General features: G+C 71.3%; 52 protein-coding genes (2 of these 52 cut by a window edge). 32 read left to right on the top strand and 20 right to left on the bottom strand.

Going from position 1 to position 56,607, the window contains the following annotated elements:
• From AB0K10_RS14110 to AB0K10_RS14100, 3 genes are all read left to right on the top strand, one after another.
• On the top strand, positions 1–62 hold the end of the coding sequence (locus tag AB0K10_RS14110; protein WP_363683287.1) for a hypothetical protein. Its footprint begins 109 nt before the window's first position; the window shows 62 of its 171 coding nt (coding positions 110–171); the start codon falls outside the window, past its left edge; the stop codon is at positions 60–62.
• 912 nt (positions 63–974) lie between these two features.
• Positions 975–1,433, top strand: coding sequence for a DUF2335 domain-containing protein (locus AB0K10_RS14105; RefSeq protein ID WP_363683285.1), 459 nt, complete (start codon positions 975–977; stop codon positions 1,431–1,433).
• A gap of 572 nt (positions 1,434–2,005) precedes the next feature.
• On the top strand, positions 2,006–2,773 hold the full coding sequence (locus tag AB0K10_RS14100) for a TIGR02391 family protein (RefSeq protein ID WP_363683283.1): 768 nt from the start codon (positions 2,006–2,008) through the stop codon (positions 2,771–2,773).
• A gap of 430 nt (positions 2,774–3,203) precedes the next feature.
• Here AB0K10_RS14100 and AB0K10_RS14095 read toward each other — a convergent pair whose 3' ends face one another.
• From AB0K10_RS14095 to AB0K10_RS14085, 3 genes are all read right to left on the bottom strand, one after another.
• Entirely contained in the window at positions 3,204–3,338 is a 135-nt protein-coding gene (locus tag AB0K10_RS14095; RefSeq protein ID WP_363683281.1) for a DUF397 domain-containing protein, read from the bottom strand.
• Between the two features lie 112 nt (positions 3,339–3,450).
• Positions 3,451–3,642, bottom strand: a complete 192-nt coding sequence (locus AB0K10_RS14090) for a DUF397 domain-containing protein (protein ID WP_363683279.1) — start codon at positions 3,640–3,642, stop codon at positions 3,451–3,453.
• Positions 3,629–4,435, bottom strand: a complete 807-nt coding sequence (locus AB0K10_RS14085; RefSeq protein WP_363683277.1) for a helix-turn-helix transcriptional regulator — start codon at positions 4,433–4,435, stop codon at positions 3,629–3,631. Before AB0K10_RS14085 ends, AB0K10_RS14090 begins: the two co-directional genes overlap by 14 nt.
• A 391-nt stretch (positions 4,436–4,826) precedes the next feature.
• Between AB0K10_RS14085 and AB0K10_RS14080 the strand changes: the two genes are divergently transcribed.
• Positions 4,827–5,102, top strand: coding sequence for a hypothetical protein (locus AB0K10_RS14080; RefSeq protein WP_363683631.1), 276 nt, complete (start codon positions 4,827–4,829; stop codon positions 5,100–5,102).
• On the top strand, positions 5,099–5,362 hold the full coding sequence (locus tag AB0K10_RS14075) for a hypothetical protein (protein WP_363683275.1): 264 nt from the start codon (positions 5,099–5,101) through the stop codon (positions 5,360–5,362). Before AB0K10_RS14080 ends, AB0K10_RS14075 begins: the two co-directional genes overlap by 4 nt.
• A 56-nt stretch (positions 5,363–5,418) precedes the next feature.
• On the opposite strand, the gene AB0K10_RS14070 is transcribed toward AB0K10_RS14075, so the two are convergent.
• On the bottom strand, positions 5,419–5,538 hold the full coding sequence (locus AB0K10_RS14070; protein ID WP_363683273.1) for a hypothetical protein: 120 nt from the start codon (positions 5,536–5,538) through the stop codon (positions 5,419–5,421).
• Positions 5,539–5,837: 299 nt separating this feature from the next.
• Here AB0K10_RS14070 and AB0K10_RS14065 point away from each other — a divergent pair, with 299 nt between their 5' ends.
• Complete coding sequence (locus AB0K10_RS14065) at positions 5,838–8,288, top strand: helix-turn-helix domain-containing protein (RefSeq protein ID WP_363683271.1); 2,451 nt, start codon at positions 5,838–5,840, stop codon at positions 8,286–8,288.
• Positions 8,289–8,349: 61 nt separating this feature from the next.
• Here AB0K10_RS14065 and AB0K10_RS14060 read toward each other — a convergent pair whose 3' ends face one another.
• Positions 8,350–9,861 carry a cellulose binding domain-containing protein gene (locus AB0K10_RS14060; protein ID WP_363683269.1) on the bottom strand — a complete coding sequence of 504 codons (1,512 nt, stop codon included), beginning with the start codon at positions 9,859–9,861 and terminating at the stop codon, positions 8,350–8,352.
• A gap of 233 nt (positions 9,862–10,094) precedes the next feature.
• Here AB0K10_RS14060 and AB0K10_RS14055 point away from each other — a divergent pair, with 233 nt between their 5' ends.
• The gene (locus AB0K10_RS14055) at positions 10,095–10,805 is read left to right on the top strand and encodes an SDR family oxidoreductase (RefSeq protein WP_363683267.1); all 711 of its coding nucleotides are present in this window, start codon (positions 10,095–10,097) and stop codon (positions 10,803–10,805) included.
• Positions 10,806–10,879: 74 nt separating this feature from the next.
• On the opposite strand, the gene AB0K10_RS14050 is transcribed toward AB0K10_RS14055, so the two are convergent.
• Positions 10,880–13,678, bottom strand: a complete 2,799-nt coding sequence (locus AB0K10_RS14050; RefSeq protein ID WP_363683265.1) for a TIM-barrel domain-containing protein — start codon at positions 13,676–13,678, stop codon at positions 10,880–10,882.
• Positions 13,679–14,159: 481 nt separating this feature from the next.
• Between AB0K10_RS14050 and AB0K10_RS14045 the strand changes: the two genes are divergently transcribed.
• Positions 14,160–14,606 carry a DUF3592 domain-containing protein gene (locus AB0K10_RS14045; protein ID WP_363683263.1) on the top strand — a complete coding sequence of 149 codons (447 nt, stop codon included), beginning with the start codon at positions 14,160–14,162 and terminating at the stop codon, positions 14,604–14,606.
• A 128-nt stretch (positions 14,607–14,734) separates the two neighbouring features.
• Here the strand turns inward: AB0K10_RS14045 and AB0K10_RS14040 are convergent, their stop codons facing one another.
• The gene (locus AB0K10_RS14040; RefSeq protein WP_363683261.1) at positions 14,735–16,156 is read right to left on the bottom strand and encodes an MFS transporter; all 1,422 of its coding nucleotides are present in this window, start codon (positions 16,154–16,156) and stop codon (positions 14,735–14,737) included.
• Between the two features lie 85 nt (positions 16,157–16,241).
• Here AB0K10_RS14040 and AB0K10_RS14035 point away from each other — a divergent pair, with 85 nt between their 5' ends.
• On the top strand, positions 16,242–17,207 hold the full coding sequence (locus tag AB0K10_RS14035; protein WP_363683259.1) for an Lrp/AsnC family transcriptional regulator: 966 nt from the start codon (positions 16,242–16,244) through the stop codon (positions 17,205–17,207).
• A 313-nt stretch (positions 17,208–17,520) separates the two neighbouring features.
• Positions 17,521–18,057, top strand: coding sequence for a hypothetical protein (locus AB0K10_RS14030; protein ID WP_363683257.1), 537 nt, complete (start codon positions 17,521–17,523; stop codon positions 18,055–18,057).
• Between the two features lie 46 nt (positions 18,058–18,103).
• On the opposite strand, the gene AB0K10_RS14025 is transcribed toward AB0K10_RS14030, so the two are convergent.
• The 3 genes from AB0K10_RS14025 to AB0K10_RS14015 form a co-directional block, all read right to left on the bottom strand.
• Complete coding sequence (locus AB0K10_RS14025; RefSeq protein WP_363683255.1) at positions 18,104–18,826, bottom strand: hypothetical protein; 723 nt, start codon at positions 18,824–18,826, stop codon at positions 18,104–18,106.
• Between the two features lie 81 nt (positions 18,827–18,907).
• The gene (locus AB0K10_RS14020; RefSeq protein ID WP_363683253.1) at positions 18,908–19,831 is read right to left on the bottom strand and encodes an expansin EXLX1 family cellulose-binding protein; all 924 of its coding nucleotides are present in this window, start codon (positions 19,829–19,831) and stop codon (positions 18,908–18,910) included.
• A 174-nt stretch (positions 19,832–20,005) separates the two neighbouring features.
• Positions 20,006–20,890, bottom strand: a complete 885-nt coding sequence (locus AB0K10_RS14015; protein ID WP_363683251.1) for an NmrA/HSCARG family protein — start codon at positions 20,888–20,890, stop codon at positions 20,006–20,008.
• 85 nt (positions 20,891–20,975) lie between these two features.
• On the opposite strand from AB0K10_RS14015, the gene soxR reads away from it, so the two are divergent.
• From soxR to AB0K10_RS13990, 5 genes are all read left to right on the top strand, one after another.
• Positions 20,976–21,434: a redox-sensitive transcriptional activator SoxR gene (gene soxR / locus AB0K10_RS14010; protein ID WP_363683249.1), complete on the top strand. Its 459-nt coding sequence runs from the start codon at positions 20,976–20,978 to the stop codon at positions 21,432–21,434.
• A gap of 162 nt (positions 21,435–21,596) precedes the next feature.
• Positions 21,597–22,823, top strand: coding sequence for an epoxide hydrolase family protein (locus tag AB0K10_RS14005; RefSeq protein WP_363683247.1), 1,227 nt, complete (start codon positions 21,597–21,599; stop codon positions 22,821–22,823).
• Positions 22,824–23,765 carry a redoxin family protein gene (locus tag AB0K10_RS14000; protein ID WP_363683245.1) on the top strand — a complete coding sequence of 314 codons (942 nt, stop codon included), beginning with the start codon at positions 22,824–22,826 and terminating at the stop codon, positions 23,763–23,765.
• Positions 23,766–23,801: 36 nt separating this feature from the next.
• Positions 23,802–24,368, top strand: coding sequence for a GNAT family N-acetyltransferase (locus tag AB0K10_RS13995; protein ID WP_363683243.1), 567 nt, complete (start codon positions 23,802–23,804; stop codon positions 24,366–24,368).
• Between the two features lie 99 nt (positions 24,369–24,467).
• Positions 24,468–25,334: an AraC family transcriptional regulator gene (locus AB0K10_RS13990; protein ID WP_363683241.1), complete on the top strand. Its 867-nt coding sequence runs from the start codon at positions 24,468–24,470 to the stop codon at positions 25,332–25,334.
• Between the two features lie 10 nt (positions 25,335–25,344).
• On the opposite strand, the gene AB0K10_RS13985 is transcribed toward AB0K10_RS13990, so the two are convergent.
• Positions 25,345–25,842: an NUDIX domain-containing protein gene (locus tag AB0K10_RS13985; protein ID WP_363683239.1), complete on the bottom strand. Its 498-nt coding sequence runs from the start codon at positions 25,840–25,842 to the stop codon at positions 25,345–25,347.
• A gap of 192 nt (positions 25,843–26,034) precedes the next feature.
• Here AB0K10_RS13985 and AB0K10_RS13980 point away from each other — a divergent pair, with 192 nt between their 5' ends.
• From AB0K10_RS13980 to npdG, 4 genes are all read left to right on the top strand, one after another.
• Positions 26,035–26,238 carry a hypothetical protein gene (locus tag AB0K10_RS13980; RefSeq protein ID WP_363683237.1) on the top strand — a complete coding sequence of 68 codons (204 nt, stop codon included), beginning with the start codon at positions 26,035–26,037 and terminating at the stop codon, positions 26,236–26,238.
• Between the two features lie 81 nt (positions 26,239–26,319).
• Positions 26,320–27,228, top strand: a complete 909-nt coding sequence (locus AB0K10_RS13975; RefSeq protein WP_363683235.1) for a histone — start codon at positions 26,320–26,322, stop codon at positions 27,226–27,228.
• A gap of 182 nt (positions 27,229–27,410) precedes the next feature.
• The gene (locus AB0K10_RS13970) at positions 27,411–28,841 is read left to right on the top strand and encodes an RNB domain-containing ribonuclease (protein ID WP_363683233.1); all 1,431 of its coding nucleotides are present in this window, start codon (positions 27,411–27,413) and stop codon (positions 28,839–28,841) included.
• Between the two features lie 147 nt (positions 28,842–28,988).
• Positions 28,989–29,687, top strand: a complete 699-nt coding sequence (npdG, locus tag AB0K10_RS13965) for an NADPH-dependent F420 reductase (RefSeq protein ID WP_363683231.1) — start codon at positions 28,989–28,991, stop codon at positions 29,685–29,687.
• Positions 29,688–29,800: 113 nt separating this feature from the next.
• Here the strand turns inward: npdG and panB are convergent, their stop codons facing one another.
• Both panB and AB0K10_RS13955 read right to left on the bottom strand, forming a co-directional pair.
• Positions 29,801–30,646, bottom strand: a complete 846-nt coding sequence (gene panB / locus AB0K10_RS13960) for a 3-methyl-2-oxobutanoate hydroxymethyltransferase (protein ID WP_363683229.1) — start codon at positions 30,644–30,646, stop codon at positions 29,801–29,803.
• Between the two features lie 150 nt (positions 30,647–30,796).
• The gene (locus AB0K10_RS13955) at positions 30,797–32,554 is read right to left on the bottom strand and encodes an NAD+ synthase (RefSeq protein WP_363683227.1); all 1,758 of its coding nucleotides are present in this window, start codon (positions 32,552–32,554) and stop codon (positions 30,797–30,799) included.
• Positions 32,555–32,793: 239 nt separating this feature from the next.
• Between AB0K10_RS13955 and glnA (AB0K10_RS13950) the strand changes: the two genes are divergently transcribed.
• The 4 genes from glnA (AB0K10_RS13950) (at position 32,794) to AB0K10_RS13935 (ending at position 35,901) form a co-directional block, all read left to right on the top strand.
• Complete coding sequence (glnA, locus tag AB0K10_RS13950; RefSeq protein WP_007463316.1) at positions 32,794–34,143, top strand: type I glutamate--ammonia ligase; 1,350 nt, start codon at positions 32,794–32,796, stop codon at positions 34,141–34,143.
• 87 nt (positions 34,144–34,230) lie between these two features.
• Positions 34,231–34,656: a DUF350 domain-containing protein gene (locus tag AB0K10_RS13945; RefSeq protein WP_363683225.1), complete on the top strand. Its 426-nt coding sequence runs from the start codon at positions 34,231–34,233 to the stop codon at positions 34,654–34,656.
• 47 nt (positions 34,657–34,703) lie between these two features.
• On the top strand, positions 34,704–35,396 hold the full coding sequence (locus tag AB0K10_RS13940) for a WYL domain-containing protein (RefSeq protein WP_363683223.1): 693 nt from the start codon (positions 34,704–34,706) through the stop codon (positions 35,394–35,396).
• Between the two features lie 127 nt (positions 35,397–35,523).
• Positions 35,524–35,901, top strand: coding sequence for a VOC family protein (locus AB0K10_RS13935; protein ID WP_363683221.1), 378 nt, complete (start codon positions 35,524–35,526; stop codon positions 35,899–35,901).
• A gap of 174 nt (positions 35,902–36,075) precedes the next feature.
• Here the strand turns inward: AB0K10_RS13935 and AB0K10_RS13930 are convergent, their stop codons facing one another.
• Positions 36,076–36,534 carry a hypothetical protein gene (locus AB0K10_RS13930; RefSeq protein WP_363683219.1) on the bottom strand — a complete coding sequence of 153 codons (459 nt, stop codon included), beginning with the start codon at positions 36,532–36,534 and terminating at the stop codon, positions 36,076–36,078.
• Positions 36,535–36,719: 185 nt separating this feature from the next.
• Between AB0K10_RS13930 and AB0K10_RS13925 the strand changes: the two genes are divergently transcribed.
• Positions 36,720–37,604 (top strand): virginiamycin B lyase, encoded by an 885-nt coding sequence (locus AB0K10_RS13925; protein WP_363683217.1) that lies wholly within the window; start codon positions 36,720–36,722, stop codon positions 37,602–37,604.
• Between the two features lie 123 nt (positions 37,605–37,727).
• On the opposite strand, the gene AB0K10_RS13920 is transcribed toward AB0K10_RS13925, so the two are convergent.
• Entirely contained in the window at positions 37,728–38,663 is a 936-nt protein-coding gene (locus tag AB0K10_RS13920; protein WP_363683215.1) for an LD-carboxypeptidase, read from the bottom strand.
• Between the two features lie 201 nt (positions 38,664–38,864).
• Here AB0K10_RS13920 and AB0K10_RS13915 point away from each other — a divergent pair, with 201 nt between their 5' ends.
• From AB0K10_RS13915 to mptB (AB0K10_RS13895), 5 genes are read left to right on the top strand one after another with little or no spacing between them, the layout of a single operon-like run.
• The gene (locus AB0K10_RS13915) at positions 38,865–39,632 is read left to right on the top strand and encodes a type 1 glutamine amidotransferase (RefSeq protein ID WP_363683213.1); all 768 of its coding nucleotides are present in this window, start codon (positions 38,865–38,867) and stop codon (positions 39,630–39,632) included.
• Positions 39,632–42,736, top strand: coding sequence for a bifunctional [glutamine synthetase] adenylyltransferase/[glutamine synthetase]-adenylyl-L-tyrosine phosphorylase (locus tag AB0K10_RS13910; RefSeq protein WP_363683211.1), 3,105 nt, complete (start codon positions 39,632–39,634; stop codon positions 42,734–42,736). Before AB0K10_RS13915 ends, AB0K10_RS13910 begins: the two co-directional genes overlap by 1 nt.
• Positions 42,729–44,348 (top strand): hypothetical protein, encoded by a 1,620-nt coding sequence (locus tag AB0K10_RS13905; protein WP_363683209.1) that lies wholly within the window; start codon positions 42,729–42,731, stop codon positions 44,346–44,348. The genes AB0K10_RS13910 and AB0K10_RS13905 overlap by 8 nt, the downstream gene beginning before the upstream one ends.
• A gap of 46 nt (positions 44,349–44,394) precedes the next feature.
• Positions 44,395–45,795 (top strand): polyprenol phosphomannose-dependent alpha 1,6 mannosyltransferase MptB, encoded by a 1,401-nt coding sequence (gene mptB / locus AB0K10_RS13900; protein WP_363683207.1) that lies wholly within the window; start codon positions 44,395–44,397, stop codon positions 45,793–45,795.
• A gap of 14 nt (positions 45,796–45,809) precedes the next feature.
• Positions 45,810–47,300 carry a polyprenol phosphomannose-dependent alpha 1,6 mannosyltransferase MptB gene (gene mptB, locus AB0K10_RS13895; protein ID WP_363683205.1) on the top strand — a complete coding sequence of 497 codons (1,491 nt, stop codon included), beginning with the start codon at positions 45,810–45,812 and terminating at the stop codon, positions 47,298–47,300.
• Between the two features lie 72 nt (positions 47,301–47,372).
• On the opposite strand, the gene AB0K10_RS13890 is transcribed toward mptB (AB0K10_RS13895), so the two are convergent.
• The 3 genes from AB0K10_RS13890 to glnA (AB0K10_RS13880) all read right to left on the bottom strand — a co-directional run bounded on the left by AB0K10_RS13890 (position 47,373) and on the right by glnA (AB0K10_RS13880) (position 50,277).
• Positions 47,373–48,347, bottom strand: a complete 975-nt coding sequence (locus tag AB0K10_RS13890; protein WP_363683203.1) for a hypothetical protein — start codon at positions 48,345–48,347, stop codon at positions 47,373–47,375.
• Positions 48,344–48,709, bottom strand: a complete 366-nt coding sequence (locus tag AB0K10_RS13885; RefSeq protein WP_363683201.1) for a helix-turn-helix transcriptional regulator — start codon at positions 48,707–48,709, stop codon at positions 48,344–48,346. The genes AB0K10_RS13890 and AB0K10_RS13885 overlap by 4 nt, the downstream gene beginning before the upstream one ends.
• A gap of 143 nt (positions 48,710–48,852) precedes the next feature.
• Positions 48,853–50,277: a type I glutamate--ammonia ligase gene (gene glnA, locus AB0K10_RS13880; RefSeq protein WP_266244590.1), complete on the bottom strand. Its 1,425-nt coding sequence runs from the start codon at positions 50,275–50,277 to the stop codon at positions 48,853–48,855.
• Positions 50,278–50,538: 261 nt separating this feature from the next.
• Between glnA (AB0K10_RS13880) and AB0K10_RS13875 the strand changes: the two genes are divergently transcribed.
• Positions 50,539–50,937 (top strand): RDD family protein, encoded by a 399-nt coding sequence (locus tag AB0K10_RS13875; RefSeq protein WP_363683199.1) that lies wholly within the window; start codon positions 50,539–50,541, stop codon positions 50,935–50,937.
• Positions 50,938–51,525: 588 nt separating this feature from the next.
• On the opposite strand, the gene AB0K10_RS13870 is transcribed toward AB0K10_RS13875, so the two are convergent.
• Positions 51,526–52,212 (bottom strand): DUF4191 domain-containing protein, encoded by a 687-nt coding sequence (locus AB0K10_RS13870; RefSeq protein ID WP_363683197.1) that lies wholly within the window; start codon positions 52,210–52,212, stop codon positions 51,526–51,528.
• A 206-nt stretch (positions 52,213–52,418) separates the two neighbouring features.
• Between AB0K10_RS13870 and AB0K10_RS13865 the strand changes: the two genes are divergently transcribed.
• Together AB0K10_RS13865 and AB0K10_RS13860 are read left to right on the top strand one after the other, a co-directional pair.
• Positions 52,419–52,589: a hypothetical protein gene (locus tag AB0K10_RS13865; protein WP_363683195.1), complete on the top strand. Its 171-nt coding sequence runs from the start codon at positions 52,419–52,421 to the stop codon at positions 52,587–52,589.
• Between the two features lie 206 nt (positions 52,590–52,795).
• Positions 52,796–55,687 (top strand): AAA family ATPase, encoded by a 2,892-nt coding sequence (locus tag AB0K10_RS13860; RefSeq protein ID WP_363683193.1) that lies wholly within the window; start codon positions 52,796–52,798, stop codon positions 55,685–55,687.
• 60 nt (positions 55,688–55,747) lie between these two features.
• Here AB0K10_RS13860 and lipA read toward each other — a convergent pair whose 3' ends face one another.
• Positions 55,748–56,607, bottom strand: the 3' portion of a protein-coding gene (lipA, locus tag AB0K10_RS13855) for a lipoyl synthase (protein WP_363683629.1). The gene runs 163 nt beyond the window's last position; the window shows 860 of its 1,023 coding nt (coding positions 164–1,023); the start codon falls outside the window, past its right edge — the gene reads right to left on this strand; the stop codon is at positions 55,748–55,750.

Below are 56,607 nucleotides of genomic sequence, written 5' to 3'. Positions count from 1 at the left end.
CACCCTGGCACGCCTTCGTCGTCACTCAATTGGTCACCCACCCCAAGCCGCGTGTGGCCTAACCCGCTCGACTCGGCGCGCAGCCATCCGGACGCTCCTGAGGATGTCAACCCCGTGACCCCTTTGACCCCCAGACAACCAACAGGGCCCGCTGACCTGTGTCGCTACGAGCAACTTACTGCGGAACGTTCGACCATCGTCCGTAGCGCACGTCGCCGTTCGTGCCCGTCGCCATCCCAAATAGGCCCTCAGCCACGACCTTCCCGAGACTTAGCCGTGAAGTTGGGGTCCGAACGCGGCCGTGGTCTGCACCTGCACGAAGTTCGGGTGACTGGCCAGCGCGAGGGTGATGGCAGTCAACCCCCTGACCAGCCAGACAGTGTGAGACGTTGCGACGTGACACTGGGCGTTATTATCAACGAACGACCGAGCGGGAGGTGAGGGTTGGCGAAGCATCGTGGGGGCGTGCACTCGGTGTTTGAGGGCGTCCAGTGGTTGGCGGACTTCTCTGGCTCTCGCTATCGGTCACGTCGGCCTCGTGGCACGATTCGTGCAACCTCTCCGAGCCGAGACCGGGCATCAATCAGGGGTGATTTCCGTGCATTACGGCGTGACATTCTTGAAGGCATCCGCCTAGTTATCGGTGAACGCTGGCTACGGACGACCGCAGCGGAGACTTCCGGTTCATACATGCGCGAATTCCTCGACCAGGGCGGTAACTACGAACTCGCAATGCGTTGGACGGACCGCGAGGGAAGGGTCTGGTACACGGGTATAGATCCGCCGCCAGTCGATGACCAAACACCCATGTTCGATGAACTCGAACCAACTTATACAAGAATTGAAGATTCTTATCGGCAGTCGTTCATAACCCGTGAATCATTCGATGGCCGCCGTATCAGCGGAGGCGCACCATCACCGTCAGCAGATTACGGTGATACTGGCCCCGGGGATGGCCTACGCGGAGATCAGCCATGAGGCCAGAAGAGGTTGCGTCGCCTGATACGGCCAGCGGACAGCTTGAGCCCGCAATCCCGGCCCAGCGAGAGCCGGTGGAGCTTTTAGATCTCCGAGTAAGCCGCGAGCAGCTTGAGCAGTGGTCCTCTCCTTTTGTTCCCTCTCATGAGCTACAGCGGTTGGGTGCCGTCGTCGACAACGGGGCCGAGCGGGCATTCAAGTACGCCGAGCGGGAACAGGAACATCGCCTCAGCATGGACGATCGGCAGGCGAGAAGGCTGGAGCGCGCCGACTCGCGGGAGTATGTATTGGCCTGGGCAGGCATGGCCTTCGCCTTTGTGCTTGCTCTACTGGCAATTGGTGCTGGCGTAGTTCTGGGCTTGAAGGGTCAGCCGATCGCTGGAACCATCTTGGGCGGCGGAGGGCTTGTCTTGATCGTCGTGGCGTTTCTTCGCAGGCCAATGCAAGAGCCGTAACCTCGCGCCTAAGCTATCCCGCGTGCCATCAGCCCGCTCGGTTTGCCTGGGTCGATGGCAGGCGGGATGGCCTACCGCGACCACCTAAAGACCGTGGTGCCTGCCTCAGCGGTCATCGCAGTAGTGTTCCAACTCCGTGCGGCCTGCCTGGACCGCAGAGTAGTTGACCGTCCTTGTTGGACGGGATAGGAGAGGTTCCCGTGGCGATTCAACCGGTGGCATTGCCGGGTGTTCCTTCGTCCGAAGGGGAGAAGGGGCGGGCGCTTCTGGAACTCGTGTGGGAACGCTTCAACACATATCACCGTTGGCCCGTCTTCGCTGAGGTGGATCGGGAGCTATACCGCAGAGGGCATATCTTCGAAGAGGCAATTGCCGAGGTGGCTCAAGGCCTTCTCCTTGGAATCGACTCCCGACGTCCTTCCCACCCGGGACCTGACACCGAGCTACGTCTAACCATCGCCAGCGTCGCGAACTTAGGGTCTGGTCAGCTTTACGTTCATGCGTTCATAAGTCTCCTCCAGTTGGCTGTCGAGTGGGAACGGCATTGGACGGAGCCGAGAGAAGGTCCAAGGATGACAAGGCGGCTCATCCTCGATCGGCTTCCTGGGCTGCCTCTTGGAACGGCGCGTGAAACCGTCGCGGATCAACTATTTGAGATTGCCAACTGTGAGCCATGGGTAAGCGGCTGGTCTCGTCCCAACGATGGCAGCGGGTGGTCTTTATCCGTAGGGCGAAGTATCCGCGGCTTTGCTTCCGCTAAGAATCTTCAAGATTATTGGAAGACTCGCTCGGCGTTGCTGAATCCCGAGGCGGTGACAAGTTCCCCGATAAAGGAGATTAGTTCCATCAGTGATGTGCAGGTCGAGCACGACAGTGCCTTGTATCAGCTTCACCCGGGGCTACGTACGGCGGCAAAACTCTTCAAGGATCGTTATCCGGCACAGGCAGCCTTGGGAGCGTTTCAAGCTATAGAATCACGAGTAAAAAAGGATGTCCTCGCGCATCGAAGCCCGCCCGAGAAGAGTCGATACGGTGCCGGGCTTATGAGTTACGCAATGCATCCGCAGGAAGGTGTCTACACCTTCAACCTCGCTGGCTCAGTAGGGTCTGTGAGTGAACGGCAGGGCGTCATGTGGATGTTTATGGGGGCCTTCGCAGCCTTTCGCAACTCTCTTGCTCACGAGTCCTACCAACCGATCAACCAAGATGAGGTCTGGGAACTCTTAGTTCTCGCAAGCATGTTGATGCGTCGCCTGGACGAAGCAGCTCTACCTCGTCCGCCCGCTGGCGATCCGGAGGACCACGGTGTGGAAAAGGGGGGTGCCGGCTCCGTAGGCTGATGGCATGACGGCGCTCGTCGACACGGCCCGCCAAGTCGCCCGTCGCAAGCTGGAAATCTCCCTGCCTGGATGTTGAAGTCACGTACAGACGGTGGCCGCCAGAGCCCGGAATATCAGCGACGCGCTTCCGTCTGGAGGAGCGTCGGTTATCGTGGCGGCTGCGTGGCTACATACATCGGCTACAGCCTCGAGGTTGTGGACACCGGCTCTCGCTCGGCTGATGGCGGCCGGTGGCTCAGGCGGAAACGCTTCGACGAGAGGATTGCCGCCTTAGTGGCTCGCCATTCCTGGGCTTGGCTGCAGGCCGAGGGGACGCGGGCTTGGCGGGCGCCTGCCCGCATTGGGCACGGGCGCTTCACCCGTCCCGTGTCGGTTACGGCCGCTTGGCGATGTGCGGCGACGAACGCGTTTCCAAGGGCGGGGGTGAAGGTCAGAGTCGTTCCCGCGTGTCCTTCGAGTCGCGCACAGCGACAACGTCGGGCAGTTGGCTCGCCACCTCGACCCAGTTCCGCCGCTCGCGCCGCTGCGAAGTGGGCCTACGCCACCGGGCGCTACTGAGATCCATTATGGCTCTCGACTTCCTTCAGCAGGTCGATGGCGAGGTAGCGCGGTGATCTGGGACGCGGTCGATTGCGGGGTTCTGGTCCGTAACGAAGCCCTCGCGTGCCTGGCCTTCGTTACGGCAGCCTGGCGACCTGAGCGACGAACGCCCGCCAGGCTGCCGGACCAAAAGTCAGGGCAGGGCCGGCGGGGTCCTTGCTGTCCCGGACGCCGACGACGCCGGGCAGGTTGTCAGCGACCTCGACGCAGTTGCCGCCGCTCGCGCCGCTGCGGGTGGACTTGCGCCACTGGGCGTTACTGAGGTCCATGATGGCTCTCAACTTCCTTCAGCAGGTCGATGGACTGCCGGCGCGGCAGAGCCTCGTTTCGGACGCTCTCCCACCTTGCCTGAAGCGTAGCTACCTCATCGTCCTTGTCGATGACGTCCCCGCCAAGCTGGTTTTCGAGGTGGCCAACCCACACGCCCTCGCTGGACCGAGCCAGCGCGAACGGTCCGGACAGCCCGATGTGCAGACCGCTGCCGATCGGAATGACATGGACGTGAACGTGGGGGAGTTCGGCCATCGCGACCAGGTGGGCGACCTGCTGGGCCATGATCCCGCCCAGACCATCACCCGTGCGCCGTATCGCGGCTTCGTCCAGCACGGCGACGAACTGTGGCCGGTGCTCGCCGGTCAGGATCGCCTGCCGGCTCATGCGCGCCTGCACACGCTGCTCGACCTCTTCGTCAGTAAGGCTTTCGTCCGTCCGCAGGACCGTGCGGGCGTAGTGCTCAACCTGTAGTAGGCCAGGGATCAGATTCGGCTCGAAGTAGCGAAGCTGTGTCGCCTCGCGCTCGGCATCGAGCCAGGGCAGGAACCACGACGGAGTGCCGAACTTCGTCGCCAGGCGCTCGAAGAGTCCGCCGTTGTTCAGCGCCCGGTCAGTTCCCTTGATGAAGTCCATCGTCAGCGCTCGGGTGCCGCTCTCCACAGCGCTGACGTGCGAGGCGCTGAAGCCCGCTGCCCGGCCGAATGACTCTTGCGTCATCCCGGACGCCCCACGAGCGCGGCGGATCTCGCTCACGATGAAGTCCGCGAGAGGGCTCGGCACGTCAGCCATTCAAGGCTCCTCAAATCGGAGATCGACTACCCGAGGTGCCACACGTCCGGCGGCTGTTCTGCCAGCTCCGGCCGGACACCTGGAACGCCTTCCGAGCGTAGTGGTCTCCACAGCAGAGTGTAACCAGGCGGCGCGGCCGGCAGGCCTACGAGATCCGGCGGTCGCGTTCGTAGCGGGGCCGCTCCCGGCGGGCGAGCACTCACGGGAGCGGCCCCTTCCCAACGGCACCAAAGGGAGAGACCGTGCCCGCCGACGCCCGAGCCAAATCCTGCCAGCCGGCCGCAGCCACCTCCGGAGGCACCGATCGCCCCGACGGCCCGTGGCTGCCCGGACGATCAATCCGGTGCTCCGGCGCGAGCCGCGGTGCCGCGTACCCCTGGGGGTCGCGGTGATTGGGACGCTCAAGGCCGGCGACGTTATTCACCTGACCACCGCGGCCAGCGTGCAGTTTCTGCGCCCGATCTTCGTGCGCGTCATCCGCGAGCTGCCCGAGCGGCACACGTACGACGGATGGGTCTGGCTTGAAGGCTACGAGCTGAACGCGGCCGGCGAAGCGGTCGCGCGGCGCGAGTTGTACGTGCTGCGTGCCGGCGTGCGCTTGCAGGCCCTGCCCGTCGAACCACCCAGGCCAGCCAAACGCCGGCGACGTCCGGTACGGGTCGGATGATCGCGCGCCCTCGCCCGCACCTGCCGATGCGCCCGGCGTGGCGGTGCCGCAACTGCGCCGCGCCCTGGCCGTGCAACCCGGCTCAGCTCGCCCTCGCTACCGAGTTCTACGGCCACTCGATAGCCCTGGCGTTCTACCTCGCCGCGTCGATGCAGGAGGCGATCGACGACGCGTACGGCCTGGGGCTGCGTCCGGACCTGCCCGCGCTGCACGCCCGGTTCCTCGGCTGGCTGTCGCTGGCGCGACGGTCGCACCGGTAGCAGCGAACGCACCGGCCGGGTGGGGTAGCCCACCCGGCCGGTGTCGAGCCAGTACGTCAGTGCTTCTTGATCACCGGCATGGTGTCCAGTGTGGTGGTGATGTTCTGCGTGGTGCCGCCCCGGTACGTCTTCCCGGTGAAGATGTCGGTCCAGCTGTTGCCCGGCGGGAACCACACCGACGTCGTCGCGGGCGAACGGTGTCCATCGACGTGCCGTGACAAGCCAAGCCCGGGGGTTGGACTGGCGCGGCAGCCGGAAGCCCCGAATACGCGACCAGGCCAACCCGCCGGCTTCCGTACGGCCTCGCTGGACCTGGTTTCTCTGGCCGATGGGGCGTTGTCCCCGGCAGATGTCGGTGGCTCACCGCCCGCCATGGCGATACTCACACTCGGTGCACAGTGGCCCGTTACTCGTCACACACATGCGAGCATCGACGTACGTTACGTCACTGCGGGCGCTTGGTGGTTGGGGGAGCATGCCCAAGAGTCAGGTACGGCGTGACCACTTCGGAGGCCTCCTCAGGACCCTCCGCCTGGAGCGGCGGCTGACCCAGGAGGAGCTTGCCGAGGCAGCCGGTTCCAGTGTCCGCGGAATCCGGGAGATGGAGCGCGGCCGGGTGCGCAGCCCGCAACGACGGACGGTGGTGCTGCTCGCCGACGCCCTGCGGCTGGCCGGGGAGGACCGCGATCGTTTCGTCGCCCTGGCCCGGGTCGAGCGGCAGCCGCACGACCGAGCGGCGGTGCCGGACGACCGCGTGGCGGTGCCGGACGACCGCGTCGCGGAGGTGCCGCACGACCGATCGGCGTTGGTCGTACCCGCGGAACTGCCCGCCGCCGTACCGGACCTGGCCGGCCGGGCGGAGATCCTGGAACGGCTCTCGGCGCTGGCCGCCGACGTCACCGCAGGGCGGCCGGACACCGCCTCGGTGGTGGTGCTGCACGGACCGCCCGGGATCGGCAAGACCAGCCTCGCCGTCGCAGCTGGACATCGACTCAGCCTGGCCTTCGCCGGCGGACAACTCTTCGTCGACCTGCAGGGCGCCTCGTCGGACGATCCGGCCGACCCGGCCGAGGCGCTGGCCGGATTGCTGCGGTCGCTCGGGGTGCCGGACAGCAGGGTGCCGGTGTCGCCGGCCGAGCGGGGTGGTCTGTTCCGCACCCTCACTCGGGACCGGCCGCTCCTGGTGGTCCTGGACAACGCGGCAAGCGAGGCACAGGTACGCCCGCTGCTGCCGGCCGGGCGGGGATGCCTCGCGCTGGTCACCTGCCGGCGTCCACTGACGGGTCTTGCCGGTGCGGTCCGCCTGCCGCTCGACCTGCTCGCCCCGGCAGCCGGTCGACTGCTGCTCGCGGCGATCGTCGGTGCCGACCGGATCGCCGCCGAGCCGGCCGCGGCCGACCAACTCGTCAAACTCTGCGGCCGGCTGCCGCTGGCCGTTCGGATCGCCGGCAACCGCCTCGCCAGCCGACCGGAATGGTCGGTCGGTTGGCTGGTGGACCTGCTCCGCGACCAGCGTCAGCGGCTGACCGTTCTGACCGCCGGAGACCTGGGCGTTCGATCCGCGTTCGAGGTCTCCTACCGGCAACTGGACCCGATGACCGCGCGAGTGTTCCGGCGGGCCTCGCTGATTCCCGGCAGCGACTTCGAGCCCGCGCTGGCCGCCGCCGTGGCCGGCACCGACGAGGACACCGCGGCGGCGGCCCTGGAGGAGTTGGTCGAGGCCGGTGTCCTCCTGACCATGGGGGACCGGTACCAGTTCCACGACCTGCTCCGGCTCTACGCCCAGGAACGCCTTGACGCCGAGGAACAACAGGCATCCCGGACGGGCGCGCACGATCAGATGGTCGGCTGGCTCCTGCGGCGTACGCGGCAGGCCGGCTTGATGTTCGAACCGGTCGCCTCTCGCGTCGACTCCCCGTTCGACGACGATCGGGCGGCGGCGTACTGGTTGAATCGGGAGTCCGTCAACTGGCTGGCGGCTCTGCGCGACGCGGCCCGGCGCGGTCGGCACGCCGACGTGGTCGCGGTCACCAGGGCTCTGCACTGGTACTCCGACGCCAACAGCCACCGGCACTCCTGGGACGAGATCTTCTCGCTGGGAGTGGCCGCGGCCCGGGCGGCCGGTAGCCCGCGCGACGAGGCCGTACTGCTGAACTTCCTGGGCTGGGCCCGGTACTTCTGCCGGGACCGCAATACCGACGGGCTGGCCGCGCTGGACCGGGCGCTGGAACTGGCCCAGCGGATCGGGGACCGCCGCGAGGAGGCGTGGGCGCTGACCTACACCGCCGCGATCTTCATTCGGATCGGCCGCGGCGGCGCGGCCGTCGACCATTGCCGCCGGGCCGTGGGCCTGTTCCGCGAGATCGGGTACGCCCTCGGCGAGCACAGCGCGGCGAGCGCGCTGGGCGGAGCGCTGGCAACGCTCGGCCGGTTCGCCGAAGCGGCCGAGTTGCACGGCGACGTGCTGGCGTTCTACGTCCAGGGCAACGGACTCAGTCGTACCGGCGCGGCGGTGGCCCAGGCCGGCGCGATGATGAGTCTCGGTGCGGATCTGGCCGGGATGGGCCTTTGGCGGAACGCCGCTGACGAGTACGCCCGCGCCCGGCGGCTGTTCAACAGGTGCGGCGCGACGTTCAGCGAGGCCATTGCCATCCATCGCTATGGGCTCGCGCTTCAGGCGTTGGGCGAGGTCGACGCGGCGGGCGAGGCGCTGCGGGCGGCGCTGGCCCTGTATGCCGCGCTGTCCTGCCCGTGGTGGGAGGCGCAGACTCTGTCCGCGCTCGCGGCGCTTGCCGGCTCGGCTCCGGGCCAGGCTGCTGACGCCCGCCTGCTGCGACAGCGGGCGCTCGACCGGTGCGGCGAACTGGACGCGCCGGAGGTGCGGACCCTGCGCGCCACCCTGCGACGCGAACTGGCCGAGTCCTGATCCCGGACACACACCGGGCCCCGCCGACGATGCGGCGGGGCCCGGTGTGCGGTGACAAGGGTCAGTTGCAGGTGGTGCCGTTGAGGGTGAACGGTGCCGAGGTGGCGGGAGGCCCGCTCGCGGTGAAGCCGAAGTTGACGGCGCCGCCGGTCGGGATGGTGGCGTTGTAGTTCTCGTTGGTGACGGTCACCGCCGAGCCGGCCTGCTGGAAGATGCCGTTCCAGTGGCCCTGGACGAGTTGTCCACCCGGGAAGGCGAAGCCCAGCGACCAGCCGTTGGCGGCCGGGCCGTCGTTGTAGACGGTGACGCTGGCGCTGTAGCCGGTGACCCACGAGTTGGTGACGACGAAGGAGACCCGGCAGGTGCTGGCGATCTTCGTCGCCGGTACGAGGTTGCCGTAGTCGTCGCGGGCGGTGGCGAAGTCCTGGAACCCGAAGCCCCGACCGGCCGATCGGGTGGTGGTGCCGGCGGCGAGCACGGTGCCGTTGGCGTTGACGGCGTAGACCGGGCCGCCACTGTCGCCGCCCCGTGCGGACTCCTGGCCGTCGAGCTGGGTGGCCTCGACGAGGTCCTCGATGTCGTCGTAGTGGTAATCGACCCGCAGGTTGCAGACCGGACCGCCGATCGCACCCGCGGAGGTGTACCCGGACTGGCACAGCAGTTGGCCGGGGAAGACTTCGGTCCAGCCGATCACCTGGGTTCGGACCTCGTCCTGCTGACCGCCGACGTAGAGGTGGCCGCCGGGTGTCGGCGTTGAAATGATCATCGTGTCGTGGTTGTCATTGCTGGCGACCGCGTAGCCGACCAGGGTGCCGGTGCCGGTGGCCTTGTTCCAGCCGACGTGCCAGGGCGAGCCGATGGCTCCGCAGTGTTCGGCGGTCAGGATGTAACCGGCGTTGGTGTCCGCGTTGCGGACGCCGAAGCCTGCGGTACACCCGGGCGTGGTGAACCCGATGCCCGCCCCGCCGTCGAACGGCGCGGCGTCGTTGGCCCGTGACCGTGCGACCATCCGGTCGCGTTCGACGAAGCTGGTACGGACGCCGGTGACCGGTAGCTTCGGCAGCTTGGCCGGGGTGTGGTCAACGGCGATCTCGATGCCGGTACCGTCCGTGCGCAGCCTGATCGAGTGGCTGGCGTCCGCCGGGTCGGCTTCCACCACCGGGGTGAGTCTGGCGGCGGCCTTGCGCAGTTCGGCGCGGGAGTAGGTGGCGTTGGCCACCTCGACCGGCGCGGTGCGGCGGGCTGCGGTGACGGCTGCCGCGATGTCGGTGGGCAGCGCACCCTTCCACCACAGGGTGACGTGGTCGTCGACCAGGCCGATACCGGCATAGCCACGTGCCGGTGCGCGTTCCACCGCGGTGCGGATGACATTGGCCACGTCGACCAGTGGGGCCTGGGCGACCATCTGGTCCAGGGTCCGTGCCGGGATGATGTCGAGGAGGGACTTGGCGGCCCCGGCGGCCCCCGGTTGGCCGGACTCCGCGTACGCGGAGGTGGGACCGGTGAGCGCTGTCGCGCCGACCAGTGCCCCGACGATCACCGTACTGGCGATCGCTTTCCGTATTGATGTCATGCCGCTGAGTCAAGCAACGTCCGCTGCCGGGAGACAGGCAGGACGCCCGGCAGGAGTCAACATGCCGGCGGTCCTGCCGGCAGTCGTCCGTGGTCTGCCACACCGTGCTCGGCGTACGCGGATCGGTGCTCGCGCGATCGCCGATCACCGACGCGCCCGCGTCCCGATCCGCACAGTGACCCACCTCGCAAATGTTTGCCCCTGACGTTAACGTGAGGTTTTAGCGTGGGGGCATGCAGATCAACGGTACGAAAGCCCTCGTAACAGGTGCCAACCGTGGACTCGGCAAGGCCTTCGCCGAGGGGCTCCTCGCCCGCGGTGCCACCACCGTGTACGCCACCGCCCGCCGGCCGGAGAGCATCGACATCCCCGGCGTGGTCCCCCTCCACCTGGACATCACCGACCCGACGTCCATCGAGGCCGCCGCAGCCGAGGTGGGCGACCTCGACGTCCTCATCAACAACGCCGGCATCTCCACGAACGCGCCCCTGCTCGGCCCCTCCACGGACAACATCCGTCGCGAGTTCGACACCAACTTCTGGGGCACCCTCAACGTCACCCGCGCCTTCGCTCCCAGGCTCGGCGGGGGTGCCATTCTCAACGTCATCTCAGCGCTGAGCTGGTACGCCTTCGCCCCTGCCAGCAATGGCTACGCCGCCTCCAAAGCCGCCGAATGGTCTCTCACCAATGGCATCAGACTTGAGCTGGCCGACCAGAAAACCCAGGTTACCGCCCTCGCCCTGGCGATCGCCGACACCGACATGATGGCCGCCTACGACATCCCTAAACTCCCGCCCCGCGAGGTGGTCGCCATCGCCCTGGACGGCCTGGAGGCGGGCAAGCTCGAAGTAATCGCCGACAGTCCTACCGCCAACGTCAAGGCCTCGCTCTCCCGCGACCCGGCCCTCTTCTACGCCGACATCTCCGCCGCCCTCTTCGGCTGACACCACCGCCTCCCGTGCAGCCGGCCGGGTGGGTTACCCCACCCGGCCGGCGTCTTGATCCCTGCAAAGAGGCTTCAGTGCTTCTTGAACACCGGCATGGTGTCCAGGGTGGTGGTGATGTTCTGCGTGGTGCCGCCCCGGTACGTCTTCCCGGTGAAGATGTCGGTCCAGCTGTTGCCCGGCGGGAACCACACCGACGTCGTGGCGGTGGTGCCCGGCGTCGTCACCGGTGCGACCAGGTAGTCCGGGCCGTAGAGGTACTGGGAACCGGCGGTGGCGTACGCGGCCTGCTCCTTCGGGTAGGCCAGGTACATCGAGCGGACGATGGGCGTACCCGTGCGGGTGGCCTCCTTGGCGGCGGCGTAGGTGTACGGCTGCAGTTTCTCGCGCAGGTTCAGGAACTTTTTGGCCGACGCGTTGGCCTCCGGGCCGTACTGCCAGGGCAGCCGGTCGCTGTGGTTGGAGTGCAGCCGGTCGATCGGCTGGAACGTGCCGAACTGCACCCACCGGGCGTAGAGGTCGTCGGGCAGCTTCGTGCTGCCCGGTTCGCTGCCCGGCTCTCGCAGGCCGCCCGTGTGCCCGCCGATGTCGTGGCTGACCGCGGCCAGCCCTGTCGCGGCCGACTCGCCAGGCGTGTAGCCGACCTCCATCTGCAGGGTCGACCAGTCGGAGGTGGTGTCGCCGGTGAAGTGCAGCGTGGTGCGCTTGTCGGCCCACGGCCCGGTCGCCACCGGGGTCGGGCTGCCGTAGCCACCGGCCTGCAACGAGCCGTACGCCCGCGAGAACGCGAAGCCGGTCTTGTCGGCGTACTGCTTGTTGATCCACGCGTCGGCGGTCACCCCGTCGAGCGAGGACTTCGTGTTGTCGCAGCACCAGTCCAGCCACCAGAAGTCGGGGCCCTTGCTGCCCTTCGGGATCATCCCGTCGTGCAGTTGCAGGTACGCCTTGAGCTGGTCCGGGTCGCCGAAGTCGAACGCGTAGCAGTCGGCGCCGCCGTTGCAGCCCACGCGCTGGAGCTTGCCCTTCGCGGTGGCCTGCGCCTGCGCGAACTTCGGGTCCGAGCCGAGGATGCTCGGGTGGATGTTGATGCCGGTGTGCAGGCCCTGCTTTTTGGCCCAGTCGAAGAACGCCTTCGGGTCGGGGATCCGGGTGGGGTCGATGCTCCAGCCGTTCCACTTGTCCGGCGCCTTGATGTCGGTGTCGAGGACAAGAACATCCATGGGTACGCCCTCCGCCTTGGCCCGGGACACCAGGTCCTGGAACTCGGCGGCCGTGCGGTCGTAGTACTCGGAGTACCACACCCCGTACGCCCACTTGGGCAGCAGCTTCGTGGGCCCGGTCAGGGTCGACAGGTCCTTCAGAGCACGGGTGAAGTCCTGCCCGTACGCGAAGACGTAGCCGTCCTGCTCGGCGGCGGGCCTGGGCTTGGTGGTGCTCAGGGCCGAGGCCGAGTCGTCGAGCAGGTACCAGCCGTCCTGGTAGAGCAGGCCCGGAGCGGTGAGCGCGGAACCGGTCACGCCGTCCAGGCCCCGGCGGTAGCCGCCGAGCGGCGCGTGCGGGGCGAGCAGCGGGGAACCCTTGCCCGTGACGGCGACCGTGTCCACGTTGACGTTGCAACTGGCGTCCGTGGGGCAGCCCAGCGTCACGGTGTTGGTGCCGCGCTCGAGGTGGACCGGGACGGAGACGGTGTTCCAGTAGTCCCACCCGCTGGTCGGCGGAAGGCTCGCCGTGACCGGCGCCGCCGTTCCGGCCGTCACCGACATGGTGCGCGCCTGGCTCGGCTGGGCGCCGGCCTGGCCGTTGGCGTAGCGGATCTGCACCTGGTACTCACCCGCGGACGGGACATCCGTCACGGTGAGCGCGTCGGCGGAGCTGGTGCTCTCCAGGCCGGCCAGGAATCCCGTACCGGATGCGCCGTTGTGGTCGTTCGCGGGCCTCGCGCCGCCGGTCAGCGCGCCGGTCTCGGCGTCGGCCAGCGTGCCGAACCGCAGGGGCTGCGGCTGGGGCGGGGTCGGCGCCGGGAACGGATCACCCGGGTTGACCACCGCGAGGCTGTCGACGTTCACGTTGCCGGAGTCGGTGGGACCCCGTACGACGCTGATTTCGTGCTTCCCGGCGGTGAGGTCGACAGGCACGGTGGCCAGGCCCCAGGTGTCCCAGCTCGCGGTGGGCGGCAGCGTCAGCGTGTGGCCGGCGTCGCCGTCGACCCGAACCGTCAGGGTGCGGTCCACGTTCTGGCCGTCGCCGCCGGTGCTGTTGGCGTAGCGGACGGCGAGCTGCTTCGCGCCGCTCTCCGGGGCGTCGAGCGCGAACGTGACCGAGTCGCCGGACGAGGCGAAGCCGGCCGCGAAACCGCGTCCGGTGAATCCCTGGTGGTCGGTGGCCACGCCGGGCCCGTTCAACTGCAACGACTCGGCCTCGCAGAGCGCGCCGAACGCGCAGGCCGGAGCGGTGTGGCCGGCCCAGGGCTGGCTCTGCACGATCTGCTTGCCGGTCGTGAGCCGCACGGTCAGGTTGTCGGCGGTGAACGCGCCCGAGCCGACCTTGTAGCGCAGCGTCATCGCGCCGGTGTCGATGGTGAGCCAGCCGCGCTCGACGCGCTTCGTGAACCGCGTACGGGGGAAGTCGTCACGCCCGATGGCGTTGAAGGTGGCGGCGTCGGTGAACCTGCCGTCCTTCTGGTACTCGGTGCGGATCAGGGTCGGGGACAGCACCTCGAAACGCGCGTCGCCCGACCGTACGGCCTCGTCCTGTGCGCCGTGGTGGCTGGCCTGGGCCGGCGCGGACGGAGCGAGTGCCAGCCCCGTGATGAGAATGCCGGCCGCGGCGGCTGCCGTCGTGCGGCGGCGGCGTGGTGAGTTCCGATAGAGCAAGATGCGCTCCTCGTCTCATATGGAGGAAATGAGTCGATGACAACGCTGTCACTCGACCGAAACACCTGTCAACGGGCGTCGGAGAGTGTCCCTTCTCTCTTTCGCGGCTCCTCGGGTCCAGGTGTCACCGCGTCCACGCGGGTAGCTACCAGATGCGTGCGCGTTCATCGATGAAACGAGGCGGATCGCCGAGGAAGGTGTCGGCCGGGACCGCTCCGTGCGCCAGGCTCAGGGTGTCCAACCGGTACAGCGTCGCGCCACCATTCATCGACCTCACGGGTGAGCGGCACCGCCTGTGCCGGCAGAGCGAACGACACAGGTACCGCGTTACGCCGAGTTGCCTCGATGCCGCCGCGCGAACGCCTGGTCCACGACGTCCGAACCCACTGCGCCACGGCATCCACACGCGGAAACTCAGCCTGCTACCTGCCCCGACGCAACTCAGGATCCTGCGTTGCTGAGTGCTTCTAAAGTGCCGACCATGACCCGTCGACGGCCGAGCCGAACCTTTCTACGGGTGTTCTCGGCGTTCTATCTCGTCCTCGCGATGACGGGAGCGGCCCTTGCCATCTGGTCGATTGCGGGCGAGCAGCGGAGATCGGAGGCATCGGCCGAGGTGCTGGACGTCGAGGGTCGCGGGACGCGAACCATCCTGACGGTTCAGTTCAGCACCGCTCATGGTGAGGCGTGTGAGGAGAGCTTTCGCTCGTCGGTGGCTGCGAACCGAGCCGTGACCATCGGCGAGCGCATCCGCGTCACCTACGGCGAGAGCCATCCCTGTCGGGGAGTGCGCGAGGTCGGCGACCGGTCGCCCTGGTACATCTTCATCATCGCGGTGGTGATTCTGGCCGCCGCCGTCATCATGGCCTACATCGTCTGGCGCCGGCCGCGACCTCCGCTGCCGCTCCGCTACGCGGGCATGCCCTAGTAGCGCAACGGCAGCAGGCGAATCGAGGCCCGTGCGACCCCGGCGCAGAGCGGCGATCGACGCGCTGTTCATGGTGCCCCGTAAGCAGCGTCAAACTCGGCGCGTCGCACGCCCGGGGGCGAGCCCCTTTATCTCGCGCTCAGCGAAGGTTCCGCCGGTTCCGGGGCCTGTGCCGCGACCGGCGCGGCGGCGTGCTTGCGGACCAGGACGAGCACCAGGATCCCGCCGGCCAGGGCGGTTCCGAAGGCGATCAGCAGGGTCGCGTTCAGTCCGTCAGCGAACCCGGCCGGCGAGCCGTGCCCGCCGGTGATCCGGTTGGTGAAGACGGTCCCGAAGACCGCGACACCGAACGCGAGCCCGAGCTGGCGGAACGTGGTGAGCGCCCCGCCGGCCATCCCGCTGCGCTCGCGTGGCACTTCGGCCATCACCGCCGAGGCGCTCGTGGGCAGCACGCAGCCGACGCCGAGACCGGCCACGATCAGTCCGGGGATCAGGGTCGCGCCGGTGCTGTCCGTGTCGATCCTGGCCTGCAGCAGGTCACCGACGGCGATCAGGAGCAGGCCGAGGCCGACCGTCCAGCGCGGGGCGATCCGCTGTAGGAACCGGCCGGCGGACGCGCCGACGACAAGGGAGGCGGCGGCCATCGGGAGGGCGCCGTACAGGCCGGCGTCGACGGGACCGTTGCCGAGTACCTGCTGCAGCCAGATCATGCTGAACGGCAGGTAGCTGAACGCGGCGGCCTGGGCGAGGAACGCGGCGACGATCAGCACGGTGAACGGCGTCCGGCGGAACAGGGTCAGGTCGAGCATCGGGTGGTCCGAGCGGGTTTCGGCGAAGAGGAACAGGACCAGGGCGAGCAGGCCGGTGGCGAACGCGGCCAGCGTTACGCCGTCGGTCCAGCCGGCGTCACCGGCGCGGATCAGCCCGTACGTCAGGGCGGCTGCCGCCACGGTGAAGCTGATCGTGCCGGGCAGGTCGAGGCGGCCACCCCGCGGCGCCTGGGACTCGCTCACCCCGCGGATCGTGAACCAGACCGCGACCAGGCAGATCGGCAGGTTGACCAGGAACACCCAGCGCCAGCTGAAATGCTCGGTGAGCAGGCCGCCGGCAAGCGGGCCGGCAGCGGCGGCGACGCCGTTGACCGCGCCCCAGATGCCGAACGCGACGCCCCGGTCGTGGCCGTGGTAGGTGAAGTTGAGCAGCGCGGCGGTGCACGCGAACATGGCCGCGCCGCCGAAGCCCTGCAGAATCCGGCCGGCGATCAGGGCCTGCTCGTTCGGGGCGACGGCGCAGAGCAGTGAGGAGATCGCGAAGATGCCGATGCCGCTCAGGTAGGTGCGGCGGCGGCCGAACCGGTCGGCGAGCGAGCCGGCGCCGAGCACCAGGGCGGCCAGGGACAGGGCATACCCGTCGATGACCCACTGGAGGTCGGTGTAGTCCGCGTGGAAGTCGTCGGAGATCGCCGGTAGGGCGACGACGACAATGAGGACGTCCACCAGCAGGAGGAAGGTGCCGAGGCAGACGGCGATCAGTGGTGACCATTTGCGCATGCACTGCAGGATGCCGGTCCTCGCGCAATTATCCCTAGCCAACGTCATCGTTCCTGCGGATCTCGACGTTCGGTAGGTTGGTCCGGTGGAAATCGACGCTCTGGACCGGCAGGTGACGCACGCCCTGCGGATCAACGGCCGGGCCGGGTACCGGGAGATCGGCACAGTGCTCGGCGTCTCCGACCAGACGGTCGCCCGGCGTTACCGTCGGTTGCGCGCCGAGGCGGGGCTGCGGGTGGTCGGCATGCCCAACCCCATCGAGCTGGGGTACGAGACCTGGATGATCCGCCTGCGCGCCGCCCCGGACTCGGCGTTGCCGATCGCCGGCGCATTGGCCCGCCGCCCGGATACCGGCTGGGTGTCGATCACCTCGGGTGGTACCGAGATTGTCTGCAACGTGCGGGTGCCGGCCTCGGTCGACCGGGAGACCCTGCTGCTGCAGAAGCTGCCCCGGACCCCGAGGGTGACCTCGGTCAGCGCGCACTGCGTGGTTCACCAGTTCGTCGGCGGGGCGGTCGGCCCGGACCTTCATGACGACGCGCTGACCGCCGAGCAGATCGCCGCGCTGACCCCGGTCTGGGCGGCACCGGGCGGTGGCCGGTCGGCGGCGCACCTCACCCCCGCCGACGCGCCGCTGCTGGAGGCGCTCGCCTGGGACGGGCGGCTCAGTTACGCGCAGCTGGCGGCCTCCACCGGCTGGCCGGAGTCGAGCGCCCGCCGTCGGATGCAGGAGCTGTTCGAGTCCGGGTCGCTCTACACCGACGTGGAGGTCGAGCCGGAGCTGTACGGATTCCGCGCCCCGGTCCTGCTCTGGCTGGCGGTGAGTCCGTCCCGGCTGGCGGCGGTCGGTGCGGCGCTTCGCGAGCACGAGGAGATCGTCTTCGCGGCGGCCACCACCGGGCCGACGAACGTGCAGGCCTTGGTGCTCTGCCGGGACATGCCGGAGTTCTACCGGTACCTGACCGAGAAGCTGAGCTCGCTGGACGGTGTGGAGCGGATCGAGTCGGAGCCGCTGCTACGAACCGTCAAACAGCTCGGCACGGTGCGTTGACGTTCACCCTGCGCGGGCCGGTAGGCCAGTGCCGCTCCGCTGGCGGCCGGTGGTGACCGTCGGTCACCGCCGTCGGGGCGGGTGTGGTCGTGAGCGGTATACCTCACAGGTATGAATATGACTCTGAGGTATACCGCTCAACAGCACATCGACACGACGGGCAGCCAGAGCGGATGGCAGGCGTCCTTCGCCGCAACCCCAGCCTCGTCTTGAGTGAGGACTTACTCGTCCAGCGGTCTGGACGATCGGACCGAGGAAGCCGGCGGCGGGTTTCTGGCTTATCGTCCGCATAAATCAGAGGCAGCGTAGGAGAGTGGCGATAGTGGATCCGGATCAGCTCGCTGCGGCCCGCCGTCGCTTCCCGGTGGGTGACCACGTCACGGGTCGGGTGGTCCACATACCGCGACCCGGCTCGATAGGTCTGCTCGTCGACCTGGGCCATCAGCCGGAGGGTTTCGTTGATGTCCTGAGCCTGCCGCACGAGTCCGCCGACTGGCCGTCGGTTGGCACGTTGACCACGTTTGAGGTTCTCCAGCACAGGCCGGGCCAGGTCCGACTGCTCCCACTCGACGCGCGGTTCCGTTCACGGACCTACCTGCCCAGCAGCCTGAGCGACGAGCGGTGGGCGTCCGTCAAGGCACGGTTCCCGATCGGCTCGGAAATCGCCGCGGTCGTGACCCACCTCTTCTCGTCGAACAGGGAATACGTGGTGAGGTTCGAGGACTGCTGGTCCTCCCTGGACTGGAACACCGAAGCCCCGACATTGGGCGCGACCAGCACGTACAGCGTCGTCCGACATCTCGACCACACCCGACGGATCATCCTCGCGCCGGCCGACTCAACCCCCTGACCGACCTCGGCCATCCGCCTGGCACCGGGGGGGCGGGCGCGCGCGCTCAGCGGTGTCGTCGACGAGGCTGGTGGACCGATATCGGCTTGAGATCCTTATGGCCCAGCCGGTGTGCGATGGCCTGGGACTGAACGTCCGGGTCGGTATCGTCGACTGGGAAGGTCACCACGTAGCTACCCGGTAGTTCATAGCGCAGCCCGCTCAGGTCGCGGGCGTAGTAGCTGATCTCGACCACGTCCGGGCGATCATGGGGCGCGCGAATCGCTACGTAGCGGCGAATCCAGGCTCCGCCGTCCTGCCCCCACCCTTCACGGCACAGCGTGGCCTGGAGGTTCTCGGCAACCGACCGCGCCGGCCACGTTCGGGCGGCGCGTTCCGCCACTTGGGCTATCTCTTCCGCGTACGAGTACGAGTCGAACCGGAAGCTGCCCAGCCCGACCTCCGGCCCCTTCTTGTGCACCCTGTCGATGACTCTGAGACGCCAGCGATCCCAGATCACGTCAGAGCCGGCCTGACAGACGCGGACCGTCAGGTGGTCCTCGCTCGTGTCGGATCCGCCTAGCGCGACCTCTCGGGCTTCCGGTGTGGTCGTGAGCCCGTCCGGTCCCAGTAGCCACGAGGGCGCAAATCCCGCTACCGGCTGTCCGTGGAAGCCGTCCGGCGGGTACGTCGCGGCCACGACGTCGAGGCCATTGACGAGGAGTCGCATGCGGTGGGACGTGAACTCGGCGGGGAACAACAGCGGCTCGAGCCTCAGGACATCGGCCACTCGGGCAGTCTAGTCAGCGCGCACCGGGGCCAGCCCGCCGCTCATCGCGCTGCCGCGACCACGTCCGTCAGGCGCAAGCGGTCAGCAGCGAGGGCCGTCGAGTGCGGCGGCACCGGCGAGCGCTTCGACCGTCTCCGTCGGTGCGACTGATGCTGTCGGGGTCGGTGAGGGCGCGATGGTGGGGCTCGGCGAGGCCGTGGGTGAGATGCTCGGCGTCGGAGAGACGAGGGAGGCCGTGCTGCGCTGCACCTGCTTCGTGACCATCCGGATGCTGGTGGCGGTCGCCTGGCGTCCGTACACGTCGGTGACCCTGATGCTGTACGGCCCGGGGCCGATCCCGTCCTCGATGGTCCAGTAGTTGTCGACCTGGCGGGCCGCCTTGCGGAAGCCGCCGCTCGGCCCCTTCGCCTCGACCGAGCGCAGCGGGTTGCCGTGGTTGCCGACCTGAACGGCGAACCAGTACTTCGACGCGCCGCCCTTCATCCGGAAGGTGAGCCCTCCGTGGAGCGGCGGGTTCACCACCGCCCGGTACGTCACACGCGCGATGCCCTGCGACCGGTCGGCGATCCGGGCGAACGCCTCGTCGGAGAGGTCGATCTTACTGTTTCCGCACCCGGCGCACTGGTCCATGACCATGACCCGGACGGTGCCCTTCGGACCGCTGACGTCCAGGTAGCTGCCGCAGGCCGCCGCCCCGGCGTACTGCGACGAGCCCAGGGCCACGTAGAGCCGGTCGGCCGGTGGGCTCGGGAAGGAGCAGGTGCCGCCCGATCGGCCCGCGTCGTAGAAACTCGCCGTTCCCTTGTGGACGGAGCTGCCCGTGGGCGGCGCGGCGCAGGCCGGGGCGGCACCGCCGCGTACGGCGAGGGTGATGCCGAGTACGGCGGCCAGGGCGGCGACTCCGGCACCTGCCAGCCAGTGCCTGACCCGTCGACTCAACCGGGGCGTGCCGCTGTTGCCGGCGGGGGTGGCGTTTCCCGGATCCGTGCCTGGTGCTGCCGTCACGGCGGCTGATGTTGCCGCACTCCGCTGCGACAGCGCAAAGCCGTCGGCCAGACCGTCACCCGCCGCACCGGATGGGTCGCAGTCCGTCCAGGGCGGTGCTTGGTCCACTCGGCTTCAAGGAAGGCGGGGTGTCGTGTCCCCCGGGATGGACCGGTTTCAAGGAAACCGAGTGGATCAAGCGGTTGTCGGGCTGCGCAGGACGTGGTCCCAGTCCACCGTGCGGGCCCAGTCGGCGTAGCTGTGCCAGGCGACGTCCGGGTACCGGGCGTGCAGCGCGTCGATGTCGGCGAAGTCGGTGGTGTCCTCGAAGCGTTGGAACATGTCGGCGATCTCGTCGCCGGCCCACTGCCGGACCTGGTCCAGCGGCATCTGCCGGTACGGGATCTCGCGGTCGAGCACCTCACCGAGGATGCGGGCCGCCTCCTCGCCGGTCACCCGGTCGGAGACGACGTCGATCCGCTCCCCGACGAACCGGTCCGGGTGCTCGATGGCGTGCACGGCGAGGCCGGCGATGTCCCGGACGGTCACCTGGTCCAGCGGCTTGCCCGGGGAGAGCGGGTTGGCCAGGACGCCGTCGGTGAGCCGGCTGAAGCCGACGTTCAGGGCGTTCTCCATGAAGTACACCGGCCCGAGGACTGTCGCGGGGACCTGCCGTTCCCGCAGGTACGCCTCGACGAGCTGCTTGCTGTCGGCGTGGTCGATGTCGGTGGCGACCAACCGGTCGGCGCCGCGCACCGAGGAGTAGACGAGATGCGTGCCGGCCCGCGCCGCGGTGTCCACCAGGAGGCGACCCTGGGTGACCTCCTCCTCCTTACCGCCGGCGCCGAACGGCACCGACAGGCCGAAGATCGCGTCGGTGCCGTGTGCAGCGTTGGCGAGCGCCTGCGGGTCGGCCAGGTCACCGACGGCGAGGCGTACCCCGGCGGCGGCCAGTGCCACGGCGGACGGTGACTCGGGCGACCGCACGTAGGCGGTGACGTCGTGGCCGTGCTCGAGCAGGAGTTCGGCGACAGCGCCGCCCTGCTTTCCGGTGGCGCCGATGACGAGAACGGTGGTCACGGTGCGGCCTCCTCGATAGCGGTTCGGGGACGACGCCGAGTCTGTGCCCTCAACCATGGTTGAGGGCAAGCGTTAGGGTCGGGCCATGCCGAGGGCCCGCACCGCATTCCACGAACTCAGCGTCGGGCAGGTCGCCGACCGCAGTGGCGTGGCCGTCTCCGCGCTGCACTTCTACGAGCGCAAGGGCCTCATCCGCAGCACCCGGACGGCAAGCAACCAACGCCGGTACGGTCGCGACACCCTGCGCCGGGTCGCGTTCATCCGTGCGTCCCAGCGCGTCGGCATCTCGCTGACGGCGATCCGGGAAGCCCTCGACCAGCTCCCCAGCGAACGCACCCCCACCCACGACGACTGGACCCGGCTGTCCGCGGCCTGGCGCACCGAACTCGACGCGCGCATCGCGCACCTGCAGGCGCTGCGGGACGACCTCACCGAATGCATCGGCTGCGGCTGCCTCTCGCTGCGGTCCTGCCACCTGACCAACCCCCGCGACGTGCTCGGCCGCGAGGGCCCCGGCGCCCGCCGCCTGCCGCGGACGGACTGACCACCGCCGTCTGCTCGTATCGCCACGGGCTCGAAGACCGCGTTCTAGGCTCCGAGATATGGCGGCGGCGTGCCCATTCCGAATTGGCGCACAAGCTCGGGCAGTGCCCTCACCGCATGATTCCCCTCGCGAGCGCGAACTTTCGACAGAGAGGAAGCACGCATGGCTGTCAAGACGAAGGCACGTCCCGGCACCACGGAGATCCGGCCGTTCACGGTGGAAATCCCCCAGGCGGACCTCGACGACCTGAAAAGGCGAATCGCGGCCACCCGCTGGCCGGACAAGGAAACCGTCGACGACCAGTCGCAGGGCGTGCCACTCGCGACGATCCAGGCCGTCGCGCGTTATTGGGAAAATGAGTACGACTGGCGCAAGGTCGAATCGCGACTGAACGCCGTACCGCAGTTCATGACCACGATCGACGGGGTGGACATCCACTTCATCCACGTGCGCTCGAAGCACGAGGACGCGCTGCCGCTCATCGTCACCCACGGGTGGCCCGGTTCGGTGATCGAGCAGTTGAAGATCATCGAGCCGCTCACCGACCCCACCGCCCACGGCGGCAGCGCGTCGGACGCCTTCCACCTGGTGATCCCGTCGCTGCCCGGCCACGGTTTCTCGGGCAAGCCGACGGAGGCGGGCTGGAACCCGCAGAAGATCGCCACCGCGTGGACCGAGCTGATGAAGCGTCTCGGTTACTCGCGGTTCGTCGCCCAGGGCGGCGACTGGGGCGCGGTCATCGTGGACCAGATGGGCATCCAGGCGCCTCCGGAACTGCTCGGCATCCACACCAACATGCCCGGCGCGATTCCACCCGAGATCGACCTGCTGTTCCAGGGCGACACCACGGGCGCGAACAACGCCATGGGCTCCCTGCCCTCCGGTCTGTCCGCCGACGAGATGCGTGCCGCCGAGGAGGTCAACTACGTCTGGAAGCACGTCGCGTACGCCCTCATGATGGCGACCCGTCCGCAGACGCTCACCGGCCTGGCGGATTCACCGGCCGGGCTGGCGTCCTTCCTGCTCGACCACGACGCGAAGAGCCTGGCCCTCATCGCGCAGGTCTTCGACGGGGCCCAAGCGGGCCTGACCCGCGACGACATCCTGGACAACATCTCGCTCTACTGGTTGACGAACACCGCGATCTCCGCGTCCCGGCTGTACGCGGAGAACAAGCTGTCGTTCTTCGCCGCCAAGGGCGTGAACGTCCCGGTCGCCGTGAGCGTCTTCCCCGACGAGCTGTACGAGGCGCCGCAGAGTTGGGCCGAGCAGGCGTACCCGAACCTCATCTACTTCAACAAGCTCGACGTGGGCGGGCACTTCGCGGCCTGGGAGCAGCCGAAGATCTTCTCCGAGGAACTGCGGACCGCTTTCCGGTCACTGCGCTAGATGGCCGTGCACCTGCCTCCGCTGAACGGCGCGGTCGAGTGGCTCAACTCCGAGCCGCTCGACCCCGCCGAGCTGCGCGGTCGTGTCGTCCTCGTGAACTTCTGGACGCTCACCTGCATCAACTGGCTACGTCAGGAACCGTACGTCCGTGCCTGGTCGCAGGCCTACCGCGACGACGGCCTCGTCGTCGTCGGGGTGCACACGCCGGAGTTCACCTTCGAGCATGAGGTCGATTGGGTACGTCGGGCGGTCGCGGCCCGCTCGATCGACTACCCGGTCGCCGTCGACAACGACTACGCGATCTGGAGTGCCTTCGCCAACCAGTACTGGCCGGCGCTGTACATCGCCGACACCGACGGCGTCATCCGCGACGAGCACTTCGGTGAGGGGCGCTACGAGCAGTCCGAGCGGACGCTCCAGCGCCTGCTCGGCATCGAGCGCGACCCCGTACCCGTCAACGGGGTCGGCCCGGAGGCGGCGGCCGACTGGGACAGTCTGCGGACGCCCGAGACGTACCTCGGATTTCGTCGCGGCGACCACTTCGCGTCGCCGAACGGCGCGGCGCTCGACGAACGCCGCGCCTACGACCTCCCCAGAAGCCTGGCGCTCAACCAGTGGGCACTGGCGGGGGAGTGGACGGTCGGCTCGGAGAACGTCGCGCTCGACCGGGCCGGCGGCGGCATCGCCTTCCGGTTCCACGCGCGCGACGCGCATCTCGTGCTGGCCCCCGGGGTGGGACGGTCGGTCCCGTTCCGCGTGCTGCTCGACGGCGAGGCTCCGGGGCCGTCCCACGGCGTCGACGTCGACGCCGACGGCAACGGTGTCCTGGAGGACGGACGGCTCTACCAGCTCGTACGCCAACAGGGTGCGGTCCGGGAACGGACCCTGGACATCACGTTCGACGAGCCGGGCGCCGCGGCGTACGCCTTCACATTCGGGTGAGTCAGCGCCCTACCGCCCGCGATAGTGTCGACTGCTGTGACAACGCCTGAGATCACTCTCGCAACGCCAACGGACCGCGATGCGGTGGTCGGCACGCTGGTCGCCGCGTTCGTCAAGGATCCCATCCTGCGGCACCTGTTCCCCGACGACGCGACCTACCCGCACTACGCCGCCACCTTCTTTGGCAACCTGTTCGACAAGCGGGTGCACAGGTCGTCGATCTGGATGCTCGGCGGGGGTGCGTCCGTCGCCGTCTGGGAGCCTCCGGACGCCGGACACGCGTCGACGGACGCCGACCCCGACTACCCCGCCGACGTGCTGGCCCGCGTGCGGGGCTACGACGAGGTCGTGCACGCCGCCCTGCCGGCGTATCCGTTCTGGTATCTCGGCGTCCTGGGCACCCACCCGGACAGCGCCGGACGCGGTTGGGGTCGTGTGGTCATGCGGGCCGGGCTGGATCAGGCAGCCGCCGAGGGCCTGCCGGCGATCCTGGAGACCAGCAACCCGGGCAACGTCGAGCTGTACCGCCACGCCGGCTGGGAGGAGATGGGCTACCTGGCCGAGCCCGTCCCCACCTGGATCATGCAGCAGCCGCCGCGCTGAGCTACTCGCCCCCCACCCGATCGTTGCGGGCATCGGATGTCGGGTGGGGGACGGGACCTGCCGCCTAGCGTTGCTGCACGTAAGGGGAAGGAGGCCCGGGTGCTGGAGCGGCTCAACGAGGCCATGGCGCACATCGAGCGGCACCTCGACGAGCAGATCGAGGTGGCCGACCTGGCGCGGATCGCGCTGACGTCGGAGTACCACCTTCGGCGACTGTTCTCCGCGCTGGCCGGCATCGGACTGTCGGAGTACATCCGTCGTCGTCGGCTCACCGTCGCCGGCGCGGACGTGCTCGCTTGGGAGCGGACACTGCTCGACGTCGCCGTGCGGTACGGCTACGGATCGGCCGAGGCGTTCGCCCGTGCGTTCCACGCCGTGCACGGCGTGGGGCCGGGAGAAGCTCGGCGTACGGGGGCAGTGCTGCGCGCCCAGCCCCGGATGTCCTTCCGACTCACAGTGGAAGGGAGTGGCAGCATGGAGTATCGAATCGTCGCCAAGGACGCGTTCGCGCTGGTGGGGCGCAAGGCTCGGGTCCCGCTGGTGCACGAGGGGATGAACCCGGCGATCGTCGCGTTCATCAGGAGCATCGACCAGGAGACGACGGCTCGGATCGAGGCGCTCTCCGATCAGGAGCCGACCGGGATCGTCAACGTCAGCGACAACCTCGCCGACGGTCGGGCCGAGGGCAGCGAGTTGGACTACTGGCACGGGGTGGTCACCGGCGCCACGCCACCGGAGGACCTGGACGCGCTTGCGGTGGCGGCCGGAACGTGGGCGGTGTTCACCACCTCCGGCGCGTTCCCGCAGGCCGTCCAGTACCTGTGGCGGGACGTCTTCACCCAGTGGTTCCCGTCCAACCCGTACCGCAGCCGACCCGGACCGGAGATCTCCCGGGTGCGGGTGTCCGCGGACGGGACCACGGCGGACGCCGAACTGTGGATCCCCGTCGAACGGGTCGCGGCCTGACGGGCGCGGCTCAGGTGGGGACGTCGTCCCAGTTCGTGCCGGGCGGCAGGTAGCCGGCCAACGGGTTGTCGCGCAGCGCGTAGGCGATGACCAGCAGCGCGTGCTTGTCCAGCTCGGGCAGCCGGTCCACCGGAAACCACCGCACGGCCACCGACTCGTCGTCGTTGACCCGTGCGGTGCCGGACACCACCCGGCAGAGGAAGCCCAGGTTGAGGATTTCGCACTGGTCCCCGTTGGGGTAGGTGTGCGGGTGCGAGACGGCACTGGACAGCCGGACGGGCGCCACGTCCAGGCCCGTCTCCTCCCGCACCTCCCGCAGCAGCGCTGCGGCCGGCTGCTCGCCCGACTCGACGAAGCCGCTGATGATCGACCACCGTCCGTCGTCGGCGCGTTGGCCGAGCAGCAGCTCGCCGGCATCGTTGCGAATCACCGCGCTGACGCTGGGCAGCCACAGCAGGTCATGGCCGATGTGCTTGCGCATCCGCACGATGTAATCCGGTACCGACATCGGGCGATCATAGGCCGCTGGTGGGCGGCCATGGCCGCCCCGGCGGCCCGCACCCCGGGGGCCCAATGCCCCCACCTGCACTTCTTTTGGTGTTTTCGCCCAAAGTGCGCTGAGCGTCTCTACTGTGGAGAGGGTTCGGCGACTTGCGTGATCCGGTGGCGGTCAGCCCGTTCCCGGTGCACAGTGATTCCCATGAACGACAGCGGACGTAATGGGCAGTTCTACTGGTGCACCCGGCACCACCGGGTCGAGACGGACGCCGACGTGTGTCCGGCGAAGCACGTCCTCGGCCCGTACAACTCGGCGGCCGACGCGGAGAACGCCCTGCAGCAGGTGCAGGAGCGCAACGAAGCGTGGGAGGCCGAGGACGCTCGTTGGGCCGGGGAGGACAGGTAGACGGCGCGGGACGGCCCGCGTCGCGGTAGTTCGTGCTCCGCGAGGACGCACGCGAGAGCACGTCCCCGAGGAGGAACCACGATGGCCGAAGCACAGCAGGCCACCACCCGTCCGGCCGCCCGACGCACCACCGCGAAGAAGACCGCCGCGGCGGAGCGCAACACGTCGGCGAGCCGGACCACCCCCGTGCGCAAGTCCACCACGGGTGCCGCGAAGGCGCCGGCCCGCAAGGCAGCCGGCGGCGCGGGCCGTGCCCCGGCCAAGAAGACCACCGCGGCGGCGAAGAAGGCTCCGGCGAAGAAGGCCGCGACCAGGACGACCGCGAGCAAGGCCGCCCCCACCAGGACCGCCGCCGCGGCGAAGAAGGCCCCGGCGAAGAAGACCACGACCAGGACCAGCGCAGCGGCCAGGAAGGCGCCGGCCAAGACCTCGACCGCCACCCGCAAGACGACGACCGCCGCGAAGCGGACCCCGGCGTCCACGACGCGCACGAGCACCACCGCCGCGAGCAGGACGACGGGTACGGCGAAGAAGACGACAAGCGCCGCCAAGAAGACGACAGGCACCGCGAAGAAGACCACGGCATCGGCGGCGAAGCGGACCACCGCCGCCGCGAAGGCGCCCGCGCGCAAGGTCGCGACCAAGGCGTCCACCGTGAAGAAGACGGCCGCCAAGAAGGCCCCGGCGAAGAAGACCGCGGCGAAGAAGGCCCCCGCCAAGAAGACCGCGGCGAAGAAGACCGCTTCCACCCGCCCGAGCGGCGGCGCCCGCAACGCCCCGGCGAAGAAGGCCCCCGCCGCGAAGGCGACCGGCACCTCGGCAATCACCGCCCGCAAGGCGGCGGCGAAGAAGGCCCCGGCGAAGAAGACCACCGCCGCCAAGGCACCGGCCCGCAAGGTGACCGCCCGCACGTCACCCGCCCGTCCGGTCGCCGCACGAGCCACCACCCCCCGCGGTACGCGCAGCACCGCCCGAAAGGCGACCGGCTGAGCGCAAGCGCCTCGGCGAGGCACCGGTTCGTTCCACGGGCCTGCCGTGTCCGGCGCGACAGACCGACAGGGCGGTCCGAGCTGGCGGGTCCGCACGCAGCGCGGGGCGGTTCGTCGGCGGGCGACGGAGATCTCGGCCGGTCACCGGAAGCGGATCACCGGCGGCGCTGTCAGGATTGACCCGTGGTCATCCGACGCGTACTCGCGCCCCGCATCGACTTCGGCGCGCTGCGCCGCGAACTCGGCCTGCCCGAGGGCTTCCCGGCTGCCGCCCAACGGGAGGCCGACGCGGCGGCTGCCGCGCCGCCCCGGCCGTCGGTCGACCGCACCGACATCCCGTTCGTGACGCTCGACCCGGCCAGTTCACGTGACCTGGACCAGGCGATGCACCTCGCCCGTCGGCCGGGCGGCGGCTACCGGGTGCGCTACGCCATCGCGGACGTCGCCGCGCACGTCACGCCGGGCGGCGCGCTCGAGGAGGAGACCTGGCGGAGGGGGGAGACGGTCTACCTGCCCGACGGCCACGTGCCGCTGCACCCGCTGACGCTCAGCGAGGGCGCGGCCAGTCTGCTGCCCGACGACGACCGGGCCGCCGTGGTCTGGACCATCGACCTGGACGCCGACGGCGGCACCGTGGCCGTCGAACTGGAGCGCGCTCTGGTGCGCAGCCGGGCCAAACTCGACTACACCGGAGTGCAGGCGGCGGCCGAGGCCGGCCGGCTGCCCGAGCCGATCGCGTTGCTGCCCGAGATCGGCGACCGACTGACCGCGCGGGGCCTGCGCCGAGGCGCCATCAACCTGCCGCTGCCCGAGCAGGACGTGGAACCCGACGGTGACGGCTGGCGGCTGGTGCTGCGCGGGCCGGTGCCGATGGAGGAGCACAACGCGCAGATCTCACTGCTGACGGGGATGGCCGCCGCCGACATCATGCTGGCCGGCCGAGTGGGCCTGCTGCGCACGATGCCGGCACCGAAGCCGGAGGCGGTGCAACGCCTGCGGGCGGCCGCCGCTCCGCTGGGCGTGCACTGGCCGGACGGCGTGGGCCCCGGTGAGGTGATCGCCGGCCTGGACGCCGCGCAGCCGCGTTCCGCCGCGTTCATCGACCAGGCGGCCGAGCTGATGCGCGGCGCCGCGTACACCGCCTTCGACGGCACTGTTCCGGAGCAGCCCGAGCACGGCGGTGTGGCCGCCGCGTACGCCCATGTCACGGCGCCGTTGCGGCGATTGGCCGACAGGTACGCCACCGAGGTCTGCCTGGCCCTGCACGCGGGCCGCGAGGTGCCCGACTGGGCCCGCGCGGCGCTGCCCCGGCTGCCCGAGGTGATGGCCAGCACCGACCGGACCGCCTCGGCCGCCAGCCGCGGCGCCGTCGAACTGGCCGAGGCGGTGCTGCTGGAGCACCGGGTGGGGGAGACCTTCGACGCGGCGGTCCTCGACGTCGACGCCCCACCCAACGGCAAGTCCCGGCCACGCCCGCCCGGCGGAACGGTGGCGTTGGACGCCCCACCGGTACGCGGCCGCTGCCTCGGTGCGCTGCCGCTCGGCGAACGGGTCCGGGTCCGCTTGGTCACCGCCGACCCGGCGGCCCGCACGGTGCTGTTCGAGCTGGCCTGAGCTGGCTGTCCGTGCCGAGCCGGTCCGTTGGCCCTGGGGGACCGGCGGGGCGATGTCGGCGGTCGTCGTCGGCGGACCGGCGCGTAGCGGGGATTGTCACAGCGGCCGGCGCTGCTGACGGACCGGGCGGTTTGCGAGGATGAGCCCATGGCATACGACGCGAGCACCCTGCCCGACGTGTCCGGGCTGACGGTCGGCATCATCGGCGGCACCGGCGACCAGGGCCGTGGCCTCGCCTATCGGCTCGCCCGGGCCGGGCAGACGGTGCTGATCGGCTCCCGATCGGCGGAGCGGGCCGCCGAGTCGGCCGCCGAGATCGCCGCTCTGCCCCGGATGCCGGCCGATGTCAGCGTCACCGGCGCGGCCAACGACGAGGTGGCCCGCCGCAGCGACGTCGTGATCATCGCGGTGCCGTGGGACGGGCACGCCGCCACCGTCGCCGCCCTCGCCGAGCCGCTCGCCGGAACGATAGTCGTCGACTGCGTCAACCCGCTGGGCTTCGACAAGCAGGGCCCGTACGCCCTCACCGTCGCCGAGGGCAGCGCCGTCCAGCAGGCCGCCGCGCTGCTGCCCGACTCCCGCGTCTGCGCCGCGTTCAACCACGTCAGCGCCCCGCTGCTGGCCGACCCCGAGGTCGACCGGATCGACCTCGACGTGCTGATCTGCACCGAGGACCGGGAGCTCGTCGACATCGTCGGAGCGCTCGCCGCCCGGATCCCCGGGATGCGCGGCATCTACGCCGGCCGGCTGCGCAACGCCCACCAGATCGAGGCGTTCACCGCGAATCTGATCGCCATCAACAAGCGCTACAAGGCGCACGCCGGCATCCGCGTCACCGACCTCTGACCAGGTCCCCGGGGCGACGAGCGGCGTGATCGACTCGGGTTCGCTGAAATCGGGGTGTCCCGGTGTCAGGGATACCCCGATTTCGCGAAACCGAGTCGATCACACTGGCTGTGCTAGAAGGTGTGCTCGGCGGCCGGGAACTCGCCGCCGCGGACCTCGTCGGCGAAGCGGCGGGTCGCGTCGGTGAGGACGTCGGCCAGGTCGGCGTAGCGCTTCACGAAGCGCGGCGCCTTGCCGGTACGCAGGCCGGCCATGTCCTGCCAGACCAGCACCTGGGCGTCGGTGTCCGGGCCCGCGCCGATGCCGACAGTGGGGATCGCCAGTTCGTGGGTGATCTGCTTGGCCACCTCACCCGGCACCATCTCCAGCACCACCGCGAACGCGCCCGCCTCGGCCACCGCCCGCGCGTCGGCCCGCACCTCGTCGGCCGTGTCGCCCCGGCCCTGCACGCGGTAGCCGCCCAGAGTGTGCTCGCTCTGCGGGGTGAAGCCGATGTGCGCCATCACCGGGATGCCGGCCCCGACGATCGCGGCGATCTGCGCGGCGTTGCGGCGGCCACCCTCCAGCTTCACCGCGTGGCAGCCACCCTCCTTCATGAACCGGACGGCGGTGCGCAGCGCCTGGGTCGGCCCCTCCTCGTACGAGCCGAACGGCAGGTCACCGACGACGAGGGCCTGCCGGGTCGAGCGCACCACGGCCCGGACCAGCGGAAGCAGATCGTCGGTGGTGACCGGCAGGGTGGTCTCGTAGCCGAACACGTTGTTCGCGGCCGAGTCGCCGACCAGCAGCACCGGCACGCCGGCCCGGTCGAAGATCCCCGCCGTGTACTGGTCGTACGAGGTGAGCATCGGCCACCGCTCGCCGCGCTCCTTGGCGGCGATCAGGTCGCGGGTACGGATCCGACGGGTGGCCGGTCCGCCGTACAGCGCGGTCACCTCGTTCGGAGTGGACTCGGTCATGACTGTCTCCTTCCTCGAGGCCGCCTGCGCGGTCCCCGGGTTCCGTCGCGATCGTCGCACCGGAAGACCGGGTGACGGCAGGGCGCAGTGGAAGATGTCACTCACGACCGCACCGGGCCGAGTCCGGCGACCCGGCCCGGACGTACGGGCTCAGCCGTTCTCGCGCCACCGGTTGGTGATCGGCAGGCGGCGGTCGCGGCCGAACGCCTTCATGGAGATCTTCGCGCCGGGCGCCGACTGGCGTCGCTTGTACTCGGCGGTATCCACCAGCCGCAGCACCTTGTCGACAACGGCCGGGTCGTGGCCCGACTCGACCAGCCCGTCGCGGCCCAGGTCGCCGTCGACGTAGCCGATCAGGATCGGGTCCAGCACGTCGTAGTCGGGCAGGGAGTCGCTGTCGAGCTGGCCCGGGCTCAACTCGGCGCTCGGCGGCTTGCCGATCGAGTTCTCCGGGATCGGGGCGGTCTCGCCGCGGCGGGCCGCGTCCGCGTTGCGCCACTTCGCCAGCCGCCACACAAGCGTCTTCCAGACGTCCTTGATCGGGTTGAAGCCGCCCACCGAGTCGCCGTACAGGGTGGAGTAGCCGACCGCCAGCTCGCTCTTGTTGCCCGTGGTGAGCACCAGGTGGCCCTCCTGGTTCGACAGCGCCATCAGGATCACACCGCGTACCCGGGCCTGGAGGTTCTCCACGGCGATCCCGGACAGCGACAGGTTGGCCAGGAAGGCGTCCACCATCGGCTGGATCGGCTCGACGCGGTAGTCCAGTCCGGTGCGCTTGGCCAGGTCGGCGGCGTCCTCGCGGGAGTGCTCGGAGGAGTGCTGGCTGGGCAGCGACACCCCGACCACCCGGTCCGGGCCGAGCGCGTCGACGGCGAGGGCGGCCACCACCGCCGAGTCGATGCCGCCGGAGAGGCCGAGCACCACCGACGCGAACCGGTTCTTGTTGACGTAGTCGCGCAGGCCGAGCACCAGCGCGTGCCACACCTCGGCCTCGTCGGCCACCGGCTCGATCAGCCCACCGGCGACGGCCGGGCCGGACGGCGCGGGCGGGATCACGCCCAGCGTGTGGTGTGCCACCCGCATGCCGTCCGCGACGTCGCGGCTGCCCGGGGCCATCGTCGCGGCCGGCAACTCGAGGTCGTGCACGAGCAGGTGCTCGACGAACTGCGGGGCGCGGGTGAGCAGCTCACCGTCCGAGGTGACGATCATCGAGTCGCCCTCGAAGACCAGCTCGTCCTGTCCGCCGATCATGTTGACGTACGCGATGGCGGCGCCCGCCTCGGCGGCCCGGCGGCGCACCAGCGGCAGCCGGATGTCGTCCTTGTTCAGCTCGTACGGCGAGCCGTTGATGTTGACCACCAGGCCGACGCCTGCCTGCCGGGCGGCGGCGAACGGCCCGCCGGCCTGCCACAGGTCCTCGCAGATGGTCAGCGCGACGTCCACCCCGCCGATCCGCACCACTGTCAGCTGGTCGCCGGAGACGAAGTAGCGGTCCTCGTCGAAGACGCCGTAGTTGGGCAGGTGGTGCTTGAAGTAGCGGGCGACCACAGTGCCCCGGTGCAGCAGCGCGGCGGCGTTGCGGGCACCCCGGCCCGGCTCGGCGTCCCCGCTCACCTGCGGCGGCCCGTCGGCGTCCAGGTAGCCGACCACGACCGGCAGGTCACCGAGGCCGTCCTCGGCCAGGTCGGCGGCGAGCCGCTGGACGGCGGCCTGGGACGCGGCGACGAAGGAACGCCGGAAGACCAGATCCTCGACCGGGTAGCCGGTCAGCATCATCTCCGGGAAGAGCACGAGCTGGGCGCCGGCGTCGGCGGCCTGGCGGGTCCAGCTGCGGACCAGGTCGGCATTGCCGGCGAGGTCGCCGACGCTCGGATTGACCTGGGACAGGGCGAGACGCAGGGTGGGCATGTCCTCATCTTGCCCCAGCACGGCCGGAGCAATCCGCACCGTCGGACGAGATGGCGGCCACGCTCGGGCGCCACGCGGCGGTCCGGCCGGATCGGTACCGCTCGGCGGGCGGGACACGAGGGGACGGGCGGCGGCAGTTCGCGTAACGTCTGCGTAACCAGGCCCGGGAACACTGGGCGGTCAGGTCGGGTGCAGCCCGACCAAGGCGGACAAAAGAGTTGTCGCGAGGGGTTGGGGAAGTGGACCGTCAGCAGGAGTTCGTCCTCCGTACGCTGGAAGAGCGGGACATCCGGTTCGTCCGGCTGTGGTTCACGGACGTGCTGGGCACGCTCAAGAGTGTCTCGGTGGCGCCCGCGGAGCTGGAAGCGGCCTTCGAGGAGGGCATCGGCTTCGACGGCTCGGCCATCGAGGGCTTCGCCCGGGTCTTCGAATCGGACATGGTGGCCATGCCCGACCCGACCACCTTCCAGGTGTTCCCGTTCGAGGGCGGGGTCAGCGGCGAGAGCGCCCGGATGTTCTGCGACATCCTGCTGCCCGACGGCGGCCCCTCCTGGGCCGACCCGCGGCACGTGCTGCGCCGTGCGCTGTCCAAGGCGGCCGAGAAGGGCTTTACCTTCTACACGCACCCCGAGATCGAGTTCTTCCTGCTGGAGAACGGCCCGCAGGACGGCTCGGTGCCCACCCCGGTGGACACCGGCGGCTACTTCGAGCACACCACCCACGCGGTGGCCCGCGACTTCCGTCGCCAGGGCGTGCTGGCGCTGGAGCGGATCGGCATCTCGGTGGAGTTCAGCCACCACGAGGTCGCGCCCGGCCAGCAGGAGATCGACCTGCGCTACGCCGACGCGCTGACCACCGCCGACAACATCATGACCTTCCGGCACGTGGTGAAGGAGGTCGCGCTCTCCACAGGCGTGCAGGCCAGCTTCATGCCGAAGCCGTTCACCGACCAGCCGGGCAGCGGCATGCACACCCACCTGTCGCTGTTCGAGGGCGAGCGCAACGCCTTCCACGACGGTGGCGACCCGATGAAGCTCTCCAAGGTGGCGAAGTCCTTCATCGCCGGCCTGCTGGTGCACGCCCGGGAGTACACGGCGGTCACCAACCAGTGGGTCAACTCGTACAAGCGGCTCTTCCCGCAGGCCCTGCCGGACCGGATCACCGAGAGCCCGGCGTACGTCTGCTGGGGTCACCTGAACCGGTCCGCGCTGGTCCGCGTCCCGGCGTACGGCAAGCCGAACTCCGCCCGTGTCGAGGTCCGGTCGTTGGACTCGGCGACCAACCCGTACCTCGCCTTCGCGGTGCTGCTCGGCGCCGGCCTGAAGGGCATCGAGGAGGGCTACGAGCTGCCGCCGGGCGCCGAGGACGACGTCTGGTCGCTGAGCAGCGCCGAGCGCCGCGCCATGGGGTACGAGGCTCTCCCGGAGAACCTGGCCGAGGCGATCGACGTGATGGCCGAATCCGAACTGGTCGCCGAGGTGCTCGGCGAGCACGTCTTCGACTTCTTCCTGCGCAACAAGCGGGCCGAGTGGGAGCAGTACCGCCGCGAGGTCACCCCGTACGAGCGGCAGCGTTACCTGGCGCTGTAGTCGCGGGGCTGACGCGGTGGCGCGCTGCCGCTATCGTCTCGATCACCGCGCCGGTACCCCTCCGGGCGGAGAGTCGGGAGGCAGTCGGTGCTGGAGGACCTGCTCAGCGGTGCCTGGCAGAGCGTCGTGTTCGGTGTCGTGGGCGTCGGGCTCATGGCGGCCGGGTTCGGGCTTGTCGACCTGCTCACCCCGGGCCGATTGCGGGACCTGATCTGGGTCGAGCGCAACACCAACGCGGGGTTGCTGCTCGCCGCCAACCAGCTCGGCATCGCCGGGATCGTCTTCACGGCGATCCTGACCAGCTACAGCGACTTCGGCCGTGGGCTGGCCTCCACTGTGCTGTTCGGGCTGGTCGGGCTGGCCATCATGGCGCTGGCCTTCGTCGTGCTCGACCTGCTCACCCCCGGCAAGCTCGGTGAGGTCATCTGCTCGCCCGAGCCGCACCCGGCCGCCCGGGTCAGCGCCGCCACGCACTTCGGCGCGGCACTGATCGTCTGCGCCTGCATCGCCTGAGCCCGGCCCGCTGCGGGGCGTCGTACCCCGACCGTAGCGTGCGGGGCATGAACCGCACGGACCGGCTCTACGCCCTGGTCGAGGAGTTGCGGGCGGTGTCGCCCCGGCCGCGCAGCGCGCGTTGGCTGGCCGCCCACTTCGAGGTGAGCAGCCGGACCATCGAGCGGGACATCGGCGCGCTCCAGGAGGCCGGCGTGCCGATCTGGGCCGAGCCCGGGCGCACCGGCGGCTACGTCCTGGACCGCAGCCGCACGCTGCCGCCTGTCAACCTGACCGCGGCCGAGGCGGTGGCGATGGCCGTCGCGCTGCACCGGCTCGCCGGGACCCCGTTCGCCGGGCCGGGGGCCAGCGCGCTGCGCAAGCTGGTGGCGGTGCTGCCGGCCGCCGACGCCGCCGAGGCGCACCGCCTGGCCGGCCGGGTGCACCTGATCGGCGACGGGCCGGCCACGCCCGTCCCGGCCACCGTCGCCGACGCGGTCACCGCGCGGCGGGTGCTGCGCATCCGGTACGCCGACCGCGCCGGCACCGACTCGATGCGCGACGTCGAGCCGCTGGGCTACCTCGGCAACCCTCGACACTGGTATCTGCTCGCCTGGTGCCGGCTGCGCGACGAGCTGCGCTGCTTCCGTACCGACCGAATCGCCGACGTCCGGGCGCTGCCCGAGGTGGTGGTCCGGGAGCTCCGCCTGACGGATCTCGACATCCCCCACGAACGCGTCCGCCCGCTGAGCCTCGTCTGAGCCGGGTCAGGCACGCGCCGATCTCCGTCGGGTGATCCGGAAACACCGACAGGACGCTGTCGCGGGCGGCCCCGAAACTGCTCTGGACGACGGCGAAACGCCGTCCCGGCAACTCTGGAGGCAGCACGTGTCCACGACGCCCATCACCTGGTTCGAGATCGGCACCGACCGGCCGGAGGAGGCGGAACGTTTTTACGGCGAGCTGTTCGGCTGGACCTTCGAGGAGGAGGGCGCGGGTAGTGGCGGGTCCTACCGCGTGACCGGGGCCGGCGGTGACACCGGGATCGGCGGGGCGATCCGAGCGACCGACGGGACGTCCCCGAACTACGCGGTGTTCTACGCCGAGGTCGACGACGTGGCGGAGACCTGCCGGCGAGCCGAGGCAGCAGGGGGCAGGGTGTTGGTGCCGGCGCGGACCGCCCCGAGCGGGCTCACGCTCGCCCACCTGCTCGACCCGACGGGAAATCGCCTCGGCGTCTTCGCACCCCCACCCGCCCAGGGCTGACCCTCCGGCCTTTCCCGGCCCGGCTGATGATCGACTCGCTTTCCATGAAGTCGCGGTGTCCGAGTGCGTGGGATACCGCGACTTCACGGAAGTTGAGTGGATCATGCCGCGGCGGCCCCCGGCCTGTGTCGGCCCTGGGCTGTGCTGGCCGGGGCCGGGGGCGGGCCCGCCGGATTACTTGCCGGGCGTACCTTCGCCGTGGGGGGCGCCGGGCCCGCGGTGGCCGCCGGCGCCGGGGAAGACGCCTGCCTCGACGGCCTTGGTGATGGCGTCGGCCTGCTCCTGGGTGAGCTTGCCGTCCTTGACCGCCTGGTCCAGTCGTTCCTTGAGCGCGGCCTGCCGGTCCGCGGCGGACGGGCGCGCCGGACGATCGGCGGGCCGGTGCTGCTCGCGGACCTTCTCCAGCGCGGCCGTCACCTTGTCGGTGGGGACGCCCAGCTCCTTGGCGAGCGCCTCGGCGAACTCACCCTGCCGGTCGGCCTGCACTCCGGGAGCGGGGGCGGTGTTGCCGCTCGGGGCCGGCGTCGGGCTGTCCGCGGCGAACGCGATCGTCGGGGCGGCGATCCCCACGCCGAGGACACCAGCGGTGGCCAGGCCGGCCAGCAGGTGCTTCCTACGGATGGTGCGGGACATGCTGTCCTCCAGAAGGTCGGTGGTGCGGCGATTCGTCCTCGACAGTGACCGGCAATCCTGGGCGCGACCCGTGGCGACCCTGTCAGCGAGCTGGCAATCGAGGCTGGCGCTCGGTGAAATCGGTTGTGTCGTCGTTGGTTGGGCCGTCAGGGTTGGTGGTCGCCAACGAAGGGACTTACCGCGAGATGACAGTCGAGATTCGGGAGATTCCGCTCGTCGGGCCGGACGCCGGCCCGTACGGCATCACTGTTGGGCCCGACGGCGCGTTGTGGCTGACGCTGGTCCAGGCCGGCGGCATCGCCCGCCTGGGATCCGACGGTGCGGTCCGGACCTACCCGTTGGAGCCGGCCGGCGGCCGCCCGTTGATCATCACGACGGGGTCGGACGGCGCGCTCTGGTTCACCCGGTCCGGGGACGACCGGATCGGTCGGCTCACCGCCGACGGCGAGCAGCGCACTATCGCCCTGGCGGCCGGCACCGGGCCGGGCGGCATCGCGGCCGGGCCCGACGGCGCGCTCTGGTACGCCGGGATGACCTCCGACACGATCGGCCGGGTGGACACCGACGGCACGGTCACCGGATTTCCGCTGCCGGTGACCGGCGGATTCGCCTCGATGATCACCAGCGGCCCGGACCAGGCTCTCTGGTTCACCCTCAACCAGGCGAACGCGATCGGCCGGATCGACCTCGCCGGCACGGTGACGGTGCACCCGCTGCCCACCGCGAATGCCGGCCCGGTCGGCATCACCCTCGGCGGCGACGGCGCGATCTGGTTCGTGGAGATCGGCGCCGGTCAGCTCGGTCGGATCACCCCGGACGGCCGGATCACCGAGCTCCCGCTGCCGGACCGGGCGGCCCGCCCACACGCAATCGTGGCCGACCCGGCCGGCGGCGCGTGGTTCACCGAGTGGGGTGCCAACCGGATCGGTCACATCGACCCCACCGGACGGATCGAGGGCCACGACCTGCCCACAGCCAACGCCGAACCCCACGGCATCACGGTGACCCCCGAGGGCATCTGGGCCGCCCTGGAAATCGGCGCAGTAGCCCACCTAACCCCACCCACCTAACCCCACCCCCCTCTGACCCGGCGGCGATCATGAAGTTATTGCCGCGACACGCCGTGGCGAGTGACAACAACTTCATGATCAACGGCGTCCAGAGGCGGGCAGGGGGAGGGGGCGGGGCGGGGGTTACTGGACGGCGGGGGAGACCGTCAAGGTTCCGGTGTCGGTGTCCAGGGTTGCCCGGGTGCCCACCGGGACGGTCAGCTGGTCGGGGCCGTGGCCGATGGGGAGGCCGCCGAGGACCGGTACGCCCAGGTCGTCGAGGCGCTCGCCGAGCACGTCGACGATCGTGGTGTCCCAGCCGTCACCGCAGTCGGTGAACTGCCCGACCGCCACCCCGGCCAGCCCGTCCAGCGCGCCGGCCCGGCGCAGGTGGGTGAGCATCCGGTCGACCTTGTACGGGGGCTCCTGCACGTCCTCGATCAACAGCACCGCACCGGTCAGATCGGGCAGGTCCGGCGTGCCGATCGACGCGGCGATCAGGCACAGGTTGCCGCCCAGCAGGGTGCCGGTGGCGCGACCCGGCACACGGACGCCGAAGGTCTCCTCGGTGGGCACCGCCTCGACGGTCACCGGCTCGGTGGTCATCAGCGCCGCGTGCAGGGACTCGGCGGAGCGCAGCGACGTCCGCTCGTCCCGCCAGGCGGCCCCCGGCCCGTGCACGCCGGCCAGCCGGGCGCCCCGCCACAGGGCGAGCTGCAACGCGGTGATGTCCGAGAAGCCGGCGACCACCTTCGGGTCGCGGCGGACGGCGGCCATGTCGATGGCGTCCACGATCCGCTGGGCGCCGTACCCGCCTCGGGTGCAGATCACGCCGCGCACCTGCGGGTCGGCGAACGCCGCGTTCAGGTCGGCGGCCCGCAGGTCGTCGGTGCCGGCGAGGTAGCCGTGGCGGGCGTACGCGTTCGGCGCCGGCACCGGCCGCAGGCCCCACCCGGTGAGCAACTCCATGCCCCGCGCGACCCGCTCCGGCGAGGTCGGCCCGGACGGCGACACCAGCAGCACCGTGTCCCCGGGGCGCAGGGCGGGCGGGCGGACGACTGCGGAATCCTCGCTGATCACAACCGCAGAGCCTAACGAGCCCCGAACGCCGGCCGTCGACGCCGGCGCACGCACCGGCCGCGAACGCCGACACGCCCGCCCGGCCGCGAATCGTCGGTGCACGGGCCCGGCCGCGACCGTCGGCGTACGGGTGGGAGCGTCCGAGCGACGCGGACCGTGGCGGGGCGTGGCGCTGTGGGACGTACCGGCTAGCCTCGACGCGTGGCAACCGCGCTGGTGATCGAGAACGACCCGACGGACGACGCACGCCGGCTGGGCGAGTGGCTGACCGAAGCTGGGCTGGAGCTGCGGGTGGTCCGCCCGCACGCCGGCGAGGAACTCCCCGCCGACCTGGAGGGGTACGCGGCGCTTGTGGTGCTCGGCGGCGACCAGCAGGCGTACCCGCTGCCGGACGGCTCGCCGGGCGCACAGTGGTTCCCGGCCGTGGAGGGGTTGCTGCGCAAGGCGGTCCGGTACCGGGTGCCCACCCTGGCCGTCTGCCTGGGCGCGCAGTTGCTCGCCACCGCGCACGCCGGGCTGGTCGAGCGGAGCCCGTCCGGGCCGGAGATCGGGCCCGGCGTGGTCGGTCGGCGGGACGCCGCCGAGGGCGACCCGCTGTTCCGGTACGTGCCGCTGATCCCGGACGTGCTTCAGTGGCACTCCGACGAGATCACCGAGCTGCCCCGGGGTGCCACCCTGCTGGCGGCCTCCACCCGCTATCCGCACCAGGCGTTCCGGCTCGGCGACCGGGCCTGGGGGCTGCAGTTCCACATCGAGTGCGACACCGCGATGATCGCCCACTGGGCCACCGACTCGGCCCAGCTCGCCGAACTGGGCTACGACCCGGAGCTGGTCGTGGCGGCGTGCGACGCGGTGATGGTCGACGTCGAGGAGGTCTGGCAGCCGTTCGCCGCCCGGTTCGCGGCGCTGGCCCTCGGCGAGCTGGACGACAGCACGACGCGGCGTGGCCTGCCGCTGCTCGGGCACTGATGGGCCGGCCGACGAGGGCACCGGGCCGGCTCGCCCGCTACGGCTTCGGCGTCGCAGACGGCGACGGTGGAGCCCGCGCCGCCGACCTTCTCGGCCCGGACGGGCTGGGCCTCTGGCAGCCTGTCGAACAGGAGCCGGTCGACGACACCGCCGCGGAGCTGCTCGCCGCGCTGTCCCGGGCCGCCGACCCGGATCTGGCGCTCCGCCAACTGCATCGCGTCGTCGAGGCCGAACGCCGGGCACACGCCGGCAGCACCGCAGCCGGGGGCGGCACGACGGCCGGCGCGACCGCCGGCACCGCGGCCAGCACGACCGGCGGCACGACGGCCGGCGCGAGCAACGGCTCGCCGCTGATCGCCGAGCTGCACGCCGATCCCGGACTGCGGCGTCGGCTGATCGCCGTCCTGGGCGCGTCGTCGGCACTCGGTGATCACCTGGTGGCCAACCCGGAGCACTGTCTGGCGCTGCGCACCGCCCCGGACGGGCTCGCGCCGATCGCCGAGGGTCGCCTGGAACCGGCAGGCGACGGCAACCCGGTGGCGGTGCTGCGGGCCGCGTACCGGCTGGCGTTGCTGCGGATCGCGGCGGCCGACCTCACCGGCGGCCGGGCCCTGGAGCAGACCATGGCGGCGCTGTCGGCGCTTGCCGACGCGACGCTCGCCGCGGCGTACGAGATCGCCGTCGACGAGCTGGCCGAGGGCACCGAGCGACCCCGGCTGGCAGTGGTGGCGATGGGCAAGTGCGGCGGCGGCGAGTTGAACTACGTCAGCGACGTCGACGTGATCTTCGTGGCGGCCGAGGATGCCGACCTGCCCGCCGCGACAGTGGTGGCGGCCCGGCTGATCAACATCTGCGGGCTGGTCGCCTGGCCGGTGGACGCCGCGCTGCGGCCCGAAGGTAACCGGGGGCCGCTGGTGCGTACCCTCGCCAGCCACCTGGCCTACTACCGGCGGTGGGCGCGCACCTGGGAGTTCCAGGCGCTGCTCAAGGCCCGTCCGGCCGCCGGTGACCTGCCGCTGGCCCAGGAGTGGATCGACCAGCTCGCTCCGCTGGTGTGGCGGGCCGCCGAACGACCCGAGGCGGTCGAGGACGTCCGCGCCATGCGCCGCCGGATCATCGACAACGTCCCGCCGAAGGAGTTGGAACGCGAGATCAAGCGCGGTCCCGGTGGGCTGCGCGACATCGAGTTCGCCGTCCAGCTCCTGCAACTCGTGCACGGCCGCGGCGACGAGACGCTGCGGGCGCCGGGCACCATCCCGGCGCTGCGCGCGCTTGTCGCCGGCGGCTACGTCGGCCGCGCCGACGGCGAGTCGCTGCTGCGCGGCTACCGCTTCCTGCGCAGCGTCGAGCACCGGCTCCAGTTGCAGGCCCTGCGCCGTACGCACACCGTGCCCACCGAGCCGTCCGCGCTGCGCTGGCTGGCCGCCGCGCTGGGTTTCACGGCCACGCCGGGACGCAGCGCCGTGGAGAGCTTCCGGGCCGAGTGGGTCACCCACGCCACCGAGGTACGCCGGCTGCACGCCAAGCTGCTCTACCGGCCGCTGCTGGAGTCGGTGGCCCGGGTGCCTGCCGACGGGCTGCGGCTCACCCCGGAGGCGGCCCGGCACCGGTTGGAGATCCTCGGCTTCGCCGACCCGGCCGGGGCGCTGCGTCACCTCCAGGCGCTCACCGGCGGGGTGAGCCGCACGGCAGCCATCCAGCGGACACTGCTGCCGGTGTTGCTGAGCGAGTTCGCCGACGCGCCGGAGCCGGACCGGGGGCTGCTCAACTACCGCAAGGTCTCCGACAAGCTGGGCAGCACCCCCTGGTATCTGCGGCTGCTGCGTGACGGCGGTCCCGTCGCCCGGCGGCTGGCCCGGGTCCTGGCCCTCTCCCGGTACGTCGCCGACCTGCTCGCCCGCGACCCCGAGGCGCTGCGGCTGCTGGCCGAGGAGAACGAGATGGTGCCACGCCCCCGCGAGATCCTGCGGGAGGGTTTCCTGGCGGCGGCGGCCCGACACACCGACCCGGTCGAGGCGACAAGCGCGGTGCGGGCGCTGCGCCGCCGGGAACTGGTCCGGGTGGCCTGCGCAGACGTGCTCTGCCGCGCGGGCGCGCTCGCCCCCACCCCGACCCGGCCGGACGGCACGAACCGGCCGGCCCCGGGCCTGGCCGACATCACCGAGATCGGTACGGCGCTCTCCGACGTCACCGACGCCACTCTCGCCGCCGCGCTGCGTGCCGCCCGGGCCAGCCAGCCGGCCCCGGAGGGGCTGCGGTTCGCGGTGATCGGGATGGGCCGGTTGGGCGGGTACGAGTCGAACTACCTCTCCGACGCCGACGTGCTCTTCGTCTACGACCCGCCCGCCGGGGCCAGCGAGAGCGCCGCCAGCGCCGCCGCGCACGCGATCGCCGAGGAGCTGCGTCGACTGCTCGGGGTGCCCGCGCCCGACCCGCCGCTCGGCGTCGACGCCGACCTGCGTCCGGAGGGCCGGCAGGGGCCGCTGGTGCGCAGCCTCGCCGCGTACGCGCAGTACTACGCCCGCTGGTCGCGGGTGTGGGAGGCGCAGGCGCTGCTGCGCGCCCGGTTCGTCTGCGGTGACGCCGACCTGGGCGCCGAGTTCGAGGCGATGATCGAGCCGGTGCGCTACCCGGCAGAAGGGCTGACCCGCGAGCAGGTCGTGGAGATCCGCCGGATCAAGGCCCGGGTGGAGACCGAGCGGCTGCCGCGCGGCGCGGACCCGGCCACCCACACCAAGCTGGGCCGGGGCGGGCTGGCCGACGTGGAGTGGGCGGTCCAACTCGTCCAGCTCCGGCACGCCGGCGCGGTTCCGGCGCTGCGCGGCACGCGTACCCTCGATGCCCTCGCGGCGGCCGAGCGGGCCGGCCTGATCGACCCGGCGGACGCCGCGGAGATGGCCGCCGGCTGGTCCCTGGCCGCGCAGGTCCGCAACGCGCTGATGCTGGTCCGGGGCCGGCCCGGTGACCAACTGCCCCGGCACGGGGTGGAGCTGGCCGGGGTGGTCCGGCTGCTCGGCCGCGACGACCCGGGGGAGTTCCTCGACGAGTACCTGCGCACCGGTCGGCGCTCCCGCGCCGCGACGGAACGGGTCCTGAATGCCTGACGCGTCGACCCGCCCGGCCACGCGGTCCCCGCAGGCGGCCTGGGCGGCGGCGACCGGGGCCGCGCTCGTGCTCGCCGTCGCGTTCCTGCTCGCGCCGCGGATGGGCACGGACCTCGCAGCCCAGGTGGCCCGCGCCGAGTTCGCCGACCGGTACGGTGCCACGCCGCTCGACCTCGGCTGGTACGGCGGCGTCAACCAATACGGCTACAGCCTCTTCACCGCGCGGTTGGGTGCGCTGATCGGGGTGCGTCCGCTGGGCGCGGTCGCCGCCGTGGTCGGCGCTGCCGCGCTGGGTTGGCTGTTCACCCGTAACCGGGCCCGTCGGCCGCTGCTGGCCGGCGTCCTCGGCGCCGTGGTGCTGGTCGGAAACCTGGCGAGCGGTCGCATCACCTTCGCGGTGGGGTTGGCGTTCGGGCTGCTGGCGCTCTGCGCGGTAAGCGTGGACCGCCCGTCGCGCTGGGTCCGGTTGACGCTCGCCGCAGTCTGCGCGGCCCTGGCGACCGCGGCGAGCCCGGTCGCCGGTCTGTTCACCGGCCTGGCCGGCGCGGCGTTGCTGCTGTCCGCGCTGCGCACCGGTGGCGGACCGGGCCGCCCACTACCGCGGGGCTTGCGGGCGGAACGACCACTGGGGGAGGGGTTCGTCCTGGCCGTGGCGCCCGCCGCCACCCTCGCCCCGCTCGCATTCCTCTTCGGCAACGGCGGCACCCAGCCGTACTCGGCAGAGTCGATGCGGATCAACGTCGCGCTCGCGGTGCTGGTGGTGGCGGTGCTGCCACGCCGACGTCGGGTGTTGCGCATCGGGGCGGCGCTCACGGTGCTGCTCCTGGTCGGGGCCTACTACGTCCCCAGCCCGATCGGGTCCAATGCGCTACGACTGCCGATGCTGTTCGCCCTGCCCGTGCTGGCCGGGTACGCGCCGCTGCCCGGCACGTGGCTTGCCGGGCTGCTCGCTGCGACGGTCTGGTGGCAGTCCCCGGTGATGCTGAGCGACGTCACCCGGGCCGGCGCCGCCGAGAGCGCCCCGGCGTTCCACCGCCCGCTCGTCGCGGAACTCGACCGACGGCAGCCCGTCGGGCGGGTCGAGGTGGTGCCCCTGCGGGACCACTGGGAATCCGCGTACCTTCCACCTACCGTGCCGCTGGCCCGTGGCTGGGAACGCCAGGTCGACAGCGACCGCAACGCGCTGTTCTACGACGGCACCCTGAACGCGCAGACGTACGAGCAGTGGCTACGTCACGAGGCGGTGACCTACGTGGCACTCGCGAACACTCCCGCCGACCGGTGGGGGCGCGACGAGGCCGCGCTGATCCGCACCGGCCTGCCGTACCTGCGCGAGGTCTGGCGCGACAAGACCTGGCAGATGTACGCGGTGGTCGACCCGACACCACTGGTGGGTACTCCAGGACAGCTCGTCGCCGCCGACCGGGGCATGGTCCGGCTCACTGCCGTGCCCGGTGACGTGCCGGTTCGGGTGCGCTGGTCGCGCTGGTTAACCCTGAACGGCCCGAAGGGCTGTCTGCGCCCCGGCGCGGACGGATGGACCGAGCTGCGGGTCCGCGAGGCCGGCGACTACTCGATCACCAGCGGGCTCAAGCCGGCGAACCACTGCTGACTGCCTGCCGTCGGCGCTCCGCCGACCTGCTGGCAGCATGTCGGGCGTGCCTTCCCACCTCGCGCGCTGGACCGGCCTGGCCGGCTCGACGCTGCTCGCGTTCTCCGCCTTTCTCGGCGGCGCGTTCCCCAGCGGCCCCCTGCGCAGCACCCCGGTCAGCATCTGGCAGGGGCCTGACGGCCCGCTGATCCTTGCCGCCTGGGCGGTCGGCACCGGCCTGATGGCCTACGCCTGGTGGGCGTTGCGCGACGGGGGACCCTCGACACGGTGGGCCCTCGTCACCGTCGGGCTCTGGCTGCTGCCACTGCTGATCGCGCCGCCCTTCGGCAGCCGCGACGTGTACGCCTACGCCTGCCAGGGCGCCAGCTTCGTCGGCGGCATCAGCCCGTACGAGCAGGGCGTCTCCGCGCTGCCCTGCCCCTGGCTGGACTCGGTCTCGGTCATCTGGCGCGACACCCCGGCGCCGTACGGGCCGCTGTTCGTGCTGATCGCGGGCGCCGTGGTGAAGGCCACCGGATCGCTGACCGCCAGCATCGTGCTGTTCCGCGCGCTGTCGCTGGTCGGCGTGCTGTTCACCGCGTGGGCCTTACCGGTGTTGGCCCGGCGGGCCGGTGTGCCGGCGAAGCGGGCGGTGTGGCTGGCGTTGGGGTCCCCGCTGGTCGCCGCGCACCTGATCGGTGGTCCCCACAACGACGTGCTGATGCTCGCCGCGCTGGTCGGCGGGCTGGCCGTGGTGGCGGCACACCCGGGTCGGCGGGGCCTGCTGCTGATCGGCGGTCTGCTCCTCGGCGTCGCCGTGGCGATCAAGGTGACCGCGGTGGTGGTGGTGCCGTTCGCCGCGCTGGCGGCCACCGCCGGGCCGTACCGGCTTCGGACGCTGATCCGCGACGGCGGCTGGGTGGTCGGCGGCGCGGTCGCCACCGTGGTCGGTGTGACCGTCGCCGGTGGGCTGGACTTCGGCTGGGTCGGCGGCCTGTCCCAGGGCGGCGCCGCCATCGCCTGGACATCCCCGTCGACCGCTGTCGGGCAGACGGTCGGTTACCTGGCGGCGCTGTTCGGCGGTCACATCGACGCGTTGCCGCTGACTCGCGGGATCGCCGTGGTCCTCCTGGCCGTACTGCTTGTCTGGCTGTGGTGGCGCGCCCGCACCCGCGACCCGCTGTATCACGCCGGCCTGGCGCTCACCCTCACCGTCGCGCTCGCCCCCGTGGTGCACCCCTGGTACTGGACCTGGCCGCTGTTCGTGCTGGCGGCCACCGCACAGCGGACCAGATGGTTCATCGTGGTCGCGCTTGTCGCGTCGTTCCTGGTGCTGCCGGACGGCACCGGCCTGCCCCGGTACACCAAGACGGTCGGGGCGCCGCTGATGACGCTGTTGGTGATCGTGCTGGTCATCCGGTTGGTACGGTCGGCTCGGGCGGCCCGTCAGCCGGTCGCCGCCGACTGAGGGAAGGTGCGCCGGTGACCGCTCCCGGCCCGCCGCCGCCCGATCCGCCGCTGCGGACGGCAGCCGCCGCCCGGTATGCGGGACTGGCCGGCGCGGTCCTGCTCACCGTTGCCGGATATCTCGGTGGGGCGCTGCCCGGCGCCCCGCTGGGCGCGACGCCGGTGTCGATCTGGCGAGCCCCGAACGGCCCGGCCACGTTGATCTGCTGGCTCATCGGCACGGCGCTGCTGGTCGGGGCCTGGTGGTCACTGCGCGCCGGTGCGCCGTCGGGCCGGTGGGCGTACGTCACCGCCGGGCTGTGGGTGCTGCCGCTGCTTGTCGCGCCGCCGCTGGGCAGCCGGGACGTCTACTCGTACGCCTGTCAGGGCTGGACGTACGCGCACGGCGTCGACCCGTACGCGGTTGCGGTGGCGGCGGCCGGCTGCCCGTGGGTGGACGCGGTGGCGCCGATCTGGCGGGACACGCCCGCTCCGTACGGGCCGGCCTTCGTGCTGCTCGCGGCGCTCGCCGTGGGTGTGGGTGGTGGGCTCACCGGCACGGTCGTGGCGCTGCGGGTCATCGCCGTGGCGGGGCTGCTGCTGGCCGCGCTCTGCCTGCCCGGCCTCGCGCGGGCGGCCGGCGTGCCGACCCGGCGGGCCGCCTGGTTGGCGTTGGCCGCCCCGGTGATCGGCGTGCACCTGGTGGGCGGGGCGCACAACGACGCCGTGATGCTGGGCCTGCTGCTGTGTGGGCTGCTGGTGGTGATCCGCCGACCGGGTCGACCGGCGGCGCTGCTCGTCGCGGGTGCGCTGCTCGGCCTGGCGGTCACGGTGAAGGCCACCGCCGTGGTGGTGACGCCGTTCGCCGCGCTGGCGGCGGTGCACGGTCGGCACACCGTACGGGCGCTGCTGCGCGACGGCGGCGCTCTGGCCGGCGGGCTGCTGGCCGCGCTGCTGGTCACGTCGGCGCTGTCCGGTCTCGGGTTCGGCTGGGTGGGCGGGCTGACCCGCAGCGGAGACTCCGAGCAGTGGACGTCACCGCCGACCGCCGTCGGCCTCGTGGTGGACTACGCCGGCGCGCTGGTCGGGCGGGATCCGCACGCGGTGCCTGTGGTCCGGGCGGTGGCGCTGCTGCTGCTCGCGGCCGTGGTGGTGGTCCTGTGGTGCAGGGCCTGGCGGGCCCTGCGGGCCTCGGGTGATCCGGCCTCGGTCCGCGCCCGGGTCACGCTGCACGGCGCCGGCCTGGCCCTGGCCGCCACGGTGGCCCTGTCCCCGGTCTTCCATCCCTGGTACGCGACCTGGCCGCTGGCGCTGCTCGCGCTCACCGCCACCCGGACCACGTGGTTCGTGCTGCCGACGGCGGTGGCCTTCCTCGCCCTGCCCGACGGCACGAATCTCGCGCGCTTCACCAAGGCCCCCGGCGCCCTGGCGATGACCGCCCTGCTCCTGACCGCGCTCATCCTCCCGGTCTGGCACCGACAGAAGCGCCCGCCCGCTGCTCAAGATCCCGCTCGAACATGGTTGTAGTGGCCTCGTCGTGGCGCCGAGGCCACTACATCCAGGATCGAGCACGATCATCCGGGGTGTGCGCGCGGGCGGTCAGCGGTGGGTGTTCCAGGTCGGGCCGGGGGTGGAGGTGCGCACCAGCCGGGCGCGTGCGGCGAGTGCCACCGGCAGCAGGGCGGGGCCGACCAGTGCGACCAGGCCAGCCGTCACGGCCAGCGCCGTCCAGCTCGGAGCGAACGCGGCCGGCACGCCGTCCGCCGCCCCGGCCAGCGGGTGCAGGGCCAGCAGACCCACCGGGGTGAGCAGGATCAGAGTCGCCCAGACACCCCGGAGGTCGCCGCGCAGCGCCAGTCCGACGGCGAGCAGCACCGCCACCACGAGCATCGCCACGGCGGCGCTCTGCAACATCACCGCACTATCCGAGCGGTAGGTCCAGGCGAAACTGTCCCACGCCGAGCTCACCGCGAATGCCAGGCCGGCGACGGCGGCGACCAGCGGCATCACCCGCAGCGACACCGGCCGATCGCCGGATACGCCGAGCGCCACCAGACCCAGTCCGACCTGGGGGAGCAGCACGAACAGCGGCGGGCGGGGCAGACCGGTGAGCGCGGCGGCGGGAACGAGCGCGACCGTGAGGAGCAGTGCCGCCGCGACCGCGCGTCGATGCCACCGGCCGGGTGTCAGCGCCTGCGCCACCGCGGCGAGCAGCCAGCCGACCCACGTCACCATGCCGAGCGACACGAACGGCCCGACCGACGGCTCACCGAAGCCCGGCGGAGCGGGGCGCAGTTCGAGAACCGTCCACATGCCGGCGAGCGTGCTGGCGGTGAGCAGGGCCACGGCGGCCGCGAGGCGTACACCCGGCATCAGGTCTGTTGCTCCGGCGGCGCGGATCCGCTGGCGGAGCCCGCCGCGCAGGAGGTCCGCGGCGTCCGCGAGGGAGGGCCAGCGGCGACCCGGCGCGGCCAGGTCCAGGTAGGTGCCGACGATCTCGGCGCCGCGGGAACGCCGGTACTCGGCGGGGTACGCGCGCAGCAGGCGCAGGTAGCGGCGCTCCAGGTCGGTCATGCGAGCCCTCCGGCGAGGCGCGGGGTCGCCGGTCGGGCGGCGCGAGCCCGTGCGGCCAGCCGGGCGGCGGCGGCCTCGACGTTGCGCCGGAGCCGCTCCGTCTCGGCGGTCAGCGTGGCGTCGCCGGCGGGGGAGAGCCGGTAGTAGCGGCGCAGCCGCCCGTCCACCACCTCCTCCCGGTCGACCTCGACGAGGCCGGCGTCGACAAGCCGGTCGAGCGCGCCGTAGAGGGTGCCCGGGCGGAGCGTCACCCGCCCGTCGGACAGGGCGGTGACCTCGCCGATCAGCCCGTAGCCGTGCAGCGGCTCGCCGGCGAGCGCGGTGAGGATGAGGAACGTGGGTTCCCGCAGTGGTGTGTCCATGCCGGTCAATATAACGGACGCGAAGGTATGTCGGTGGCCGGTAGGTCAGCGTGGCGGGCCGGAAGAACGGCCGGGCCGGCCCCGCGCGTACGCGGAGCCGGCCCGGCCGGTGATCGGTGACTGCTCAGCAGTCGAAGGCTGCGTCAGCAGTCGTAGTACATGGCGAACTCGTGCGGGGTCGGGCGCAGGCGCACCGGGTCGACCTCGTTGGCGCGCTTCCAGTCGACCCAGGTGGAGATCAGGTCGGGGGTGAAGACACCGCCGTCGAGCAGGTAGTCGTGGTCGGCCTCGAGGGAGTCGAGCACGGCCGGCAGCGAGCCCGGCACCTGCTTGACGTCGCCCCACTCCTCCGGCGGGAGGTCGTAGAGGTCCTTGTCGATAGGCGTCGGCGGCTCGATCTTGCTCTTGATGCCGTCGAGGCCGGCCATCATCATGGCCGAGAAGGCCAGGTAGACGTTTGCCGACGGGTCCGGAACGCGGAACTCGACGCGCTTGGCCTTCGCGTTGCTGCCGGTCACCGGGATGCGGGTGCAGGCGGAGCGGTTGCGCTGCGAGTAGACCAGGTTGACCGGCGCCTCGTAACCGGGCACCAGGCGACGGTACGAGTTGACCGTCGGGTTGGTGAACGCCAGCAGCGACGGCGCGTGGTGCAGCAGACCGCCGATGTACCAGCGGGCCATGTCGGACAGGCCGGCGTAGCCGGTCTCGTCGTAGAACAGCGGCTCACCGTTGAGCCAGAGGCTCTGGTGGGTGTGCATGCCGGAGCCGTTGTCACCGAAGAGCGGCTTGGGCATGAAGGTCGCGGTCTTGCCGTTGGCCCAGGCCTCGTTCTTCACGATGTACTTGAAGAGCTGGAGCTGGTCACCTGCGTGCAGCAGGGTGGAGAACCGGTAGTTGATCTCGGACTGGCCGGCGGTGCCCACCTCGTGGTGCGAGCGCTCCACGTTGAAGCCGGTGTCGACGAGCCGGCGCACGATCGAGTCACGTAGGTCGGCGTAGTGGTCGACCGGCGGAACCGGGAAGTAGCCGCCCTTGTACGCGGTCTTGTAACCGAGGTTGCCGCCCGCCTCATCGCGGCCGGTGTTCCACGCGCCCTCGATCGAGTCGATGTAGTAGAACGACTGGTGCGCCGAGGTCTCGTGGCGGATCGAGTCGAAGATGTAGAACTCCGCCTCGGCGCCGAAGTAGGCGGTGTCGGCGATGCCGCTGGCCGCGAGGTACGCCTCGGCCTTCTTCGCGACGTTGCGCGGGTCGCGGCTGTAGGCCTCGCGGGTGAACGGGTCGTGGATGAAGAAGTTGAGCGCGAGGGTCTTCTGCGCCCGGAACGGGTCGATGAACGCGGTGGCGACATCCGGGAGCAGGAGCATGTCCGACTCGTGGATCGCCTGGAAACCGCGGATCGACGAACCGTCGAACGCGAGGCCGTCGGTGAAGAGGTCGTCGTTGACGGACTCGACCGGCAGGTTGAAGTGCTGCATCACGCCGGGCAGGTCACAGAATCGAACGTCGACGAACTTCACGTCCTCGTTCTTGAGGTATCGCAGCAGTTCCTCGGGATTGGCGAACACACATCCTCCTGGCACGTCCACGGGGTGGCTAGGCTTCTGGCGACGCTAGGGCCGGGGGGTTGCCCGGCCATGTCTCCGGTGTTTCTGCCGTGTTACGTCCCTCGCGGAGCGTCAGCGACGCTCCTGTCCACGCACTCAGGCTGCGCAAACGTCGTATCGGCTGTTCCATTGTAATGACAGTTGATGCCATTCGCCCGAATCGGCACGCACCGGTGACGGCGCTCCGAGGCTCCGATCGGGTCGCGGATACCCTTGATCGCTGTGACCAGTCCGCACGTCCCGGCAGCGCCGGCCACCGATCCCACCTTCGCCCCGCCGAGCCTCGGTAGGCGCTTCGGCGCGCTGATCATCGACTGGGTGCTCTGCCTGCTGGTGGCCAACATCTTCGCCGATCCGGTACGCGACGGCTGGGCGCCCGTGCTGGTGCTGATCCTGGAGTACGGCATCTTCCTCGGCCTGTTCGCCCAGACGCCGGGCATGTACATCACCAAGATCCGCTGCGTGAACTGGCACGACGGGGGCCGGATCGGCCTGCCCCGCGCGCTGGCCCGGGGCGTGCTGCTGGCGCTCGTCGTTCCCGCGCTGATCATGGACGAGCACCGTCGTGGCGTGCACGACCGCCTCGTCGACTCGGTCATCGTCGACGCCCCCCGAGGCTGAGTCCCGTCCCGCCGGTCCCCAAGGCACTCCCGCGCCCTCGGCCCCTCCGTCCCCGGCCACCGCCCGAGGCAACGGCCTTGCCACGCCCGCCGCCGCCCCGCCGCGCCCGCGCGCCCGCCGTCCCGCCGCGCCCGCCGCGCCCGCCGTCCCGCCGCGCCCGCGCGCCCGCCGTCCCGCCGCCCCGCCCGCCCAAGATCGCCCTCGAACCAGGATGTAGGGGTGTCCCAGCGTCTTGAGGCCACTAGATCCTGGATCGAGCACGATCTTGACCGGCGACGGGGTGCGGAAGCCCGCGCTCCGGCGGCCCACACGCCCGCATGCGGGCAAGATCCAGGCAACTTCGGGGATGTTGCTGCCTCCGGCGCGTCTGAGGCAGCAACATCCCCGAAGTTGTGAGGATCTTGGTGCGGCGTGCGGCGTGCGGCGTGCGGCGTGCGGCGTGCGGCGTGCGGCGTGCGGCGTGCGGCGTGCGGCGTCCTGACCAGCGAGCCGACCGACGACGCGGGGTGTGCGGCGTGCGGCGTGCGGGACGCGGACGGGAAAGAGCCGGACCCGTGTGGGTCCGGCTCTTCACGCGTACACCTGGGGTCAGCGGCCCCGCGACTGGCGGAAGGCGCCCGGCGGCCGCATGTTCTTCGGGATCGCGCCCTTGGGCATCTGCGGACGGGCGGTGAGCGCCTTGAGTCGCTTGTCCAGCGCGTTGACGTCCTTGCCGCTGAGCGAACGGGGCAGCCGCAGCAGCGTCGTGCGCAGTTTGCGGATGGGCAGTTCGCCCTCGTCCTGGCCGATCACGTAGTCGTGCAGCGGGGCGGAGCCGATCACCTTGGACAGCCGCCGCTTCTCCTGCCCGAGCAGGCCACGCACCCGCTGCGGGTTGCCCTCCGCCAGCAGGATCACGCCCGGCCGGCCGATCACCAGGTGGACCATGTCCATCTGGGTGGTGGAGCTGACGGCCGGGGTGACCCGCCAGTCGCCGCGCATGTTGTCCATGATCTGCGCCGCCGCGCCGGGTTGCCCCTCGGCGGCGTTCATCATCGCCGCGTTGGACCGCAGGTTCAGCACGATCAGCACCGCGAGCAGGGCGAACAGGATGCCCAACGGCAGCCAGATCCAGCTCCAGAGGATCACCGCGACCACGGTGAGCGCGAGCGGGATGAGCACCGCCGCGGCGACCAGCGGCGCGAACCACCGATCCTGCTTGGCGGTGAACGAGAACACCATCCCGATCTGCTTCAGCCGCTGGCCGAACGAGACCTTCTCCTGGGGCTTTGCCATGCCGCAGAGTCTAGTGGTCCCCGCCGGCCCGCTTGATCCGCGTCCGGGTGCCGGCCGGCTGAGTACCTTACGTCGCCCTACCCGCCCCGATCGGGCGGGTAAGGAGGGTGCGGCAGGGGAAGATGAGGCGGTGTGCCCATGCCGGGCCGGGGCCTTCGCGCGAAGAGTCGTCAGCAGAGGACGACGACGCGACGAAGGAGCCCCACATGTTCGGCAACGACGCAGATTTCCTGCTCTCCCTGCACCGTACCCACGCCGCTGAGTTGCGTGCCGAGGCCGCGGCGGAACGACTGGCCCGGTCGGTGCCGCGCCGCGCCGGTCGAAGCTGGCTCGGCCGCCGGCAGCCGGCCCGCCGCACGGGTGACGACCGCCGGTGACCTCGACCGCCGCACCCACCGCGCGCGGCGGGCCCGGATCCGAGCCGCCGGTCGGCCGGTACGACGAACGGGGGCCCGGGTCCAGGCCGTCAGCCGGCGGACCCGAGACGCCGGCCGGCCGGCCCGGGTCCGGGGCGGCCCTGTCGTCGCGTCGCCGGTCGATCGGTGGGGCGAGTGATCCGCCCGGTCATGGCATGCTCGGATCCGTGACCATACGCGCCGCCAGTTCCGTCCTCGTCGGCCGCCAGCGTGAGATCGCGACGCTGCGGGACGCGCTGGGCCGGGCCGGCAGGGGCGAGCCGGCCACCGTGCTGGTCGGTGGCGAGGCGGGCGTGGGCAAGACCCGGCTGCTGGAGGAGTTCGCGGTCGGGGCCACCGCCGGGGGCGCCCGGGTGCTTGTCGGCCAGTGCCTGGAGCTGGGCGAGGCGGGCCTGCCGTTCGCGCCGTTCGCCGCGGCCCTACGCGCGGTGCTGCGGGCCGACGGCCCCGAGGTCTTCGCCGGCTACGAGGCGGAGTTCGCCCGCCTGCTGCCGGAGCTGGGCCGGATGCCGGCGGGGCTGGCCGCGCCGAGCGTACGGCCACTTACCGACGCCCCCCGTGGCTACCTGTTCGACCTGGTCGCCGAGCTGTTCCAGCGACTCGCCGACGCCCGGCCACTGCTGCTGATCATCGAGGACCTGCACTGGGCGGACCGCTCCACCCGCGACCTGATCGGTTTCCTGGTCCGGGCCGTACGACCGGGCCGGCTGCTGCTGGTCTGCACCTACCGCACCGACGAGTTGCAGCGTGGCCATCCGCTGCGCCCGTTCCTCGCCGAGCTGGACCGGGCACGCGGTGTCGAGCGGGTCGAGCTGGGTCGGCTGGACCGCGACGGCACCGGCGCGATCCTCGCCGACCTGCTCGGCGGCGAGCCGGCGCCCCGTGCCGTCGACGACATCCACGACCGTACGCAGGGCAACCCCTTCTTCATCGAGGAGCTGGCCGTCGCCGGCTCCCCGCTCGGCTGCGCGGCGCTGCCCGAGACGCTGCGCGACCTCCTGCTGGCCCGGGTGGACCGGTTGCCCGAGCCGGCCCAGCGGGTGCTGCGGATCGCCGCGGCCGGCGGCACCCGCTTCGCCCACGGTCTGCTCGCCGAGGTCGCCGGCCTGCCCGAGGCCGAGTTGGAGGACGCGTTGCGCGCCGCCGTCGCCGCCCAACTGGTGGTGGCCGACCACGACGGCGACTACGAGTTCCGGCACGCGCTGGTCCGCGAGGCCGTGCACGACGAGTTGCTGCCCGGTGAGCACGCCCGGCTGCACGCGCGGTTCGCCGCCGCGATCGAGACCCAGCCGCACCTGGTCGTCGCCGGCCGCGCCCCGGCCGAGATCGCCCACCACTGGCACGCGGCGCACGACCACCCCCGTGCCCTGGTCGCCGCGCGGGTCGCGGCCTGTGCCGCCGCCGACCGGTACGCCTACGCCGAGCAGCGTCGACTGCTGGAGCGGGTGTTGGAGCTGTGGGAGCTGGTGCCCGACGCGGCCGACCTGCTCGGCATGGACCACCTGGCGTTGCTGGAGCAGACCCTGGACGCGGCGGTGACGGCCGGCGACTTCAGTCGGGCCATCACGTTGACCCGCGCCGGCCTGGCCGAGGTGGACGCCGACGCCGAGCCGCTACGCGCAGCCCGCCTGCTGGACCAGCGGGGCCGACTGATGGCCCTGCTCGGCAAGAGCGACGGCAGGCGGGAGCTGGACGAGGCGTACCACCTGGCGGCCAGCGGGCCCTTCGGGGTGGAGCGCGTCCGGCTGCTGGCCGACATCGCCGCCCACCTGGTCAAGATCGATCCTGAGCAGGCGGCCCGGGTCGCCGCCGAGGCGAGCACGGACGCCGAGGCGCTCGGCGAGGAGCTGCTCCTGCTGCCCACGCGGATCGCCCTGCTCTGCCACCAGCAGCAGGGGGAACGGCTGGCCGAGTTGGGCAGGGCCGAGACCGTGGCCCAGGCAGCCGGAGACACGGCGGCTCTCGTGCTGGTCAAGGTGCTCCAGTCGGACGTGCTCTGCGAGCTGGGCCGCTACGCCGAGTCCGCGCAGGCGGCCGAGGCCGGGCTGACCGAGGCGCGGCGGGTGGGGATCGGCCGCTCGACCGGGGCGTACCTGCTGTCCAACCGGGCCGAGGCGCTCATCGCGCTGGGTCGGTGGGACGAGGCCGAGAAGGTCTGCGCGGAGGCCGCCCGCATCGACCTGTCCGGCGTCACCGGGCTGCACTGGCTGCAGTTGGGCGCCGGTCTGCGGCTGGCGCGGGCGCACCCGGGCGCCGACGAGATGGTCGACCGGGCGTTGGCCTTCCTTGGCCGGCCCTACCTGTGGCCGAACCACCGACTACCCCTGCACGAGCTGGGCATCGAGGCGGCACTGGCCGCCGACGACAAGATCGAGGCCGTACGCGCGGCCCGCGTCGCGGTGGCCGACGACAGCCTGCCGCACCTGCCCCGCGAGGGTTGGCCGGTGCTGAGCGCCGGGGCGCGTACCGCCGCCCGGGTGGGTGACGGGGAGCTGGCCGCCGCCGTCGCGGCGCTCGCGGCCGACCTACCGACGCGGCACCCGGCCGCGCGGGCGCACGCCGCCCAGGTCAGCGCCCTGCTGGCGGCCGACGACGAGGCGTTGCCGGCGTGGCGGGCGGCGGTGCGGGCGTGGCGCACCGACGGGCAGCCGTACCCGCTCGGCCGGGCGTTGCTGGCGCTGGCCGAGGCTGCCGCCGCAGCCGGCGAGCGGGACGAGGTGTCGGCGGCGGTCACCGAGGCCGCGGAGATCGCCCGGCTGCTCGGCGCGACGCCGCTGGCCGAGACGGCAGCCACCCTGGCGCGGCGGGTAGGCCTGCGCGGCACGGGCGGTGGCGGGGCCGGGGCCGATCTGCTGACATCGCGGGAACGGGAGGTGCTGCGGCTGGTCGCCGAGGGGCACAGCAACAGCCGGATCGCCGAGCGGTTGTTCATCTCCCCGAAGACGGCAAGCGTGCACGTCTCCCGCATCATCGCCAAGCTGGATGTGACCAACCGCGGGGAGGCCGCCGCGCTGGCCCACCGTCTCGGCCTGCTCGCCGAGCCCGCCGCCGGGCTCTGACGCCAGCGGGCCCGAGGTCACCTCACGTGGCCTCCGGGCCCGGGTGGCGCTGTCGGCGGGTCAGCCGGCGGGAACGACAGGCGTGGCGGCGCGGGCGTCGAGCGCCTGCTTGTAGAGCCGGCCGGCCCGGTACGACGAACGCACCAGCGGCCCGCTCATCACCCCGGCGAAGCCGATCTCCTCGGCCTCCTCGCGCAGCTCCACGAACTCCTCCGGCTTGACCCAGCGGGTCACCGGGTGGTGCCGGGGGGAGGGGCGCAGGTACTGCGTGATGGTGATCAGCTCGCAGCCCGCCTCGTGCAGGTCGCGCAGCGCCTGGGAGATCTCGGCCCGCTCCTCGCCCATGCCCAGGATGAGGTTGCTCTTGGTGACCAGGCTGTCGGCGCGGGCCTGCCGGATCACGTCCAGCGACCGGTCGTAGCGGAACGCCGGCCGGATGCGCTTGAAGATGCGCGGCACGGTCTCCACGTTGTGGGCCAGCACCTCGGGGCGGGAGCCGAAGACCTCGGCCAGCTGCTCGGGGACGGCGTTGAAGTCGGGGATCAGCAGCTCGACGCCGCAGCCGGGCTGCAGGGCGTGGATCTGCCGGACGGTCTCCGCGTACAGCCAGGCGCCGCCGTCGGGCAGGTCGTCGCGGGCGACGCCGGTGATGGTGGCGTAGCGCAGCCCCATCGAGACGACCGACTCGGCGACCCGGCGCGGCTCGTCGGCATCGAACTCGGCCGGCTTGCCGGTGTCGATCTGGCAGAAGTCGCAGCGCCGCGTGCACTGGTCGCCGCCGATGAGGAAGGTGGCCTCGCGGTCTTCCCAGCACTCGTAGATGTTGGGGCAGCCGGCCTCCTGGCACACGGTGTGCAGCCCTTCGCGCGTGACGAGCCCGCGCAGCTGGGTGTACTCCGGACCCATCTTGGCCTTGACCT

The organism is Micromonospora sp. NPDC049274, assembly GCF_040678875.1.
In the GTDB taxonomy this organism is placed as follows: domain Bacteria; phylum Actinomycetota; class Actinomycetes; order Mycobacteriales; family Micromonosporaceae; genus Micromonospora.
The sequence above is the reverse complement of the archived record's forward strand: the minus strand, read 5'-3'. Positions and strand labels throughout refer to the sequence as shown.

Excerpts from the sequence above, each read along its gene's own strand:
- AB0K10_RS13905 (WP_363683209.1), top strand. The coding sequence starts at position 42,729 with ATGCCTGACGCGTCGACCCGCCCGGCCACGCGGTCCCCGCAGGCGGCC.
- AB0K10_RS14005 (WP_363683247.1), top strand. The coding sequence starts at position 21,597 with ATGGCTGTCAAGACGAAGGCACGTCCCGGCACCACGGAGATCCGGCCG.
- AB0K10_RS14095 (WP_363683281.1), bottom strand. The coding sequence starts at position 3,338 with ATGGATCTCAGTAGCGCCCGGTGGCGTAGGCCCACTTCGCAGCGGCGC.
- AB0K10_RS13870 (WP_363683197.1), bottom strand. The coding sequence starts at position 52,212 with ATGGCAAAGCCCCAGGAGAAGGTCTCGTTCGGCCAGCGGCTGAAGCAG.
- AB0K10_RS13985 (WP_363683239.1), bottom strand. The coding sequence starts at position 25,842 with ATGTCGGTACCGGATTACATCGTGCGGATGCGCAAGCACATCGGCCAT.
- AB0K10_RS13940 (WP_363683223.1), top strand. The coding sequence starts at position 34,704 with ATGAACCGCACGGACCGGCTCTACGCCCTGGTCGAGGAGTTGCGGGCG.
- panB (WP_363683229.1), bottom strand. The coding sequence starts at position 30,646 with ATGACCGAGTCCACTCCGAACGAGGTGACCGCGCTGTACGGCGGACCG.
- AB0K10_RS14060 (WP_363683269.1), bottom strand. The coding sequence starts at position 9,861 with ATGACATCAATACGGAAAGCGATCGCCAGTACGGTGATCGTCGGGGCA.
- AB0K10_RS14000 (WP_363683245.1), top strand. The coding sequence starts at position 22,824 with ATGGCCGTGCACCTGCCTCCGCTGAACGGCGCGGTCGAGTGGCTCAAC.
- AB0K10_RS13975 (WP_363683235.1), top strand. The coding sequence starts at position 26,320 with ATGGCCGAAGCACAGCAGGCCACCACCCGTCCGGCCGCCCGACGCACC.
- AB0K10_RS13865 (WP_363683195.1), top strand. The coding sequence starts at position 52,419 with ATGTTCGGCAACGACGCAGATTTCCTGCTCTCCCTGCACCGTACCCAC.
- AB0K10_RS14055 (WP_363683267.1), top strand. The coding sequence starts at position 10,095 with ATGCAGATCAACGGTACGAAAGCCCTCGTAACAGGTGCCAACCGTGGA.
- AB0K10_RS13885 (WP_363683201.1), bottom strand. The coding sequence starts at position 48,709 with ATGGACACACCACTGCGGGAACCCACGTTCCTCATCCTCACCGCGCTC.
- AB0K10_RS14105 (WP_363683285.1), top strand. The coding sequence starts at position 975 with ATGAGGCCAGAAGAGGTTGCGTCGCCTGATACGGCCAGCGGACAGCTT.
- AB0K10_RS14040 (WP_363683261.1), bottom strand. The coding sequence starts at position 16,156 with ATGCGCAAATGGTCACCACTGATCGCCGTCTGCCTCGGCACCTTCCTC.
- AB0K10_RS14085 (WP_363683277.1), bottom strand. The coding sequence starts at position 4,435 with ATGGCTGACGTGCCGAGCCCTCTCGCGGACTTCATCGTGAGCGAGATC.
- AB0K10_RS13925 (WP_363683217.1), top strand. The coding sequence starts at position 36,720 with ATGACAGTCGAGATTCGGGAGATTCCGCTCGTCGGGCCGGACGCCGGC.
- AB0K10_RS13890 (WP_363683203.1), bottom strand. The coding sequence starts at position 48,347 with ATGACCGACCTGGAGCGCCGCTACCTGCGCCTGCTGCGCGCGTACCCC.
- AB0K10_RS14100 (WP_363683283.1), top strand. The coding sequence starts at position 2,006 with ATGACAAGGCGGCTCATCCTCGATCGGCTTCCTGGGCTGCCTCTTGGA.
- AB0K10_RS13930 (WP_363683219.1), bottom strand. The coding sequence starts at position 36,534 with ATGTCCCGCACCATCCGTAGGAAGCACCTGCTGGCCGGCCTGGCCACC.
- AB0K10_RS14045 (WP_363683263.1), top strand. The coding sequence starts at position 14,160 with ATGACCCGTCGACGGCCGAGCCGAACCTTTCTACGGGTGTTCTCGGCG.
- AB0K10_RS14065 (WP_363683271.1), top strand. The coding sequence starts at position 5,838 with ATGCCCAAGAGTCAGGTACGGCGTGACCACTTCGGAGGCCTCCTCAGG.
- npdG (WP_363683231.1), top strand. The coding sequence starts at position 28,989 with ATGGCATACGACGCGAGCACCCTGCCCGACGTGTCCGGGCTGACGGTC.
- AB0K10_RS13955 (WP_363683227.1), bottom strand. The coding sequence starts at position 32,554 with ATGCCCACCCTGCGTCTCGCCCTGTCCCAGGTCAATCCGAGCGTCGGC.
- AB0K10_RS14090 (WP_363683279.1), bottom strand. The coding sequence starts at position 3,642 with ATGGACCTCAGTAACGCCCAGTGGCGCAAGTCCACCCGCAGCGGCGCG.
- soxR (WP_363683249.1), top strand. The coding sequence starts at position 20,976 with ATGCCGAGGGCCCGCACCGCATTCCACGAACTCAGCGTCGGGCAGGTC.
- AB0K10_RS14075 (WP_363683275.1), top strand. The coding sequence starts at position 5,099 with ATGATCGCGCGCCCTCGCCCGCACCTGCCGATGCGCCCGGCGTGGCGG.
- AB0K10_RS13910 (WP_363683211.1), top strand. The coding sequence starts at position 39,632 with ATGGGCCGGCCGACGAGGGCACCGGGCCGGCTCGCCCGCTACGGCTTC.
- AB0K10_RS13980 (WP_363683237.1), top strand. The coding sequence starts at position 26,035 with ATGAACGACAGCGGACGTAATGGGCAGTTCTACTGGTGCACCCGGCAC.